At 70.9% G+C, this 55,489-nt stretch carries 51 protein-coding genes and 1 pseudogene (2 of these 52 cut by a window edge); 23 read left to right on the top strand and 29 right to left on the bottom strand.

Going from position 1 to position 55,489, the window contains the following annotated elements; translation table 11 throughout:
* Both ACZ69Q_RS28550 and ACZ69Q_RS28545 read left to right on the top strand, forming a co-directional pair.
* Positions 1-382: the 3' portion of a ferredoxin reductase gene (locus ACZ69Q_RS28550; protein WP_471046953.1), read on the top strand. Its footprint begins 701 nt before the window's first position; the window shows 382 of its 1,083 coding nt (coding positions 702-1,083); its start codon lies beyond the left edge, outside the window; the stop codon is at positions 380-382.
* Between the two features lie 19 nt (positions 383-401).
* Positions 402-1,568, top strand: a complete 1,167-nt coding sequence (locus ACZ69Q_RS28545; protein ID WP_471046926.1) for a fatty acid desaturase family protein — start codon at positions 402-404, stop codon at positions 1,566-1,568.
* 240 nt (positions 1,569-1,808) lie between these two features.
* Here the strand turns inward: ACZ69Q_RS28545 and ACZ69Q_RS28540 are convergent, their stop codons facing one another.
* Positions 1,809-2,642: a YhjD/YihY/BrkB family envelope integrity protein gene (locus ACZ69Q_RS28540; RefSeq protein ID WP_471046924.1), complete on the bottom strand. Its 834-nt coding sequence runs from the start codon at positions 2,640-2,642 to the stop codon at positions 1,809-1,811.
* Between the two features lie 167 nt (positions 2,643-2,809).
* On the opposite strand from ACZ69Q_RS28540, the gene ACZ69Q_RS28535 reads away from it, so the two are divergent.
* Positions 2,810-3,112, top strand: coding sequence for a hypothetical protein (locus ACZ69Q_RS28535; RefSeq protein WP_471046922.1), 303 nt, complete (start codon positions 2,810-2,812; stop codon positions 3,110-3,112).
* 95 nt (positions 3,113-3,207) lie between these two features.
* Positions 3,208-3,474: a LapA family protein gene (locus tag ACZ69Q_RS28530; protein ID WP_471046920.1), complete on the top strand. Its 267-nt coding sequence runs from the start codon at positions 3,208-3,210 to the stop codon at positions 3,472-3,474.
* A 246-nt stretch (positions 3,475-3,720) separates the two neighbouring features.
* On the opposite strand, the gene ACZ69Q_RS28525 is transcribed toward ACZ69Q_RS28530, so the two are convergent.
* From ACZ69Q_RS28525 to ACZ69Q_RS28515, 3 genes are all read right to left on the bottom strand, one after another.
* Complete coding sequence (locus ACZ69Q_RS28525; protein WP_471046918.1) at positions 3,721-4,329, bottom strand: hypothetical protein; 609 nt, start codon at positions 4,327-4,329, stop codon at positions 3,721-3,723.
* A complete protein-coding gene (locus ACZ69Q_RS28520; RefSeq protein WP_471046916.1) occupies positions 4,326-4,901 on the bottom strand; it encodes an RNA polymerase sigma factor in 576 nt (191 codons plus the stop codon). Before ACZ69Q_RS28520 ends, ACZ69Q_RS28525 begins: the two co-directional genes overlap by 4 nt.
* Before the next feature lie 244 nt (positions 4,902-5,145).
* The gene (locus ACZ69Q_RS28515) at positions 5,146-6,597 is read right to left on the bottom strand and encodes an FG-GAP and VCBS repeat-containing protein (protein WP_471046914.1); all 1,452 of its coding nucleotides are present in this window, start codon (positions 6,595-6,597) and stop codon (positions 5,146-5,148) included.
* 279 nt (positions 6,598-6,876) lie between these two features.
* On the opposite strand from ACZ69Q_RS28515, the gene ACZ69Q_RS28510 reads away from it, so the two are divergent.
* Positions 6,877-8,997, top strand: coding sequence for a right-handed parallel beta-helix repeat-containing protein (locus ACZ69Q_RS28510; protein ID WP_471046912.1), 2,121 nt, complete (start codon positions 6,877-6,879; stop codon positions 8,995-8,997).
* A 71-nt stretch (positions 8,998-9,068) separates the two neighbouring features.
* Here ACZ69Q_RS28510 and ACZ69Q_RS28505 read toward each other — a convergent pair whose 3' ends face one another.
* Together ACZ69Q_RS28505 and ACZ69Q_RS28500 are read right to left on the bottom strand one after the other, a co-directional pair.
* Positions 9,069-10,418: a YncE family protein gene (locus tag ACZ69Q_RS28505; RefSeq protein WP_471046910.1), complete on the bottom strand. Its 1,350-nt coding sequence runs from the start codon at positions 10,416-10,418 to the stop codon at positions 9,069-9,071.
* A 119-nt stretch (positions 10,419-10,537) separates the two neighbouring features.
* The gene (locus tag ACZ69Q_RS28500; RefSeq protein WP_471046908.1) at positions 10,538-11,878 is read right to left on the bottom strand and encodes a ferredoxin reductase family protein; all 1,341 of its coding nucleotides are present in this window, start codon (positions 11,876-11,878) and stop codon (positions 10,538-10,540) included.
* Positions 11,879-12,111: 233 nt separating this feature from the next.
* Here ACZ69Q_RS28500 and ACZ69Q_RS28495 point away from each other — a divergent pair, with 233 nt between their 5' ends.
* The gene (locus tag ACZ69Q_RS28495; RefSeq protein WP_471046906.1) at positions 12,112-12,486 is read left to right on the top strand and encodes a hypothetical protein; all 375 of its coding nucleotides are present in this window, start codon (positions 12,112-12,114) and stop codon (positions 12,484-12,486) included.
* Positions 12,487-12,529: 43 nt separating this feature from the next.
* Here ACZ69Q_RS28495 and ACZ69Q_RS28490 read toward each other — a convergent pair whose 3' ends face one another.
* Both ACZ69Q_RS28490 and ACZ69Q_RS28485 read right to left on the bottom strand, forming a co-directional pair.
* On the bottom strand, positions 12,530-13,414 hold the full coding sequence (locus tag ACZ69Q_RS28490) for a hypothetical protein (protein WP_471046904.1): 885 nt from the start codon (positions 13,412-13,414) through the stop codon (positions 12,530-12,532).
* A gap of 129 nt (positions 13,415-13,543) precedes the next feature.
* The gene (locus tag ACZ69Q_RS28485; protein WP_471046902.1) at positions 13,544-14,416 is read right to left on the bottom strand and encodes an alpha/beta fold hydrolase; all 873 of its coding nucleotides are present in this window, start codon (positions 14,414-14,416) and stop codon (positions 13,544-13,546) included.
* A gap of 128 nt (positions 14,417-14,544) precedes the next feature.
* Here ACZ69Q_RS28485 and ACZ69Q_RS28480 point away from each other — a divergent pair, with 128 nt between their 5' ends.
* On the top strand, positions 14,545-15,117 hold the full coding sequence (locus ACZ69Q_RS28480; RefSeq protein ID WP_471046900.1) for a CGNR zinc finger domain-containing protein: 573 nt from the start codon (positions 14,545-14,547) through the stop codon (positions 15,115-15,117).
* A gap of 55 nt (positions 15,118-15,172) precedes the next feature.
* Here the strand turns inward: ACZ69Q_RS28480 and ACZ69Q_RS28475 are convergent, their stop codons facing one another.
* The 4 genes from ACZ69Q_RS28475 to ACZ69Q_RS28460 all read right to left on the bottom strand — a co-directional run bounded on the left by ACZ69Q_RS28475 (position 15,173) and on the right by ACZ69Q_RS28460 (position 19,373).
* Positions 15,173-15,955 (bottom strand): SAM-dependent methyltransferase, encoded by a 783-nt coding sequence (locus ACZ69Q_RS28475; protein WP_471046898.1) that lies wholly within the window; start codon positions 15,953-15,955, stop codon positions 15,173-15,175.
* 137 nt (positions 15,956-16,092) lie between these two features.
* Positions 16,093-16,737 carry a LuxR C-terminal-related transcriptional regulator gene (locus ACZ69Q_RS28470; protein WP_471046896.1) on the bottom strand — a complete coding sequence of 215 codons (645 nt, stop codon included), beginning with the start codon at positions 16,735-16,737 and terminating at the stop codon, positions 16,093-16,095.
* The gene (locus ACZ69Q_RS28465) at positions 16,701-18,020 is read right to left on the bottom strand and encodes a sensor histidine kinase (RefSeq protein ID WP_471046895.1); all 1,320 of its coding nucleotides are present in this window, start codon (positions 18,018-18,020) and stop codon (positions 16,701-16,703) included. The genes ACZ69Q_RS28470 and ACZ69Q_RS28465 overlap by 37 nt, the downstream gene beginning before the upstream one ends.
* Positions 18,021-18,179: 159 nt before the next feature.
* Positions 18,180-19,373, bottom strand: a complete 1,194-nt coding sequence (locus tag ACZ69Q_RS28460; protein ID WP_471046893.1) for an MFS transporter — start codon at positions 19,371-19,373, stop codon at positions 18,180-18,182.
* 72 nt (positions 19,374-19,445) lie between these two features.
* Here ACZ69Q_RS28460 and ACZ69Q_RS28455 point away from each other — a divergent pair.
* From ACZ69Q_RS28455 to ACZ69Q_RS28445, 3 genes and pseudogenes are all read left to right on the top strand, one after another.
* Positions 19,446-20,399, top strand: a pseudogene (locus ACZ69Q_RS28455) (ArsR/SmtB family transcription factor); the annotation flags it as partial.
* Between the two features lie 90 nt (positions 20,400-20,489).
* Positions 20,490-20,999 carry a glutathione peroxidase gene (locus ACZ69Q_RS28450; protein ID WP_471046951.1) on the top strand — a complete coding sequence of 170 codons (510 nt, stop codon included), beginning with the start codon at positions 20,490-20,492 and terminating at the stop codon, positions 20,997-20,999.
* Between the two features lie 85 nt (positions 21,000-21,084).
* Complete coding sequence (locus tag ACZ69Q_RS28445; RefSeq protein ID WP_471046891.1) at positions 21,085-21,936, top strand: MerR family transcriptional regulator; 852 nt, start codon at positions 21,085-21,087, stop codon at positions 21,934-21,936.
* Between the two features lie 159 nt (positions 21,937-22,095).
* Here the strand turns inward: ACZ69Q_RS28445 and ACZ69Q_RS28440 are convergent, their stop codons facing one another.
* The 3 genes from ACZ69Q_RS28440 to ACZ69Q_RS28430 all read right to left on the bottom strand — a co-directional run bounded on the left by ACZ69Q_RS28440 (position 22,096) and on the right by ACZ69Q_RS28430 (position 24,509).
* Positions 22,096-22,287 (bottom strand): DUF397 domain-containing protein, encoded by a 192-nt coding sequence (locus ACZ69Q_RS28440; protein ID WP_471046889.1) that lies wholly within the window; start codon positions 22,285-22,287, stop codon positions 22,096-22,098.
* A gap of 232 nt (positions 22,288-22,519) precedes the next feature.
* Positions 22,520-23,377 carry a helix-turn-helix domain-containing protein gene (locus ACZ69Q_RS28435; protein ID WP_030967808.1) on the bottom strand — a complete coding sequence of 286 codons (858 nt, stop codon included), beginning with the start codon at positions 23,375-23,377 and terminating at the stop codon, positions 22,520-22,522.
* 376 nt (positions 23,378-23,753) lie between these two features.
* A complete protein-coding gene (locus ACZ69Q_RS28430; RefSeq protein WP_471046887.1) occupies positions 23,754-24,509 on the bottom strand; it encodes a GOLPH3/VPS74 family protein in 756 nt (251 codons plus the stop codon).
* Between the two features lie 251 nt (positions 24,510-24,760).
* Here ACZ69Q_RS28430 and ACZ69Q_RS28425 point away from each other — a divergent pair, with 251 nt between their 5' ends.
* Together ACZ69Q_RS28425 and ACZ69Q_RS28420 are read left to right on the top strand one after the other, a co-directional pair.
* The gene (locus tag ACZ69Q_RS28425) at positions 24,761-27,541 is read left to right on the top strand and encodes a D-alanyl-D-alanine carboxypeptidase (RefSeq protein WP_471046886.1); all 2,781 of its coding nucleotides are present in this window, start codon (positions 24,761-24,763) and stop codon (positions 27,539-27,541) included.
* 196 nt (positions 27,542-27,737) lie between these two features.
* Positions 27,738-29,594 carry an MFS transporter gene (locus ACZ69Q_RS28420; protein WP_471046884.1) on the top strand — a complete coding sequence of 619 codons (1,857 nt, stop codon included), beginning with the start codon at positions 27,738-27,740 and terminating at the stop codon, positions 29,592-29,594.
* Positions 29,595-29,624: 30 nt separating this feature from the next.
* Here ACZ69Q_RS28420 and ACZ69Q_RS28415 read toward each other — a convergent pair whose 3' ends face one another.
* Positions 29,625-30,464: a hypothetical protein gene (locus ACZ69Q_RS28415; protein ID WP_471046882.1), complete on the bottom strand. Its 840-nt coding sequence runs from the start codon at positions 30,462-30,464 to the stop codon at positions 29,625-29,627.
* Between the two features lie 79 nt (positions 30,465-30,543).
* Here ACZ69Q_RS28415 and ACZ69Q_RS28410 point away from each other — a divergent pair, with 79 nt between their 5' ends.
* A complete protein-coding gene (locus ACZ69Q_RS28410; RefSeq protein WP_471046881.1) occupies positions 30,544-31,329 on the top strand; it encodes an SDR family oxidoreductase in 786 nt (261 codons plus the stop codon).
* A 160-nt stretch (positions 31,330-31,489) separates the two neighbouring features.
* Positions 31,490-33,058, top strand: coding sequence for a sodium:solute symporter family protein (locus ACZ69Q_RS28405; RefSeq protein ID WP_471046879.1), 1,569 nt, complete (start codon positions 31,490-31,492; stop codon positions 33,056-33,058).
* 90 nt (positions 33,059-33,148) lie between these two features.
* Here the strand turns inward: ACZ69Q_RS28405 and ACZ69Q_RS28400 are convergent, their stop codons facing one another.
* The gene (locus ACZ69Q_RS28400) at positions 33,149-33,628 is read right to left on the bottom strand and encodes a cupredoxin domain-containing protein (RefSeq protein ID WP_471046877.1); all 480 of its coding nucleotides are present in this window, start codon (positions 33,626-33,628) and stop codon (positions 33,149-33,151) included.
* A 154-nt stretch (positions 33,629-33,782) separates the two neighbouring features.
* Between ACZ69Q_RS28400 and ACZ69Q_RS28395 the strand changes: the two genes are divergently transcribed.
* The gene (locus ACZ69Q_RS28395; RefSeq protein WP_471046949.1) at positions 33,783-34,364 is read left to right on the top strand and encodes an RNA polymerase sigma factor; all 582 of its coding nucleotides are present in this window, start codon (positions 33,783-33,785) and stop codon (positions 34,362-34,364) included.
* The gene (locus ACZ69Q_RS28390; RefSeq protein WP_471046875.1) at positions 34,357-35,133 is read left to right on the top strand and encodes a hypothetical protein; all 777 of its coding nucleotides are present in this window, start codon (positions 34,357-34,359) and stop codon (positions 35,131-35,133) included. Before ACZ69Q_RS28395 ends, ACZ69Q_RS28390 begins: the two co-directional genes overlap by 8 nt.
* On the opposite strand, the gene ACZ69Q_RS28385 is transcribed toward ACZ69Q_RS28390, so the two are convergent.
* Together ACZ69Q_RS28385 and ACZ69Q_RS28380 are read right to left on the bottom strand one after the other, a co-directional pair.
* On the bottom strand, positions 35,130-36,257 hold the full coding sequence (locus ACZ69Q_RS28385) for an ADP-ribosylglycohydrolase family protein (protein WP_471046874.1): 1,128 nt from the start codon (positions 36,255-36,257) through the stop codon (positions 35,130-35,132). The genes ACZ69Q_RS28390 and ACZ69Q_RS28385 overlap by 4 nt on opposite strands.
* A 144-nt stretch (positions 36,258-36,401) precedes the next feature.
* Positions 36,402-37,088: a TetR/AcrR family transcriptional regulator gene (locus ACZ69Q_RS28380; RefSeq protein WP_471046872.1), complete on the bottom strand. Its 687-nt coding sequence runs from the start codon at positions 37,086-37,088 to the stop codon at positions 36,402-36,404.
* Positions 37,089-37,245: 157 nt separating this feature from the next.
* On the opposite strand from ACZ69Q_RS28380, the gene ACZ69Q_RS28375 reads away from it, so the two are divergent.
* Entirely contained in the window at positions 37,246-38,109 is an 864-nt protein-coding gene (locus tag ACZ69Q_RS28375) for an NmrA family NAD(P)-binding protein (protein WP_471046871.1), read from the top strand.
* A gap of 16 nt (positions 38,110-38,125) precedes the next feature.
* Here the strand turns inward: ACZ69Q_RS28375 and ACZ69Q_RS28370 are convergent, their stop codons facing one another.
* Complete coding sequence (locus ACZ69Q_RS28370) at positions 38,126-38,548, bottom strand: ATP-binding protein (RefSeq protein ID WP_471046869.1); 423 nt, start codon at positions 38,546-38,548, stop codon at positions 38,126-38,128.
* A 113-nt stretch (positions 38,549-38,661) separates the two neighbouring features.
* Here ACZ69Q_RS28370 and ACZ69Q_RS28365 point away from each other — a divergent pair, with 113 nt between their 5' ends.
* Positions 38,662-39,474, top strand: coding sequence for a helix-turn-helix domain-containing protein (locus ACZ69Q_RS28365; protein ID WP_471046868.1), 813 nt, complete (start codon positions 38,662-38,664; stop codon positions 39,472-39,474).
* Positions 39,471-39,662, top strand: a complete 192-nt coding sequence (locus ACZ69Q_RS28360) for a DUF397 domain-containing protein (RefSeq protein ID WP_471046866.1) — start codon at positions 39,471-39,473, stop codon at positions 39,660-39,662. Before ACZ69Q_RS28365 ends, ACZ69Q_RS28360 begins: the two co-directional genes overlap by 4 nt.
* Here ACZ69Q_RS28360 and ACZ69Q_RS28355 read toward each other — a convergent pair.
* Entirely contained in the window at positions 39,650-42,871 is a 3,222-nt protein-coding gene (locus ACZ69Q_RS28355) for a tetratricopeptide repeat protein (protein WP_471046864.1), read from the bottom strand. The genes ACZ69Q_RS28360 and ACZ69Q_RS28355 overlap by 13 nt on opposite strands.
* A 68-nt stretch (positions 42,872-42,939) precedes the next feature.
* Between ACZ69Q_RS28355 and ACZ69Q_RS28350 the strand changes: the two genes are divergently transcribed.
* On the top strand, positions 42,940-43,149 hold the full coding sequence (locus ACZ69Q_RS28350) for a pentapeptide repeat-containing protein (protein WP_471046862.1): 210 nt from the start codon (positions 42,940-42,942) through the stop codon (positions 43,147-43,149).
* Positions 43,150-43,154: 5 nt separating this feature from the next.
* Entirely contained in the window at positions 43,155-43,664 is a 510-nt protein-coding gene (locus ACZ69Q_RS28345) for a DUF2165 domain-containing protein (protein ID WP_471046860.1), read from the top strand.
* Positions 43,665-43,670: 6 nt separating this feature from the next.
* Here ACZ69Q_RS28345 and ACZ69Q_RS28340 read toward each other — a convergent pair whose 3' ends face one another.
* The 4 genes from ACZ69Q_RS28340 to ACZ69Q_RS28325 all read right to left on the bottom strand — a co-directional run bounded on the left by ACZ69Q_RS28340 (position 43,671) and on the right by ACZ69Q_RS28325 (position 49,147).
* Positions 43,671-44,834 (bottom strand): DUF418 domain-containing protein, encoded by a 1,164-nt coding sequence (locus ACZ69Q_RS28340; protein ID WP_471046859.1) that lies wholly within the window; start codon positions 44,832-44,834, stop codon positions 43,671-43,673.
* A 91-nt stretch (positions 44,835-44,925) separates the two neighbouring features.
* Positions 44,926-45,477 carry a hypothetical protein gene (locus ACZ69Q_RS28335; protein ID WP_471046857.1) on the bottom strand — a complete coding sequence of 184 codons (552 nt, stop codon included), beginning with the start codon at positions 45,475-45,477 and terminating at the stop codon, positions 44,926-44,928.
* Positions 45,478-45,556: 79 nt separating this feature from the next.
* A complete protein-coding gene (locus ACZ69Q_RS28330) occupies positions 45,557-48,142 on the bottom strand; it encodes a bifunctional FO biosynthesis protein CofGH (RefSeq protein WP_471046855.1) in 2,586 nt (861 codons plus the stop codon).
* A 156-nt stretch (positions 48,143-48,298) separates the two neighbouring features.
* Positions 48,299-49,147: an LLM class F420-dependent oxidoreductase gene (locus tag ACZ69Q_RS28325; RefSeq protein ID WP_471046853.1), complete on the bottom strand. Its 849-nt coding sequence runs from the start codon at positions 49,145-49,147 to the stop codon at positions 48,299-48,301.
* Positions 49,148-49,345: 198 nt separating this feature from the next.
* Here ACZ69Q_RS28325 and ACZ69Q_RS28320 point away from each other — a divergent pair, with 198 nt between their 5' ends.
* A complete protein-coding gene (locus tag ACZ69Q_RS28320) occupies positions 49,346-50,866 on the top strand; it encodes a CehA/McbA family metallohydrolase (RefSeq protein WP_471046851.1) in 1,521 nt (506 codons plus the stop codon).
* Between the two features lie 35 nt (positions 50,867-50,901).
* Here ACZ69Q_RS28320 and ACZ69Q_RS28315 read toward each other — a convergent pair whose 3' ends face one another.
* Positions 50,902-51,729: an endonuclease/exonuclease/phosphatase family protein gene (locus ACZ69Q_RS28315; RefSeq protein WP_471046849.1), complete on the bottom strand. Its 828-nt coding sequence runs from the start codon at positions 51,727-51,729 to the stop codon at positions 50,902-50,904.
* A 100-nt stretch (positions 51,730-51,829) separates the two neighbouring features.
* On the opposite strand from ACZ69Q_RS28315, the gene ACZ69Q_RS28310 reads away from it, so the two are divergent.
* Positions 51,830-52,225, top strand: coding sequence for a nitroreductase/quinone reductase family protein (locus ACZ69Q_RS28310; RefSeq protein ID WP_471046848.1), 396 nt, complete (start codon positions 51,830-51,832; stop codon positions 52,223-52,225).
* Between the two features lie 14 nt (positions 52,226-52,239).
* Here the strand turns inward: ACZ69Q_RS28310 and ACZ69Q_RS28305 are convergent, their stop codons facing one another.
* The 3 genes from ACZ69Q_RS28305 to ACZ69Q_RS28295 all read right to left on the bottom strand — a co-directional run.
* Complete coding sequence (locus ACZ69Q_RS28305) at positions 52,240-53,016, bottom strand: alpha/beta fold hydrolase (protein ID WP_471046846.1); 777 nt, start codon at positions 53,014-53,016, stop codon at positions 52,240-52,242.
* Positions 53,017-53,086: 70 nt separating this feature from the next.
* A complete protein-coding gene (locus ACZ69Q_RS28300; RefSeq protein ID WP_471046844.1) occupies positions 53,087-54,580 on the bottom strand; it encodes an aldehyde dehydrogenase family protein in 1,494 nt (497 codons plus the stop codon).
* Positions 54,577-55,489: the 3' portion of an N-acyl-D-amino-acid deacylase family protein gene (locus ACZ69Q_RS28295; protein ID WP_471046842.1), read on the bottom strand. It continues 818 nt past the right edge of the window; the window shows 913 of its 1,731 coding nt (coding positions 819-1,731); its start codon lies beyond the right edge, outside the window — the gene reads right to left on this strand; its stop codon occupies positions 54,577-54,579. The genes ACZ69Q_RS28300 and ACZ69Q_RS28295 overlap by 4 nt, the downstream gene beginning before the upstream one ends.

The following is a 55,489-nucleotide window of genomic DNA, read 5'->3' as shown; positions in this document are numbered from 1 at the left end:
GGCCTGCGGTCCGGACGGGCTGCTCGACGCACTGGAGCGGCACTGGGCGGCGGCAGGTGCCGGTGAGCGGCTCCGCGTGGAGCGCTTCCGGCTGACGCCAGTGCCGGCGCAGGACTCGGACATGCCGGGCGGCCGGGTCCGGTTCGAGCGCAGCGGCGTCGAGGCCGACTCGTCCGCGTCGTTGCCCCTGCTGGAGGCCGGGGAGAGGGCGGGTGTGGCGATGCCGTACGGCTGCCGCCGGGGGATCTGCTTCGGCTGTCTCGCACCGCTGGTCCACGGCCGGGTCCGCGATCTGCGGACCGGTGAACTGCACGGTGAACCGGGCGAATTGATCCAGACCTGCGTCAATGGAGCGGCAGGTCCCCTCGCCCTCGCTCTCTAGCCTCCTCAAGGAGCCTGCGATGTCCACAACTGCCGTACTCAACAACGCAACCGGGAAACCGACAGAGGAACTGGGCGAGGAACTCGACCGGATCCGCGCCGAGGTCATCGCGGCGCGCGGCGCGGACGACGCCCGCTACATCCGTACGGTGATCGCCGCCCAGCGCGCCCTGGAGGCCGGCGGCCGCGCCGCCCTCGCCGTATCCCTCTTTCCGCCCGCCTGGCTCGCGGGCACCGCGATGCTGACCACCGCCAAGATCCTGGAGAACATGGAGCTGGGCCACAACATCCTGCACGGCCAGTGGGACTGGATGGGCGACCCGGCGATCCACTCCACCACCTGGGAGTGGGACTTCCTCACCCCCGCCGACGCCTGGAAGCACACCCACAACCACCTGCACCACACCTACACCAACGTCGTCGGCCTCGACCGGGACCTCGGCTACACGATCCTGCGCATGAGCCCGGAGCAGCGCTGGCGTCCCGTCCACCTCCTCCAGCCGCTGTACACCGCGCTGCTCGCCCCCGTCTTCGAGTGGGGCATCGCCCTCTACGACCTGGAGGCGGACGCCGTGCCGTCCGGCCGCAAGAGCGTGCGGGCAATCCTCGGCGACCTGGCCGGCCTGGCCCGCAAGGCCGTGCGCCAGACGGCCAAGGACTACGTCCTCTTCCCCCTGCTCTCCGGGCCGTCGGCACTGCCCTGTCTGCTGGGCAATGTCACCGCGATCGGGCTCCGCAATATCTGGGCGCACACCGTGATCTTCTGCGGCCACTTCCCGGGCGACGTCCAGACCTTCTCGTACGAGGAGGAACAGATGGAGGGCGAGACGCGCGGCCAGTGGTACCTGCGCCAGATCCAGGGCTCGGCGAACATCGAGGGCGGTCCCCTCCTCCACCTGCTCACCGGCAACCTGAGCCACCAGATCGAACACCACGTCTTCCCCGACCTGCCCAGCAACCGCTACGCCGAACTCGCGCCACGGGTGCGCGAGATCTGCGCCCGGCACGGGATCACGTATGTGAGCGGGCCGCTGTGGCGCCAGTACGCGTCCATGTGGGGCCGCGTCCTGCGGCACTCGGTGCCGGACGGCCGAGGAAAAGCCGGGCCGGTGTTTGGGATCCACAGGGCGGGACCCCCAGCAGAGGCGTCCGGTGGTCCGGCCCGGGCGAAGGCACAGGAGAGTTGAGCTCACGGCTCCCGGTTCCGCCCGGCTGCTGCGCAGGTCAGCGGGTCACGGAGATCCACCGCACGGGCGTATCCGTCAAGGGTGCGAGCTGCACCAGCCGCAGTAACATGGATCGTGGGTTGGCTCACGCTCACGTGCAGCCGCCCGGAAGGGCGACTCCGGCGTTGTTGCGCCGGAGTCGTTGTCGCAGCCGCACTGCCGGTTCCGGCCAGGCCGAATGACCACCTGCCCCGCAGCCTCTTACTTGTGTCGTTTCAGTGCGTGTGCCGTGCGAGGGAGTTCCTCGTACAGCAGCCGGCCGACCAGCGCACCGCCGAAGACGACGACACCGACGCCGACCAGCCAGGACTGGATGACCAGGACGGTTCCGACGGGTCCGTAGGTGACGGCGTTGGATGCGATCAACGGCGAGAAGACGAGCCTGGAGAAGACCCTCAGGCCGAGCAGCCCTATCACGGTGGCCACGGCTCCGGGCAGCAGGGCACGCCAGCGGATCCGTCCGCCGAGCAGCAGGCGCTGGGACCACCACAGCAACAGCACGGCGCTCAACGAGGCCACGGCCCCACCTGCCAGGGGTTCACGCCGCAGCGTGATGGTGGCGGAGACGAAGAGGTATCCGGTGAGGACTCCGAGCCACACCACATGCCGCCACCTGGCCCACCAGCGGGCCGGCGGCAGGTCCCAGACCTTCTCGTACCCGGTCTGCACCGCTGCCCCGAAGCTCAGACCGAACACGGCGAGAGCTGCGATACCGAACGCGGTCGTGGTCCGCAGGGCCTGGCCGGGCCGGATGAACAACAGCTCGACCTGCTGCCTGGATGCCCTCGACACGCCAAGCCCTTCCCCCAGCCACTGGGCAAACCCCCGCCCGTGCTCGGGATCGGCAGAGGAGACAATGATCAGCAGCGGCACCAGCGTGAGCAACCCCAGCGCCGCGAAGCTCAGCGAACGCGACCACAGCTCAATATCCCTGCTCCGCCGCCATCCACGCCCGGCTGCTGAACTGGTGATCGCCCGGCGCAGCCGCCCGTAGCGAGATGGACGGTCCGCGGCACCGGAAGGCTTCATCGGCATGCCTGTCGAGTACCACGGTCGGCACCGTCACCGCGCGAGGGCGCGACACAGAGGTCCTCGATAACCTGCAAAGGCAAGGGCCTATCGGCCCCTCAACGGGCGGCGAATTCCCGCAGGGGCGGCTGGGCGGCCCGCACTGGCCCGGATCACGGCTCAGGAGCCAGGCCATGATCCATTCAGCCGATATCCACGAGTGGCGCAACCACAGCGTCGTCGACCCGAACGGCCACAAGATCGGCGTACTCGAAGCGATCTACGTGGACACCACCACCGACGAACCGGCCGTGGCCACGGTCCGCACCGGACAGCACAGCCGCCGCCACGGGCGGGTTGACGTGCGTGAAGACCCCGGGCGGACCGGTCCGACGGCTAAGGCGACCGCCGTGCAGACAGTGCAGAACTCGCCCACGGCGGTGAGGACGGCGGCGGGAGGCCGGGGCGCTGTCGCGTGCGGTTCGTGTTCCTGTTGACCGCCGCGCCCTGTCCTCCGCGCGGCCCCTTCGGTGGCGCGCCTCGTAGTCAAAGGGGACCCTGGATGCAGGGGTACGTGATGGAGAGGCGCCCCATGGCCGAGACCAGCGCAGACCACAAGGCTCACACGCCGTTCCTTTCCCGCCCCGGTGTCCGCCGCCTCATACCGTTCGTCGTGATCACCGCTATCGCTCTGGTCTTCATCTTCGAGAACCGCGCGAGCGTCGAGATCCGCCTTCTCATCCCGCAGGTGACCATGCCGCTGTGGGGTGCCCTTTTGATCGCCTGGGGCCTCGGCATGCTGGCCTGCGCCTTTACTCTGCGCCGACGCCCGAAGCGGCATTCCCGAAAGTCGCGGTAAGTTCCTGCGCCGCCCGCATGTCGGAGCGGAATGCCATTCCATTGGCCCGGGCCGCATGCCTTGCGGCGGTCGAGCGGTCGTACGGGGCTGAAGTCGGACGTCTCTCCCCCGCCCTCACGGATCATGGCGCCCAGCCGAGTCAGTCCCCAGGGGCAGTCCCGCCGAGAGCGGGCACAGGCGCCGAACCGGCCGGGTCCACCGCGGCCGTCGGTGGGCCCGGATCATCGTCCGTGTAGCTGATTTCCGTTACTTCACGAATGCCTGGCGGAACTCGTCGACGGTCTCGTCCGAGGCCCAGTTCGCGCCGCATGCCGGGACGACGCCGTTCTCGGCGGCCACGATGTAGCGCTCGCCCTCCGAGAACGTCAGCGCCTCCGGCCGGCTCGCGTCGCTGTCGAGCACGACCGTCTTCGTGTCGCCGCCCTTGAACCAGTAGTCGACGCGGAAGGTGACCGTGGAGCCCTTGATGGAGGTGACGGTTCCAGCGAAGAGGGTCGGGTAGCCGCGCAGGGTGTCGGGACTGGGTGCCACACACTTCTGGCTGCCGGAGCCGCTGTGGGTGGTGAGTTTCAGTGGGCCGGCCGAGGCGGCCGAGTGCCCGTTGTCGTTGTTCGCCATGAATCCTCCGGCGATGCCGCCGCCGAGCACAAGCAGACCTGCAGCCGCCGCGAGTCCTAGGAGCTGACGGCGGCTCCGTCGCGCAGCGGTCTTCTCGGGGGCCGTACTGCCGGTCTGGAGCGCGGTGTCGGTGGTCAAGATGTCCTCCACAAGTCGGTCGATGTCGGGCAGCGGAGCATGTGGGGTCAGCGCCGGGTCCGCGGCCTTCAGCCGGGCCAGCAACTCGTCGTCATTCACTGACCGCTCCTTCCTTCATCCCTCTTGTGTCCGGACGGTTCGTCATGCTTTCGCCCCAACTGTTCGGCGAGTTTCTTCTTCGCCCGGTGCAGCCGGATGCTCACCGCGTTGGGCGTCAGCCCGGTCGCCTCCGCGATCTGTCGGGGTGCCAGCTCCTCCCACGCCCACAGCCGCACCACCTCGCGGTCCAGCGCCCCCAGTGCGGCGAGCGCGGCATGCAGACCGCTGTGGTCGGCGACCCCGGCCAACTGCTGTTCCCGCGTCCGGATCAACCGCTCCACCAGCCGGAGCCGGCGCCCGTCGGCACGGCGGGCGTTCGCCAGGCAGCCCCGCGCCACCCCGTAGCACCACGGCAGCACGTCATCGGGGTCGGGCGGGGAACCCGGCGCCTGCCCCAGGCCGGGGACGTCGTCGATACGGCGCCAGAGCACCAGCATCGCCTCGGCCAGGATGTCGTCGACCATGTCGGCGCTCGTCCGTCGCAGCAGATACCGGTGCAACGGTTCCACCACCACGTGCGCCAGTCCTTCGAAGCGCGCCCGCTGCCTCTGGCGCGACTCCTCTTCCGTCATGGATTCCACAACCCGTCCTGTCCGGCAGCGGCCGGATCCTTTCAGGCGAGGGCGTACGGATACGTGACCGGTCGGGCCGACATCCAGGCCCGGGTCTGCGCCACTCGGGGCGCTGTCGCTCGACGCAAAGCCCCCCGCCTGCGGGCTCGGTGCCCGCAAGCAGGGGGCCGGCTGTGGATCGCTCCTCAGCGGTCGCCGCAGCGGTCAGTCGTCGCAGCGGTCAATGGGCTCAGCAGCCAACGGCTCAGCGTGCGAACGGCCCGCCCAGTCGCGCATACGACAGCCTCAGGGTCGTCACCGAATACGTCTTGGAGCCCGTCGTCGTGATGCCCGACGTGGAGCCCTTGAGCTGGTGGACGAGGCCCCAGCGGTCCTCGTATCCGAGCTGCTCGTTGGTGTCGATCATCAGGTCGGCGCGGCCGTCGCGGGTGTAGTCGGTGAGCTTGAGGTGGGCGCCGAACTGGTCATCGGTCTCGGGAGTGCCCTCGATGCCGGAGGTGTCCTGGGTGTAGGACTTGGCGCCGGTGCCGGTCAGGCCGCCCGCGCGGCCGAGCAGGACGGTGACCGAGCCGGCGTTGCGCTTGGTGCCGAGGTCCTCGCCGCGGGCGCCGACGGCGAGGTCCGCGTAGCCGTCGCCGTTGACGTCGCCGGCGGCGACGGCGGAGCCGAAGTAGTCCTCGTTCTCCGAGGAGCCGGGCACTCCGGTGGTGTTCTGGCTGAACTTCACCGGCTTGCGGGCCGTGTTGGGGCCGCCGGAGCCGCCGTACTGGACGGTGACGTAGCCGCGTTCGCCGTCGCCCGGTTCGTAGCCGCGGCCGATGGCGAGGTCGCCGTAGCCGTCCTTGTCGAAGTCGCCGACGGCGAGGATGTCACCGCCCTGGTGGTTGCCGTCGTCCGGCACCAGCAGCTCGCCCGCCCGCTGGGTGAAGGTGCTGCCGCCGGGGTGGAAGTAGGCCCGCAGGTTGAGGTCGTTGTCCGCCTGGAGATCCGAGCCGAGCATGTACAGGTCGGTCGCGGCGTCGGCGGTGACCCGGCCGGCGACGAGGTTGGGGGCGTACAGATAGCCGTAGCCGCCGCCCAGGGAGTCCCAGCCGCTCTTTGCGCCGGTGCGCGTGAAGGGGCCCTTCAGGAGGACCACGCCCGCCTGGCTGTTGCTGGTCACGGCGAGGTCCGGGTCGCCGTCGCCGTCGAAGTCGCCGGAGACGACGTCCTCGCCGAAGTGGTCGCCCTGGTTCTCGTACTCCTGCGGGACCGGCGAGTTGAAGACCGTGCCCGAGCCGAGGCCGCCCGCGCTGCCCCATACGACGGTCAGCCCGCCCCGGGACTGGATGGTGCCGGCGTTCTCGCCGGGCGAGGAGACGACCAGGTCGCCGTATCCGTCTCGGTCGAGGTCGCCGGTGGCGGCGGCGGTGCCCCATCCGTCGCCCTCCTCCACCGCGCCGGGGATGCCGGGCGAGTCCTGGTGGATGGTCTGGACGCGGGTGCCGGGGCCGGTCGACGTGCCGTAGACGACGGTGACCCGGCCGTCCTTGCCGTGCGAGCCGCCGAGCATGACGAAGTCGCGGTAGCCGTCGCCGTTGAAGTCGTCGGACAGTTTGGCGGGGGCCGCCGACGCCGCGGGGGCCGTCAGGAGCGGTGTGCAGACCGCTGCCGCGAGGGCCACGGCAGCGGCGAGGGCGGTACGACTGGCGCGCATGTGTCTCCGTTGTCGAGATCGTGCTGTGAGCGACCTGTTGATCTGATCGACTGCGCTCTACGACGTACGCGGTGGCCGAAGGGTTGTACGCGGGCTGCCGCGAGTCATCCCGGGGGTGGGTGGCTCAAAGGCCCCTCCGGCGCCGCTGACTGTGTGCGCCTCGGTTCTCCCTCTTGGAGAACTGTTGGACATCGCCTGGAGATCCCGGCCCGCGGAAAAACGGACCCTCGCAACTCCCTGTGTGTAAGTATTCGCACGTTGTGGTGGGGGAGGGATGTCATGTCCGGTCAGCCTGCGGCGTTCATGAGCTATGTCCGTTTCAACGATCAGCATGACGACGGCCTGCTCAGCCAGTTCAGGGAACGGCTCGGTGCCGAGGTGCGGGCGCAGACGGGCGAGGAGTTCGCGATCTTCCAGGATCGCAACGATGTCGCCTGGGGCCAGAACTGGCAGCAGCGCATCGACGAAGCGCTGGACGCGGTGACACTGTTGCTGGTCATCGTCACGCCGAGCCTGTTCCGCAGCCCCGCCTGCCGGTCGGAGGTGACGCGGTTCCTGGAGCGGGAGCGCGACCTGGGCCGCACGGACCTGATCCTGCCGGTGTACTACATCAGCGCCCAGGAGCTGGACGTTCCCGAGCTGCGCGAAACCGACGAGATGGCCCGGTTACTCCACTCACGCCAGTACGCCGACTGGCGCGAGCTGCGGTTCGAGCCGTTCACCTCGCCAGTGGTCCGCAAGGCCACCGCACAGTTGGCGTCCCGTATGCGGGACACGTTCTGGAAGCCGCCCGCCGCCGTCCGGGAGCCCACCGCCCGCCTCACGGAGGCGCATGAAGAGGGACCCAGGGTCACGGAACGGATGGGTGGGGGTGTCAGGAGGAGCACGGCCAAGTCCGAACCGCCGACCCATGTGGTCGACCCCTACCACCGGGGAGACTTCACGACCATCGGTGCGGCGATCAAGGCCGCGCAACCGGGCGACCGGATCCTGGTCCGGCCAGGTCTCTACGAGGAGGGCCTGGTGATCGACAAACCGCTGGAGGTCCTCGGCGACGGCCCGGCCGCCGACATCCAGATCCGCACCGGCGACGCCGACGCCCTGATGTTCCAGGCCAGCATCGGCCGGGTCGCCAACCTGACCTTGCGTCAGACGGGGGCGGACTGGTTCGGCGTGGACATCACCCAGGGGCGGCTGGAACTCGAAGGCTGCGACATCAGCAGTCAGGGGCTCTCGTGCGTCGCCATCCGCGGCGGAGCCGACCCGCGCCTGCGCCGCAACCAGATCCACGACGGCAAGCAGTCCGGCGTCTACGTCTTCGACAGCGGTCTGGGGACGCTGGAGGACAACGACATCACCGCCAACACCAGGGGCGGTGTGGCGATCAGCGGGGCCGGCAACCCCACCCTGCGGCGCAACCAGATCCACGACAACAAGTCGGCCGGCGTCTACGTCTTCGACAACGGTCTGGGGATGCTGGAGGACAACGACATCGCCGCCAACACCATGCAGGGCGTGGCGATCAGCAAGGGCGGCAACCCCACATTGCGCCACAACCAGATCCACGACAACAAACAGTCCGGCGTCTACGTCAACGGCAACGGCCTGGGGACGCTGGAGGACAACGACATCGCCGCCAACACCAGGACGGGTGTGGCGATCAGCGGAGGCGGCAACCCCACCCTGCGCCGCAACCACATCCACGACAACAAACAGTCCGGCGTCTACGTCTACGACAACGGCCTCGGCGCGCTGGAGGACAACGACATCACCGCCAACGCCATGCAGGGCGTGGCGATCAGCGGGGCCGGCAACCCCACCCTGCGCCGCAACCACATCCGCGACAACACGTCGGCCGGCGTCTACGTCTACGACAGCGGCCTGGGGACGTTCGAGAACAACGACATCACCGCCAACACCATGCAGGGCGTGGCGATCAAAGAGGGCGGCAACCCCACCCTGCGCCACAACCAGATCCACCACAACAAGCAGTCCGGCGTCTACGTCTACGACAACGGCCTCGGGGCGCTGGAAGACAACGACATCAGCGCCAACAGCAGGACGGGTGTGGCGATCAGCAAGGGCGGCGACCCCACCCTGCGCCACAACCAGATCCACGACAACAAACAGTCCGGCGTCTACGTCAATGACAGCGGCCTGGGGACGCTGGAGGACAACGACATCACCGCCAACAGCAGGGCGGGCGTGGAGATCAAGACGCACGGCAAGTCGAACCTGCGCACCAATCGGATCAAGGGCAACGAATATGAGGCCGTTTGGATCTACGAGGGAGGTGGCGGTGTGGTCGAGGACAATGATCTGAGAGGCAACAGCAGGGGCGCTTGGGACCTCGCGGCGGATTGCCTGGGCCTTGTGGTCCGTGCCCGCAACAAAGAGTGAGGCCACGGGTCGGCGAACGGCCCCGTACCCGGATGGGCCGGGGCCATCGGTGAGATGGTGCTGCGGCGGGGCTACTTGGTGATCGTCACCGTCGTCCGGGCTGTTGCGGGCGTGTGTTGGCCGTCGCCCTTGTACGTGGCGGTGTAGGTGATGTCGCCCGTCGCACGCGGGGTCTGCGTGAGCGTGAACTCACCCGTAGTCGTGGAGATGGGGAAGGTGCCGACCGGGGTGCCGGCCGGGTGGTCCGCGTCTGTGCGGGTCACTTCCACCGTCGTACCCGCGGGGAAGGGCTCCCCTGCCCACAACTGGCCCGTGATGGTCAGCTCCTTGCCCTTGCGGGAGGTTGCGGGGGCCTGGAGGTTGAGGGTGGTGTCCAGCTTGCCGGCGTCCGGCAGGACGTGGAGTGTGGGGGCGCTGCCGTAGGAGAAGCCCGTGATCGCGAAGAGGCGGTTCTCGTCCGGGGCCCAGGCGAGGCCGTCGCGCTGGAGGTCGTTCACGGCGTACTCGTGGAGCGACGGCCAGGTGGTGCCAGGGCGGTAGGTCTTCACGAAGTCGCCGTCCGCACCCGTCGCCACCGTGCCGTCCGTCGCCACGGCCACCGCGTTCGGGAACTGCCAGCTCGAGTAGGAGCCGTTCGACGTCAGGTCCGACACGCGCACGATCTGGTGGTCGTACGGGTTGTTCGCGGCCACGACGATGTTCTGGCCGTCCGCCGTCACCGCGAAGTCGTTGAGGAACGAGATCGACGGCGACGAGGTGAAGCCGCGCTCGGCTCGCTTCTGCAGGGCGCCGGTCGACGTGTCGTAGACCGCCAGGGTCGCCGGGCTGACCCCCTCCTCCCCCGCCACCAGGACGTTCGGGTCGGCGGGCGACGATGCCAGGGACGGGGCATAGGACCAGTACCGGCCGCTCGGGACGAGCGTCGCCACGGGGGACGGTGCGGCCACGTCCAGCGAGCCGATGCCGCCGCTGCTGCCGACCGTGTAGCCGAACCACAGCTTGCCGCCCGCCGTCGCCAGGGTCTGGGGCTCGGTGTCCGCGCCGGTCGGGTAGCGGTTGGTCTCGGTGAGGGTGGCGGTGTCGATCTCGGCGATCGCGCCCGCCGTCGACAGGGCCACGTACAGCTTGCTCGAGTCCGCCGAGAGCGCGAGGCCGGCGGCCCCCTCCTCGGCGGTGATCTGCCGGACCACCGTGCCCGCGTAGTCGGTGACGACGATGCTGCCGCCACTCGGGTCGCTGACGAACACCAGGTCGTGCACTCCGTCGACGACGATGTCCCGGAACGAGGCGCTGGGCAGCGCCACGCCCGCCGCGCCTGCGGCCTCCTCTGCCGTGGCGCTCACCGACCCCGCCCCGATCAGGGTCAGCGAGCCGATCAGTGCCGTTGCGGCCGCGAGGGCGGCGCGTTTGTGGATGCGCAAGTGAACAGGACCTCCTCGGATTCGGGCGGTCGTTTTCGACCTCCCGTTCGAAGAGCGCAGGAAGGTGACCATGTGTCACCCGGTTCGATGTGCCTCGGTCACTTCGGCGACCTGCTGGGTCAGGCCAGGCCGAACCTCTCCGCATGCACCTGTCGTGCCGGGACTTGCAGGTCCCGCAGTCCGGCGAGTACGGCCGCCGTCATGGCGGGCGGGCCGCAGACGTACACGTCGCGTCCGGTGATGTCGGGGACCATCCGGTACAGGTTGCCCGGGTCGAAGGGCGGGGTGCCGCCCTCGCCGGTCCTACCGGTGATGAGGTGCAGTCGTCCGCCCCGTAGCGCTACCAGATGGCGAACCTCGTCCAGCAGTACGGCGTCGGCCTCGCTGCGGACCCGGTACAGCACGACGAAGTCGCCGGTCGTCTGGTCCTCCAGCATGGCGCGCACGGGTGTGATGCCCACGCCGCCGGCGATCAGCAGGACGCCGGGCCGGGAGCGGTGCAGCGAGGTGAAGGCGCCGTACGGTCCCTCGACGAAGGCACGGCTGCCGACCGGGACGTTCCGCAGGCCGGCGCTGGTGCTGCCGGCCGCCTTGGCCGTGAGGCGCAGCCCTCGTCCGTCGGGCGCCGCCGACAGGGAGAAGGGGTTGGCCAGCCACCAGTGGTGGTGCCCGGGGAACCGCCAGATGCAGAACTGGCCCGCACGGGCGGGGAGTTTGTCGAGGTGTCGGCCGGTGACGTACACGGAGACCACGTTGTCCGACTCGGGAACCACGGCCGCGACGCGGAACTGGTGGTAGGAGTTGCGCCACAGCGGCATGACGACACGGCCCGTCAGCAGCGCACCGAAGGCGAACAGCCACAGGATCCACCAGTACGCCGTGGCGAACGCGGAGGACGTGAACGTCGTCGTCTCCTGCAACTGGTGGACGAACGCAAGGCCCAGGGCGACGTAGAGCAGCAGGTGCAGACCGTGCCAGACCTCGTACTGGAGGCGTCGGCGCAGGCCGCGGGTGGAGATCACGGCGATCACGACGATGATGGCCGCGGCGAGCATGCCGAGCAGGGAGGCCGGCACGCCGCTCAGCGCCACGAACGTCTTCCCCATCGACGTGTCGTCGAGCGTCGCGTAGCCGAGCACCACCAGGGTGGCGTGGGTGAGGACGGTCCACAGCAGGGTGAAGCCGACCCAGCGGTGCCACACCGTGAGCCGGTCCATGCCGATACGGCGGTCCAGCCACGGCAGCCGGGCCACCAGCAGCAGTTGGAACAGCATCAGCAGGGCCGCGTGCAGGCCGAAGAACTTGGCGACCGTGAGTACGCCGTTCTTTCCCTCACCGGCGCTGATGAACAACGCCTCGACGATCACCACGTTGACGATGACGAATGTCCACATCGCCCCGCGCGCCGCCTGCACCGGAAGTACGGCGCCTCTGCGCACCGCGTTGCTCGCTGTCGTCATGGTCGCCTCTCATCCCCCCGAGGTCGCAGTACTTGCGACCCGTGTGCACAAACCCCATGAAGATCGGTGAATTCGCCCTAATGCACACCTCGATCGGGTAAGGATACGGCTCGCGGACCGGATCCGTTCATGCCGGAACGACCCCAATCCGGGGGGAGTTCGGCGCGTTCGGCGCTTCAGTAACATCAGAAGCAGCGCGTGATGACCGAGGGCGATCGGGAGTGGAGCAGGGGATGTCGGACGAGGAGTTCACGCACGCCCTGGACGCGGTTCTGCACGACCTGCGTGCGCAGTCCTCCGTACAGCCGAGGCTGGAGGAACACCCCGAGTTCGGGCTCGTCATGTATGCGCGCGACGGCAGCGGGCAGGGCATCGTCCCGCCCTGGGACCCCACTCCGGCGGAACGTCTGGCGAACCTCGCCGATCAGGTTCAGGACTGGGCGGTCGAGGCGCTCTGCGCGGAGGGTGCGCCGGCTGTGTGGCCGCACTGTCCGCAGCACCCGGACAACCATCCCCTCACGGCGACCGTCGCGGGCGGTACGGCTGTCTGGGCGTGCCCGAAGAGCGGGGCGGCCTTCGGGCGGATCGGCACGCTGGAGGCTCGATAGAGCTGTGCGGCGCCCCCCACCCGCACACCCTGACGACGCCGGGTCACGCCTCCTGCGTATCCAGGCGCTCCACCTCCGCCGCTGCCGCGTCCGCCCTGCGCCGCGCCTCGCGGACCCCGCGGTCGGCCGTGCGCGCACCCTCCCGTGCCGCCTGTTCCGCGGAACGCGCCTGCTGTTGCTCCTCCCTGGCGTGCTGGAGTTCGGCGGTCAGGTCGCTGACGCGCTGTTGGGCCTCGTCCCAGCGCTTCTTGGCCGCGAACGCCTCGCGGCTCGCGGTCGCCGCCTCCTTCTCCCGGGTGCGCAGTTCCCGTGCGGCCCCGTCGGCCTCCTTTCGGGCCTTGGTGAGCCGTCGGCGCCGGTCCGCGGCCGCTGCCTTGGCGGCCTTGGTGCCGGGACGCCCCGAAGGCGGGGATGCGGCAGGCCGTGGGGGTACGGGGGCGGCGCCTTCGGCGACGGCGGGGAATCCCGTGCTCGCGGTGAGGGGCTTGACCAGCCTGCCGGTCGCCCATTCCCGGGCCGCCTCGGGGTCGGCGAGGACGGCACGCAGGGTGTCCTCGACCTCGTGGCGGGCGGCTTCGGTGATCGGGCGGCCTGCCTGTGCGGCCAGTTGTCCGGCCTGCCGGGACAGGGCGGTGATCAGGACCCGTTGCTGCCGGCTCAGCTCACGCAGTTGCGCGCCGTCCAGGTCGCGGTGGGCCTGCCGCAGGCCCTCGCCGAGCCGGAGCAGCGGTTCGACCTCGCCAGGGCTTTCGTGGACCAGGAGGTTGCCGGCCCAGGCCGACAGGCTCGGGCGGCGCAGCTTGCCGATGCGGTCCGCCAGCGCGCGGTCGCCGGCCGTGCGGGCCTCGGCCATCCGGGCCGCGCGGGTGGCGGTGAACTCCTCCGGCCGCAGCCTGTACAGCTCGTCGGCGACAGTTTCCAGGTCCATCGACGCTCCCTCTTCGCGCCGGCCGCGAAGGAACTCCCCGCGCCCGCCGAGCGCGGCTCCCCGCGCCGCAGAGGTCCGTATCGATTTTCGCACCCTGGGGCCGCGGTGCGCAGGCCCGGCGGGGTCGGGCTACTTCCAGGCGCGGTCCAGGAAATCGGCGATCAGCGGTGCGATCTCCCGCAGATGCGTCTCCAGGGCGAAGTGGCCTGTGTCGAGGAGGTGCAGTTCGGCGTCGGGCAGGTCGCGCAGGTAGGCGCGGGCGCCGGGCTCGGTGAAGAAGGGGTCGTTGCGGCCCCAGGTGATGAGGGTGGGCGGGGTGTGGCGGCGCAGCCACGCCTGCCAGTCGGCGTAGCGCTCGAAGTTCGAGCGGTAGTCGAAGATCAGTGACCGCTGGGCCTCCTTGCGGCCGGGCCGGTCCAGGAAGTGCTGGTCGAGGGTCCAGCCGTCGGGGGCGATCAGGTCGAGGTCGGCGACGCCGGTCTCGTACTGGCTGCGGGTGCCGGCGAGGGTGAGCACGCCGTCGATGGTGGCGTCGGCGCCGGGGGTCTCCGGGGTGAGGCCGATCAGGCCGAGGGCCATCTCGGAGAGGCCCTCCTCGTAGGCGTTGCCGTTCTGCACGACCAGGCCGGCGATCCACTCCGGGTGGCGCTCGGCGACGCGCAGGCCGATGGGGGCGCCGAAGTCGAAGACGTACATCACGAACCGGTCCAGGCCCAGGCCGCGGACGAAGCCCTCGGTGATGTCGGCGAGCCGGTCGAAGGTGTACGTGAACCCGTCCGGGGCCTGGGTGTGCCCGAAGCCGGGGTGGTCGGGGGCGATCAGCCGGTAGTGCGAGCCGAGCGCGTCGATGAGGCCGCGGAACTGGTGCGAGCCGGAGGGAAACCCGTGCAGGAGCAGGAGCACGGGGGCGTCGGGTCGGTCGGGGACGGACTCCCGGTAGAAGACGCGGACGCCGTCCACGTCCAGGTGGCGGTGGAGCGTGCGGGGGGTCGGAGCAAGCATGACCGGTCTCCTTCGAGCGGGTTCCGATGGGTTACGGATTCCTAATGGGTTGCGACTTGATTCATGCGTTAGGGCAAGCCTGCGCCCGCACTGGCTAACGTGTCAACCCCCGCATGTACCATTAGCCCATGAGCGATCCCGCACCGCTGACCGGAGAGCCCCTGGCTCTGGACCTGGTCAACACCCGGCCGACCACGGGCGACCTGCTGACCACGCCCGACGGGCTGCGGGCCTGGTGGGTGCTGGAAGCCGAACGGCTCTCGGAGGACGTACCGGAAGAGGTCGGCGACGCCGATCTGGCGGCGGTGCTCGCCGTACGGGAGCACACCGCGCGCGCCCTCGATCGTGTACGCAGGGGGGAGCGGCCCTCGGACGAGGACATCGAGGGGCTCAACCGGGCGCAGCGCGCCGCGCCGGCGATCAGTGAGCTGGTGTGGGACGGGTCGGCGACGGCCGTCGCGCGGCGGCGCGAGGGCTCACCCGGGGTGCGGCTGGCCGCCGGGCTCGCGGAGGCCGCCGCCGAGCTGCTGGCGGATCCGGCGGTCGGCGGAATCCGCAAGTGCGAGGCCGACGACTGCGTGATGCTCTTCCTGCCCACCCATCCGCGCCGCCGCTGGTGCGCGGCCGCCCGCTGCGGCAATCGGATGCGCGTCGCCCGGCACTACCAGCGCCACAAGGGGGAACAGCCGGAGGCCGGCTGAGCGGGGAACGCGCGCCGGGCCGGACCGGGAAGGCGAGCAGGAGGAGCCGGCACCCTCAGGGCTTGCGGCCCACCCCGCAGTACGCGTCGACCGCCACCGTCGCCGGATCCGCGGGCCCCAGGATGTCGGGGCGCCACTCGGGGACCTGGACGATGCCCGGGTCCACCAGGTCCAGGCCGTCGAAGAAGCCGGCGATCTCGCCGATGCTGCGGACGTGGTAGGGCACGGCGCCGCTCGCGTTGTACGCCTCCGATGCGGCGATCATGCCCTCGCTGGTGGCCGTGCTGTCGCTGATCACCAGGTGGCTGCCCGCGGGGAGACCGGCCAGCAGCCGGCGCACGAGGTTGCGGGCCTGGTCGTAGTCGGCGACATGGCCGAGGGTGTTGAGGATCATCAGGGCGACCGGCCGGGAGAGGTCGAGGGTGCCCGCGGCGGCCTCCAGAACGGCCTCGGGCCGGTGGAGGTCGGCCTCCAGGTACGTCGTCGCGCCCTGCGGGGTGCTGGTGAGCAGGGCGTTCGCCTGTGCCAGCACGATGGGGTCGTTGTCGACGTAGACGATCCGGGCGTCCGGGGCCACACGCTGGGCGACCTGGTGGGTGTTGTCGGCGGTCGGCAAGCCGGTGCCGATGTCCAGGAACTGCCGGATGCCCACCTCACCGGCGAGATGGCGTACGGCACGGCCCAGGAAGTGCCGGCTGGTGACGGCCACCTCGACCAGGCCCGGGAAGATCTCCTTGATCTCGTCGCCGATCCGCCGGTCGACCTCGTAGTGGTCCTCGCCGCCGACGAAGTAGTTCCAGAAGCGGGCCGAGTGGGGCTTGGTGGGATCGTCGGGCACGGCGGGCCTCCTGCTGAGCGTTGCCAATGGTCAAATCAGCAACCAACCTAGGTCAACTCCCCTTGTCCATACGGGAGTTGACTCAGATATGCCTCACGCACCGTGATGTTCTGGCCATCTCCTGCAGGGGTCGGTCGTCACTGGTCCAGATACGCCAGCACGGCCAGCACCCGCCGGTTGTCGGCATCCCCCGGCAGCAGGCCCAGCTTGGTGAAGATGTTGCCGATGTGCTTGGCGACGGCCTTCTCCGAGATGAACAGCCCTTGTGCGATACCGGCGTTGGAACGCCCCTGCGCCACCCACTCCAGGACCTCGCGCTCGCGTGCGGACAGGCTGCCCACCGCTTCGTCGCGCTCCTTGCGGACCAGCAGCATGGAGATCACCTCGGCGTCCAGCGCGGTGCCGCCCTCGGCCACCCGGCGAATGGAGTCCAGGAACTGGCTGCCGTTGGTGACCCGGTCCTTCAGCATGTAGCCGACGCCCCGGCCACCGTCGGCCAGCAACTCCCGTGCGTAGAGCGGCTCGACGTACTGGGACAGGAGCAGCACCGGCAGGTCCGGCATCTGCTCGCGGGCCGCCAGCACCGCGCGCAGGCCCTCGTCGGTGAAGGTCGGCGGCAGCCGGACGTCGACGACCGCGACATCCGGCCGCTCCCTGATGAGCGCGTCCAGCAGTTCCGTACCGTTGTCCACGGCGGCGACGACCTCGTGGCCGTACGCGCCGAGCAGGCGGATGAGTCCGTCCCTCAGGAGGAAGTGGTCTTCGGCGAGGGCAATGCGCACGGAAGCTCCATCGTCACCATGGTCGGTCCGTTCACGGGGCTGTTCACGGCCAGTACTCCGTCGAAGGTGGCGAGGCGGCGCTCGATGCCCCGCAGGCCGGTGCCGCGCGAGGCGTCCGCACCGCCGTGGCCGTCGTCCGTGACGGTGATGCGGAGCATCCCGCGATCGTAATGGATGTCGATCTCGGCCCGGTCGGCTCCGGAGTGCTTGGCGACGTTGGTGAGGATCTCCGAGATCGCGAAGTAGGCCGCCGATTCGACCGGCATCTCGGGGCGGCCCGGGAGGTCGACCTGGACCTCGGTGGGGACCGGGCAGACCATGGCCAACGCCCTTACCGCATCGACGAGTCCACGGTCGGCGAGTACCGGCGGGTGGATGCCGCGGACCAGGTTGCGCAGTTCCTCCAGCGCCTTGGAGGAGGACTCGCGCGCCTCGATCAGCAGGGCGCGCACGGCCTGAGGGTTGCTCTCCAGGAGGTGTTCGGCGGCGTCCAGGGTCATGCCCATCGCCACCAGGCGGGCCTGGGCGCCGTCGTGCAGGTCGCGTTCGATCCGGCGGATCTCGGCCATCTGCGTGTCGACGGCGTCGGAGCGGGTGGTGGCCAGGTGCTGGATGCGGCCGGCCATCATCTCGCTCTCGCTCGGGGCGAGCATCGAGCGGGTGTACAGGGCGTGCCGGCGCACGGCGCGCGGCGCCGACCACAGGGCCAGCGGCAACTGGAGGACGCCGAGCACACCGGCGAGGACGGCGGTGGCCTGCCCCTCGATCGGGATGAACTGGTACCACAGGCCGTCCCATTCGACGGACAGCGGAACACCGAAGAAGGCGAGGAAGATGCCCCACACTCCGCTGAGGATCAGGGCGAGCGGGAAGAACGCGAAGAACGCGCCGGCCAGCGGGTCGACGAGCACCCAGACCCACTCCCGCCGGGTCTGCGGGTCGCTCGTGATCCACCGGTAGCGGGCGGCCACCCCTGAGGCGCTCTCGGGCACGGGCGGCAGCGGTCCGGGCGGGCCGGGGATCTCCACCCCCGACCAGCGCAGCGCCAGTTCGCGCCGGCGGGCGGCCAGGTTGCGCACGCCCTCCATGGCGCGCGGCACCAAGCCGAGGCCGGGGCCCATCAGCCAGATCGCGCCGGAGACCGCCAGGGACGGGCCGAAGGCCGCCGTGGACAGCCAGCACAGGGTCATCGCCCGCCGCAGTCCCACCAGCCCTGCCGCGACCGAGAATCCCCTGATCCCGTCCGGCGGGCGGTTCACCCCGAGCTGCGTCGTGCGGTCCATACGACCCGGTCCTCTCTGCTGCCTGTGCGCTACGTGGGCCGAAGTGCCCCGTGCCCTCATTGTCGCGACCGTCGGGGTGCTGACGCAGTGGGAAAAACTCCCCTCTTGGGCGACCGAAAAGGGGTGCGCGTGGCCCCGCTGAAGCTGCTGCGACCGGGCTCACTCCGCGGCGGCGGTCACCGGCCCGCTGTCCCGCACCTGACGGCGGCCGGCCGTCGCGAGCGTCAGGGTCACGGCGAGCGAGGCGAGCGCCATGACGGTCATCGCCACTGCGGGCGAGGTCAGTTGGGCCACCGTACCGGCGAGGGCCGCGGCGACGCCCTGCATGGTGAGCATCCCGGCGGCGCGCAATCCGAGGGCGTGGCCCGCGAGTTCGTCGGGGGTGAGGGCCATCAGCCGCTCCTGCTGGGCGAGGGTCGCGCCGAAGCCGACGGAGGCGACGCACACGGCCAGGGCGGCCCACGGCATGCCGGGCCGCAGTGCGAAGAGCAGGTACGGCGTGGCCAGCAGCACGAGGAGCGGGACGGGGAGCCGGGGGCGCAGGGCGGGCGGTACGAAGCGGCCCACGCTCAGATCACCGGCGAACATGCCCAGCGCCGCACAGGCGAACAGGGCGCCGGCAGCGCCGGAGTCGTAGGACACGAAGAGGGATTCACAGCCGACGATCAGACCGTTGGGGAGCCACATGCCCAGGTAGGTGAGGCGGCGGGGGCGCGAGGACCACAAGAGGGCGTTCGTGCGCCAGGTCGCCGAGACCGAGGGGCGGCCCGAGGAGCGCGGCGGGCGGGCCGTCAGGCCCAGCCGGATGACGAGGGACGCGAGGGCGTACAGCGCCGCCGACAGGAGCAGACAGGTACGGGGGGACAGCAGCGTCAGCAGGGCGCCGCCCGTCGCGAAACCGACGACCTGCACCAGCCCGAAGACCATGTTGAACACCGAACGGCCCAGCACGAAGCCGTCCTTGGGCAGGATCTCGTTGAGCAGGCCCCCGGTCACTCCCCCGCCCAGCGAGGCGATCAGGCCCTGGAGGAAGACGACGCCGAAGACCGCCCCGATCGGCAGGCCGGGCAGCGCCAGCACCGCGGTGCAGCCGGCGAAGGCGAGGCTGATGCTGCTCAGCGTCGCCCGCGGGGGCAGCCGGTCGGCGCCCGACAGGAGGAAGGTCGCCCCGAGCATCTGCGCGAGCTGCGGCCCGAACATGCTCACCGCCGACAGCAGCGGCGAGTCGGTGGCCCGGTAGACCAGCGTGGCGAGCGCCAGCCCGCCGATCGTCAGGGCCGCGCCCTGGGCCGCGGAGGCAAGGAAGAACGGAGTGAACTCGGGGGTGCGGAAGAGCTCGCGGTAGCTGCGCATGCGCGGAGTCTGCGGGGGTGCGAGCGGCGGTCGTATTGTTTCGCGCGGACGCGAAAACACCGGGGGGAGCTCATGGGCTGGTGGCAGCTCAACGCGGACACGCTCGTCCGCAGCCGCTTCGTCATCTCCCCGTTCGCCGAGACCTTCGCGAGCCTGAAGCTGCTGCACGCGGGCATCCCCGCGCACCCCGGCGAGCAGGTCTGGCTCCGCGCCCACCTGCCCGCCTACCGCGCCCGCCTCGCCGCCGACCCCGCGACCGCACAGCTCGTGCGCGCCGCCCTCGGCCGGTCCTGGATCGCCGACTTCATCGCCCCCACCCCCAAGGACGGGGAGACCTTCGAGGAGGTCGTCGCCCGGGTCCGCTCGGCCGACCCCGCCGCGGCCCGCGCCAACCTCACCGTCTCCCTCGCCGGCCCCCTGCCCGCCGCACTGGACCGCGACGACCTTCCCGACCGTGCCGCCGCACTCCTCGAACACGTCTGGACCCGGGCGGTACGGCCGTCCTGGGACCGGCGCCGGCGGATCCTGGAGGCGGACGTCGCCGCCCGGACCGCGCGGGTGAGCCAGGGCGGCTGGGCGGCGGTGCTGGACTCCCTGCGGCCGGGGCAGACCCGCTGGCTGGGCGGGAACCGGCTCCAGGTGAACCTCAACGAGTACCCGCCCCGCGAGATCTCCGGCGCCGAGCTGGTCTTCATGCCGGTCACCCCGAAGACCGGCTGGGTCTCCTGGGAGGAGCCCGACCGATACGCCCTCGTCTACGCCTGCACAGGCGCCCTGACCGACCCCGGCGCCCGGCGCGCGGCGGCGAGCCTGGAGGCGCTGCTCGGATCGGCGCGCGCGGAGGTACTCGTGCTTCTCGGCTCCCCTCTCAGTACGACCCATCTGGTCGCCGTGACCGGGCAGGGCCTGGGTTCGGTGGGGCGGCATCTGCGGGTGCTGCGGGACGCCGGGCTCGTGGAGCGCCGACGAGCCGGGCGTTCCATGCTGTATTCCAGAACAGCGGCAGGAGACGTACTGGTGGACGCGCCCCTTCAGGGGCGCGGGGAACTGCGCGACCGGCCACACTCAACCCGCGGGTTTCCATCCGGCTCACCCACCGGAGTTAGCATCCGCCTCATGACGACTGCAGACAGCAACGAAAACTCCCCCCTCGACGTCAACATCAACGCCCTCACCGGCGGCGCCGCCGACCTCGCCCAGTACGCCGGCCAGGCGGTCCTCATCGTGAACGTGGCGTCCAAGTGCGGACTCACCCCGCAGTACAACGGCCTGGAGAAGCTCCAGGAGCGCTACGCGGAGCGCGGCTTCACCGTGCTCGGCGTGCCCTGCAACCAGTTCATGGGCCAGGAGCCCGGCACCGCCGACGAGATCGCGGAGTTCTGCTCGGCGACGTACGGCGTGACCTTCCCGATGACCGAGAAGGTCGAGGTGAACGGGGAGGGCCGGCACGCGCTGTACGAGCGCCTCGTGGACTTCGCCGACGCCGAGGGACACACCGGCGACATCCGCTGGAACTTCGAGAAGTTCCTGATCGGCCGCGACGGCACCGTCGTCGCCCGCTTCTCGCCGCAGACCGAGCCGGAGGCCGCCGAGCTCGTGGCGGCCGTCGAGGGCCAGCTCGCCTGAGCGGCCGTTGACCTTGCCCCTGGGGCAGGGCTGAGCCTCCTTGTCACCGGGCGGATCGAGCCGCCCGGTGACGGAGGATGAGGCCGTGGACGACGAACTGCTCACCATCGGCGCGTTCGCCGCGCGGGCCCGGCTCTCGGCCAAGGCGCTGCGGCTGTACGACCGCCTGAGGCTGCTGCCGCCCGCGCAGGTCGACGAGGCCAGCGGCTACCGCTACTACCGCGCCGACCAGGTCGAGCGGGCCCGTCTGGTGGCACTGCTGCGCCAACTGGACATGCCGCTCGCCCTGATCGCGGAGGTCGTGGAGGCCCCGGACGGGGCGACGGCCGCCGACCGGCTCGCCGCGTACTGGGCGGACGTCGAGGTCCGGGTGGCGGGACAGCGCACCCTCGCCGAATACCTCCGTGGACGACTGTCGGGGAGGAGCTCCGAGATGTACGGAAAGTTCGTGGTCGAGACGGTGGACGTGCCCGAGCAGGTGGTGATCAGCGAGGCCCGGCATGTGCTGGCGGGCGAGCTGCCGGCCTGGATCGGGGCGTCGCTGGGCCGGCTGGAGGCGGCGGCGGGCGAGTGCGGCGGTGTCACCGCGCCGCCGTTCGTCGTCTACCACTCCGAGGTGTCGATGGAGAGCGACGGCCCGGCCGAGTCCTGTGTGCCGGTCGCCGACGAGGCGGCGGCGCGGGCGTGGGCCGACAAGCACGGCCGTACCTGGGAGACGAAGGTGAGTGTGCGACCCGCCCAGAGGCTGGCCTACACCCGGATCACCAAGGCCCAGGTGGCCCATCCGCAGATCCTCGCCGCCTTCGAGGCGGTGGAGGAGTGGATCGCCCGGGAGGGTCTGGAACAGGCAGGCCCGTGCCGTGAGGTGTACTTCGCGGACTGGGAGGCGGCGGGGGCGCAGGATCCGGTGTGCGATGTGGCGTTCCCGGTGAGGTGATCCCGGTCGGCTGATCCGTGGGCCGGCACCGGCCGGCCCACGGGGCACAGCCGAGCCCTCTCGGCAAGGACGGCGGGCTGGTCGAGAGGGCTCTTGTCGTGCTTGTGCAGTTGTCGGTCGCCGGTCGGTGGAAGGTGCGGGTTCAGACAGCCCCGCCCCTTACGCCTTGACCGACGCCACGAAGGTGTTCCACGCGTCCGCGGGGAACGCCAGGACGGGGCCCTCGGGCACCTTGGAGTCCCGCACCGCCATGGCCGCTACGAGCGGCGACTTGACCTCGACGCACGCGCCGTTACCTGTCGAGTACGAGGACTTGGTCCACGTGTCCGTGGCACCCTGACGAATTGCCATGTTCGCTCCGAATTACCAGATGTTGAGTTGCTGTCACCGCCCTGCGCGTCCGGACCGGATCCCGCAGGACGATTCACGCCAACCTTGTTGTTCGGTGGCGTGATCGACGCTACTCGCCAACATCGGCTGACGAAGCGACTATTCACTCGGGTGGGTGGCATATTCCAGTGGAGTCTTCCATCCCGGCCGGGGGACGGTGTACCGTGCGGCTCTTCTCCGGCCGGACGGGTGCTCAGCGCGCGTATTCCTTCGCGATGTCCGCGATGAACTGCCGCGACTGGTCCACGTTCAGGGCCTGCGCCCGCAGGTGCTCGTACATCACGCTGTACTTCTGGACGTCGTTCGCCTTCTCCAGGTACAGGTCGCTGGTGACGCCCTCGATGTAGACGACGCTGGAGTCGGCCGCGTCCGGGAACTCCAGGATCGCGTACTGCCCGTTGAGGCCCGGGTGCGCTCCCATGTCGAACGGGATGACCTGCACGGTGACGTGCGGCAACTGGGACTGCTCGACGAGCTGCTCCAACTGGTCGCGCATGAGCGAGCGGTTGCCGACCACACGACGCAGGGCGGCCTCGTCCAGGACCGTCCACAGCCGCAGCGGGTTCTCCTCGGTGGAGATTCGTTCCTGTCGGCGCATGCGCACCTGGACCCGCTTCTCGATCTCGGCCTGCGCCGTCTCCGGCAGCGCCCCGGCGATCAGGGCCTCGGCGTACTGCTTGGTCTGCAACAACCCCGGGACGACCTGCGGGTCGTACACGCGCAGGCTCGCCGCGTCCGTCTCCAGCCCGATGTAGACGCTGTAGGGGATGTCGCCGAAGGAGTGCCACCATCCTTGCTGGCGCGAATCCTTGGCCATCTGCATCAGCGAGTCCACGATCCGGTGGTCCTCCACCTCGTAGACCCCGCACAGGTCACGGACGTCGCGCTGGCTGATGCTGCGCCGTCCGTTCTCCAGACGGCTGATCTTCGACTGCGACACCAGCAGCCGCTCGGCCACTTCCTCGGCCGTCATGCCCTTGAGCTCGCGGAGCCGGCGCAGCTCCTGGCCCAGCCGGCGTCGCCTGACGGTGGGATTGACATTGGACGCCACGGGACGTGCACCTCCGGCTGCCTGCCTGCGATTGCCACTTTGCGTATCTGCTGTTGAGCAGACTGCCACCAAGGTGCTTACTACCGCTGGGAAACGGTGGATATGCGCTGGATACACGCCAGTTCGCCAAGTCCCCCGCACATGCGGCCGCGCGGGGCGGCGGGACCGTGACGCCATCCGGCGGTGCGGATGTGCGGACGTACGGTCCCGTCGCCCCGCGCGGACCAGCGGCTCCCGTACCGGTCTTGGGGACTGCGGTGCGGCGGCGCACTTCGCGTGCGTGGTGTGCGGGTCGTGCCTGTGGTGCGGGTGGTGCGCGTGCTGGATCAGGTGGTGCGTGCGCCGGATCCGGTGATGCGAGTCGTGGAACTGCGGCTCAGTGGGCCACGACACGCGCCATGGATCCGCGGCGCGGCTGCACCGGAACGCCACGGGCGGGTTCCGCTGCGGCCCTGCCTCCGGGGGCGGCCTGCCGGCCGGCCGGGGCCGGGTTGCGACGCGGCTGGGCCGCCGCGCCGTTCTGGACGTCCATCACGGCGTGCGCGACGAGACCGCCCATGGGGTCGTGCCTGATCAGGTCCCTGAGCCGGGACCGAGAGGAACGCCCCTCGTTGCCCGGGTACAGGTGCTTGCCGAGACCGACCGCGTGCGCCAGGGCGGCGAGCGCCGCGGTCCGCGGGTCCGGCGGTACGCCGGTGCGGATCGCGGAATCCAGCCGGGCCCTGATCTCCCGGCTGATGTCGGTGTCCGTCGCCTGGTAGCGAGTCGTCGGAAGCACTCCGCACATCTGGCCTGCCACCGCGGCAACCATGCCGCACCGCTCCAGATGCGAGAGGTAGGTCTGGCGCAGCCCCAGCCGGGGCCCGCCGATCCAGTGGACGGCACGGACCGGAGCGCCACGCCTTCGCAGCAACTCCAGTGCGCAGTCCAGTGTTGGATCTCCAGTCGGCCGTGGTGCCACCACGGCGATACGATCCCCGTCAGGGGCTATACGTCCGGCCAGCGCGAGCTCCACTAGCTGCGCTCCGGCCAGACCGAGGTCGAGCGACTGCGGCTGTGCGGTGGTACCCGTGGTCGGGTCCAGCGCCAGCAGCAGAAGCTCCTCCGGAAGTGTTCTGCGGCTCCTGCCCATCCATGCCTCCCCGCGTGGATGAAAGACAGGGTGACCCCTCTCACATTGGTCTGTCGAGAGTGCGTGACCGGTTCGTAAGGGAACCGGTAGGTATGTCGTTCTCGTCTACCGCGTCAGTGGGGGGCCGCGCACAGGACACTGGTACATGGTTCGGGCAGCGGCACGGGATCGTGCGGGCGCGGTGTCCGGGCGACGGCTCACGGTTCGGCAGACGCACGGAGGCCGTGCGGCGGCACATGGAGGAGGCATCGGTGGCGGGCGAGTCCCCCGACAGGTCGAAGCAGCGCGAGTCGTCGGCAGAACCGACGTCGGGGAGCGCGATTCCGGTTCCCGAATCCAGGCCCGAACCCGAGGGCGGCGGCGAGAAGCGCGACCCGCGCCTCGCGGTGGCCCGGGAGACCACGGCCCCGCAGAAGCCGGCGGCGTCCCGCGGCGGCGTGGACACGGCGACGCGGGTACTGTCCCGCCGCGAACTGGAGGCGGTGCGGGCCGAGCTGGAGTCCGAGGACGCCGGGAACTCCGGGCCTGACGACGCGGACGACGCGACGGCGGAGGCCGGGGACGCGAAGACGGACGCGACGGCGGACGCGAAGAACGCGGCGGGTACGGCGGGCGATGCGCAGGACGCGACGGCGGACGCCGAAGACGCGAAGACGGACGCGAAGGACGCGGCGGGCACGGCGACCGCTGCGGGCGATGCGCCGGACGCCGAGGACGCGAAGGCGGATGTCCCGGACGCCGAAGACGCGGCAGCGGATGCCGACGGTGCCGAAGGCACGGATGCCGTGGCCGAGCGTGCCGGGGCGGGCGATGCCGCGGATGCCGAGCCGGCGCAGGGCGCGAAGGCCGAGGCGGACGCGAAAGACGCGCAGGACGCCAGGACCGACGGTGACGCCGAGTCCGGGTCGAGCGACGACCGGCTGAAGGCCGCCGTGGCGGCTTGGGTGGCCACGTCGGACACCGACGGCAAGGACACGGCGTCGGACGCGGACGGCGCTGCCGAGAGTGCCGACAGCGATGTCGAGGCGGACGCCACCGCGGCCTCCGACGACGACGCCTCCACGACCGCCGAGGACGGCTCGGACGAGGCCCCTGAGGCGTCTGAGGCCCCTGAGGCGCCCGCCGGGGCCGACAAGGACGCTGCCGCCGCCTCTGAAGGCTCCACCAAGGACGCCGACGCCGACGAGCCCTCCAAGACCCCCGAGGCAGCTACGGCCGCCGACGGAGCCGACAAGGCAAAGGACGCCGCCCCGAAGGACCCCCGCCGGGCCTCCGCCACCGGAGCCCCCGAGGACGCCGCTCCCGGCAAGGACGCCAAGACCGACGCGCCGGCCAAGGATGGTGCGCCGGCCAAGGGCGACGCTGGTGCGGCCAAGGGCGACGGTGGTGCGGGCAAGCACGTCGATCAGCCGACCGCCGTCTTCAAGGCCGTACGGCCCGCCAAGCCCTCCGTCGACCAGCCGACGACCATGCTGAAGGCCCCCCAGCCCGAGGCTCCCGCCGAGCGCACCAGCAAGTTCGTCGCGCTGAAGCCGGACATCCGGCAGGACGCCCCGAAGCCGCCGGTCACCCCGAGCGCCCCGAAGCCGCCGGTCACCCCGAGCGCCCCGAAGCCGCCCATCACCCCGGACGCTCCGAAGCCGCCGGTCACCCCGGACGCTCCGAAGCCGCCCGTCACCCCGAGCGCCCCGGACGTCACCGCCGCCGTCCCGCAGATCGGCCCCGAGCGCACCACCCAGCAGCCGCTGCCGCCGAAGCCGCCGCTCGATCTGCTGGCCGAGCTGACGAACACCCCGCCGCCCCCGGACACCGCGGTCCGGACCGCCATCCGGCGGGTCAAGATCTGGACGCCCCTGGTCATCCTGCTCGCGATCGTCTTCGCGGTCGTGCAGTCGGTGCGCCCGCTCCCGGCCCCCACCCTGGAGCTGACCGCCAAGGACTCCTACACCTTCGACGGCAGCAAGATCGACATTCCGTGGCCCGCCGACGGCCAGGCCGCGCTGGACGTCGACGGCATCGGCACCTTCGGCTCCTCCGGCGACCAGAAGCCCGTTCCGATCGCCAGTGTCGCCAAGGTCATGACCGCGTACCTCGTCCTGCGCGACCGCCCGCTCAAGAGCGGCGACGAGGGCCCGAAGATCAAGATCGACCAGCTCGCGGAGGACCAGTCGAACGCGGGCCAGGAGTCGACGGTCGACGTCACCGCCGGTGACGAGATCACCCAGCGCGAGGCCCTTGAGAGCATCCTGATCGCATCCGCGAACAACGTGGCCCGGCTGCTGGCCCGTTGGGACGCCGGCTCGGAGAAGTCGTTCGTGGCGAAGATGAACGCCGCCGCCAAGGACCTCGGCATGACGAACACGACGTACACCGACCCCTCCGGCCTGAACGACACCACCGTCAGCACGGCCGTGGACCAGGTGAAGCTCGCCAAGGCGGCGATGAAGTTCCCCGCCTTCCGTGAGGTCGCCGCGATGATGTCGTACGACGACTACAAGGGGACGAACCACTCCAACTGGAACCAGCTCGTCGGCAAGAACGACGTCGTCGGCATCAAGACCGGCACCACCACCTCCGCCCTCGGCAACCTCGTGTTCGCCGCGAAGAAGGAGATCGGCGGCGAGACCCGGACCATCGTCGGCGCCGTCGTCCGCCAGCCCGCCGGCGGTCCGGAGAACACCATCCTGAGCGCCGCGCTGGACGGCGGCGACCAGCTCATCCGCGCCGCGCAGGACGCGCTTCAGTCGGCGACGATCCTGAAGAAGGGCGACGTCGTCGGGTACGTCGACGACGGTCTCGGCGGTCGCACCGCGGTCGTCGCCACCAAGGACGTCACGGCGATCGGCTGGTCGGGCCTGAAGGTGAAGCTGACCTTCGCGCCCGACGAGGTGCCGCACACCGCGAAGGCCGGCACCCAGGTGGGCACGCTCACCGTGGGCGACGGCAGCAGCGGCGCGGTCAAGATCCCGGTCGCCCTCCAGACGGAGCTGACCGAGCCGGGCTTCACGGACAAGCTGACCCGTATCGCCTGACCCTCGGGCATCCGAAGGGACCCTCGCGCAGCCCGCCGACGGCGCTCGTCGGCGGGCTGCGTGCTAGCGTCACGAAACGGGCAGGTCGTCGCTCGCAAGGCGCGACCGGAGAACCTTCAGGGTCTGGGCCGGCAACACGCGGGAAACGGGACGCGGCCAGAACAGAAGACGGGACAGCACGGGGAGTGCCTCAGACGTGGCCACTGCGGAGCCGACACGCGCCGACGACGCCGATCCGGAACGGGGAGCCGGTCCGCGAATACGCGTACCCGCGCCACGCACGGGAGAGGGTCCAAGCCCTGCGGAGGACAGACCTCCGTCGCGGCTGACCGCCGCCCTCGGCACCCTGCGTGAGCGTCTGCTGCGTCACCCGGTGCTGTCCGTCACGGCCCTGGCCGGGCTTCTCCACATCGTCTGGTTCTTCACGTTCGCGAACAGCGGCGGCGATCTCGCGGCCCAGGACGCCTGGGCCGAGTTCGTCGGCCGGCACCCGGACTCGGCCTACAACCTGGCCTGGTACGGCGGCATGCACCCGGTGTCGTACAGCGTGGTGTCGCCGTATCTGATGTCGGTGCTCGGCGTCCGTACGACGATGATGATCGCGGGGACCATCTCCGCGGGCCTGCTGACGCTGGTCCTGCTGCGCAGCCGTTCGGTGCGCAATCCGCTGTGGGCCGCGCTCGCCGGGGTCTTCGGGTTCATCGCCAACGCGATCTCCGGGCGGGTCACCTTCGGTCTGGGCACCATGTTCGCGCTGGGCGCGGTCGCCGTCGTGTTCTGCTGGCCGTACCGCTGGCGCTACAAACGCTGGGCGAAGGCGCTGTGCGCGGCGCCGCTGGCCGCGCTCGCCACCATGGCGTCGCCGGTCGCCGGGCTGTTCGTGGGCTTCGTGGCGGTGGCGCTGTTCCTCCAGAAGCGCCGGCCGGGCGCCTGGGCGCTGGGCATCGCGCCGACGGTCGTGGTCGCGGTGTCGGCCTGGCTGTTCCCCTTCTCCGGCACCCAGCCGATGGTGATCGGATCGGTGCTCCTGCCGCTGCTGTGCGCCGTCGTCACCTTCCTGATCGTGCCCGAGGAGTGGAAGACGGTCCGGCTGGTGTCCGCGGTGTACGGCCTCTCGGTCGTCCTGGTCTGGGTGGTCAGCTCGCAGATCGGTTCCAACATCACGCGCCTGGCGATGCTGTTCGCCGGGACGGCGCTGGTGGCCGCGCTGCCCTATACGGTGCCCCGCTCGCGCAAGTGGTACGCGGGCGTGCTGGCGCTGCTCACCTTCGTCGGCTGGATCGGCTACAAGACCGTCGACGACATCATTCACGCCGCCCCGGCCGCGTCCTGGGCGCGCGAGCTGGCGCCGCTCGTCAACGAGCTCCAGGAGGTCGGCGCCGAGAAGGGCCGCGTCGAGGTCGTCCCGGCCCGCTCCCACCGTGAGGCCTCCGCCCTCGCGCCGTACGTGAACCTGGCCCGCGGCTGGAACCGCCAGGCCGACATGGAGCGCAACCCGCTCTTCTACGACGACACCCTCAACTCCGCGAACTACCGCGAGTGGCTCCAGCGCTGGGCCGTGCACTTCGTGGTGCTGCCCAAGGACGAGCCGGACCCCTCGGCGGCGGAGCGCGAGCGGGAGCTGGTGCAGCGCGGCATGCCGTATCTGAAGCAGGTGTGGGGCGACGCCAACTGGCAGCTCTTCCAGGTGACCGCCCCGGCGCCGCTCGCCGAGCCGAACGCCGTCGTCGAGCGGGCCGAGCAGGGCGAGATGACGATGCGGGTCAGCAAGCCCGGCCGCATCCTCATCCGCATCCCCTACTCGCCCTGGCTGAGCATCGTCGACGCCGACGGCAAGAAGCTCGACCCGCCGAAGGAGACCGAGGAGTCCAAGGACCGCCCCGACGGCGAGCCGAAGTCGTACGACAACGTCAACGGCTGCCTGACGGAGACGGAGGAGGACGCCCTCGGCGACAGGTGGACGACCCTGGTCGCCCCGAAGGCGGGCACCTACCGGCTGGCCGCGCCCTACACGGTGCCGCGCGGCACCCCCTGCCCGGAGGAGCTGCGCTGACCCGGCCGGCCGGCGCCGGGGCGCGTCCGGTCAGCGCAGCCGGTCCACGTACCGGTCCGTGCCCGGCACCGTCGGGACGAACGGCGCCACCAGCTCCACCCGTCCAAGGCCCGCCTCCTCCACCGCCGTGTCCAGGCCGGTGAAGGTGGGCTCCCAGCACTGACGCGGGTCGGCCTCCAGGAACCACAGCAGGGTCAGCCGGGTGTCGACGCCCTCGACCTGCTTGACGTACGACATGCGGTCCAGCGGCAGGGGCGTGGGCCGGAAGACCGTCACCAGCGCGGCCGGGGAGCCCGCCAGGCGCTTGGGGAGGTGACGGGCGCGCAGCCACTCCAGCAGCTCGGCGCGCTGCTCGGGTGAGGCGGCGTCGACGACCTGCACGACCAGGCCCGCGTAGGGGTGGTCCAGGGCGTGGAAGTCGCGGGGGCCGGCCGCGCCGTCGCGGTACACCGTCGCCTCGTGGTCCTGGAACGCCGTGAAGACGTGGGTGCGGTCCTGGTAGACGCGGGCGTCGCGGTTGAGGCGCTTGTTGATGCCGACGGTCCAGCGCATGTGGTCGGCGTAGCGGCCGGCGGTGATCCAGTACGTGGAGATGTAGCAGCCGGCGGTGACCGGCTGGGCTATCGCCGACTTCTCCGGGTAGCGCAGAAGCTGCAGGTCCCTGGTCGCCACCCAGCGGCGGCCCGCGTACATCCAGGGCATCGCCATCGCGCCGGCGTAGTAGTGGTCGTCCTCGTACCAGCGGTTGTAGGCGTACTCGTGGCCCGGGTGCGGTTCGACCATGGTGATCAGGGCGTGGCCGGGGCGGACTCCGTACGGGCCGACGGCGGCCAGTTCGGCGTACACCTCGCTGCGGGTGTCCTCGCTCATGCCGTTCCCTTCCTTCCTGCCTCGGACGCCCATACTCTGACGCCCCGTCAGATAATGCGCCAGAGTCAGGGAGGTCTCGATGTCACTGCTCACCGGCAAGACCGTCGTCGTCTCGGGAGTGGGCGCCGGGCTGGGCCATCAGGTCGCGGCTGCGGTCGTACGGGACGGCGGGAACGCCGTGCTCGGGGCGCGCACGGAGGCGAACCTGGCGAAGAGCGCCGCCGAGTTCGATCCCGACGGGACGCACACGGCGTACCGGGCGACCGACATCACCGACGAGGGGCAGTGCGAGGCGCTGGCCGCGCTGGCCCGGGAGCGGTTCGGGGGGATCGACGGCGTGGTCCATGTCGCCGCCTGGGACTCCTACTTCGGCGGGCTGGAGGACGCCGACTTCGCCACCTGGCAGTCGGTGATCGACGTGAACCTGCTGGGCTCGCTGCGGATGACCCGCGCCTGTCTGCCGGCGCTGAAGGAGTGCGGCGGCTCGGTGGTGTTCATCGGCACCCAGTCCGCCGTGGCCGCGCCGTCCCAGGTGCGCCAGGCCGCCTACGCCGCCTCCAAGGGCGCGCTCACCAGCGCCATGTACTCGCTCGCCCGGGAGCTGGGCCCGCACCGCATCCGGGTCAACACCGTGCTGCCGGGCTGGATGTGGGGGCCTCCGGTGCAGGCGTACGTCCAGTTCACCGCGCAGACGGAGGGGGCACCCGAAGCGGAGGTGCTGAAGCGGCTGACGCAGCGGATGGCCCTGCCCGAGCTGGCCACGGACGGGGATGTCGCCAACGCGGCGGTGTTCCTCGCGTCCGATCTGGCGCGGGCCATCACCGGGCAGTCGCTCCTGGTGAACGCCGGGGAGTTGATGCGCTGACGGTACGGTTGCAGCGGATTTAGCAGTTCACATCTCTGAACTCAGGTCATCGCACAGAACGATTTTACCTTCTGTTGACCCTACGTGCGCTTGTCGTGCCCGCGCCAGCGCACCCACCATGGGCGAGCCGTTCACAGGGCGGAACCCTGGAAGGGGTCACATGAACAGTCTCGACTGGGCCGTGCTCATCGGCTACTTCGGCGTGATGGTCGCGATCGGCGTCTGGTCGCACAAGCGGGTGGACAACGTCAGCGACTTCTTCACCGCGGGCGGGAAGATGCCCTGGTGGCTCTCGGGCATCTCGCATCACATGTCCGGTTACAGCGCGGTGATGTTCACCGGGTACGCGGGCATCGCCTACACCTACGGCGTCACGTCCTTCGTCACCTGGTCCTTCCCCATCGCGCTCGGCATCGCCATCGGTTCGAAGCTGTTCGCGCCGCGCATCAACCGGCTGCGGTCACGACTGCACGTGGCCTCACCGCTGGAGTACCTGAAGAACCGCTACGACCTGAAGACCCAGCAGGCGCTGGCCTGGTCCGGCATGCTGCTGAAGATCGTGGACGTGGGCGCGAAGTGGGCCGCCATCGCGACGCTGCTGTCGGTGTTCACGGGCATGTCCCTCAACCAGGGCATCCTCATCACCGGCACCATCACGGCCGTCTACTGCACCATCGGCGGCCTGTGGGCGGACGCGCTGACCGAACTCGGCCAGTTCGTCATCCAGTTGCTGGCCGGCGTCGCGATGTTCATCGCGGTGATCGCGGAACTGAACGACAAGGGCATCGGCTTCCTCGACGCCTGGGACCGGCCCGAGCTCCAGGGCCACGGCGAGCCGCTGGTCGGGCCGTACGGCACCGTCTTCCTGCTCGCCTTCCTCTTCATCAAGCTCTTCGAGTACAACGGCGGCATGCTCAACCAGGCCCAGCGGTACATGGCCACGGCCACCCCGTACGAGGCCGAGCGGTCGGCGCGGCTGTCGGCGATCCTGTGGCTGGTCTGGCCGGTGGTGCTGTTCTTCCCCATGTGGATGTCGCCGCTGCTGGTCGAGTCGCAGAAGGCGGACGGCTCGGACTCCTACGGCCTGATGACCGAACAGCTCCTGCCGCACGGCCTGTTGGGCCTGGTCATCGTCGGCTTCTTCTCGCACACCATGGCCATGTGCTCCTCCGACGCCAACGCCATCGCCGCCGTGTTCACCCGGGACGTGGCGCCGGTGATCTGGCGCCGGGCGCGGGCCTGGAACGAGGGGCAGGGGCTGCGGGTCGCCCGGATCACGACCGTCGTCTTCCTCGGTCTGTCCATGGCGGCGGCGACGCAGGTCAACTCCCCCACGTTCAAGGACATCATCACGGTCGTGATCAAGTGGGTCGCCGGTCTGATGGGCCCGATGGCGATCCCGATGATGCTGGGCCTGCTGCGGCCGTTCCGCCGCTCCGGCCCGACCGCCGCCCTGGTGAGCTGGTCGATGGGCCTGCTCGCCTTCTGGCTGGTCAACTACCCGATCAGTTGGCAGATCGAGGGCGGGGTGCCGCTCCAGTACCAGGTCTCCATCCCGCTGGCGGTCTCACTGGTCCTGTACATCCTCATCGGCTTCGTCAAGCCGGAGGACACCCCGGAGCGGCTCGCAATCGTCGAGCGCATCAACACGGACGACGACGGGGCCGCGGCGGCCGCCGTGCCGGCGCCGGCGGACGGGGCGCAGGACGTGGTGCGCGCGAAGGACTGAAGAACGGCGCAGGGAGCGAGAGGGCGGCCACCGGCACACCGGGGGCCGCCCTTGCCGCTGCCGGCTTGACCGGGTTCGCGTCGAAGGCGCTCAGTAGCCGTTGCCGCCGGACGTGTTGGTGTCGCTGTTCGTCGGGGCGGTGCCGCCCACGGTGAGCTCGGTCTTCATGCCCATGCCCTTGTGGTCGTCGACCGGGCAGTAGACCTGGTACGTGCCGTCCTTCAGCGTGATGGTGAGGTTCGCCGACTCCCCGGGTTCCAGCGTCCGCGTCTTCTTCTCCATTCCCGAGCCCTCGATCTCCAGGGCGTGGTCGTGGCCTCCGTCGTTCTTGGCTACGAAGGTGTAGTCACCCGCCTTCAGCGTCGACTCGGACAACTGCATCTTGAAGTCGGTCATCTTGACGTCCACCCGGGTGGCTCCCGGCTCGCCGCTTTGTTCCGGGGTCGACGACGAAGAGCCGCCACCGTCGCCGTCACCGCCTCCGCACGCCACGAGAATGCCCGCCGCCGCTCCGGCGGCCAGGGCGGGCCCGACGTTCCTGCGCACGAACGTCATGAGCGTCGTCGCCATGTCTCGGCCCTCCATGAGAAATCGTTCCTGACCAGAGGTACGGACGGACCGCGCCAGGGGATTTCCGGCAAACAGCACCAAGCGGGAGAATGGGGCCGTGATCCCGCGTGGCGCCGGGGGAATCCGTTCGGCGAGCTTCGCCGTATCCACTGGTATGCGCGGATCGGGCCTGCCACTCGGGCGGCTCTCGGACGAGGCGCTGCTGGCGGGAATGGCGACCGGCGCCCCGGAGAGTGCCCTCGCGTTCGTCCGCCGGTTCCAGCGCATGGTCTTCGGTATCGCCATCGCCGTGGTCGACGACCGCCAGCTCGCCGAGGACATCGCCCAGCAGGCCTTCGAAAGGGCTTGGCGTCATGCGCAGGTCTACGACTCCCGGCGTGGCTCGGTGAGGACCTGGCTGGGGACCATCACGCACAATCTGGCGGTCGACACCGTCCGCGCGCGCAACGCGACCCCGGTCTCCCCCGAGGACCTCGACACGCTGCTCGGCATCGTGACGCGCACGCCCGAACAGTGGGCCGTGGCCGACGAGACGGCGTCCCGGATACGGGCCGCGGTGGCCGGCCTGCCGCGCGAGCAGGGGCGTGCCGTGGTCATGGCCGGGATCTACGGGATGACCGCACGGCAGATCTCCGAGTTGGAGGGGATCCCCCTGGGCACCGCGAAGACGCGGATCAGGACGGCGATGGGGAGACTGCGGACGGTTCTCGGACCCGAGCGAGCCGATCATGACTGACCGGGACTGCGCGTGGCTGAGGGGCGTCGCCGACGAGCTGGCCCTGGGTGTCCTCCCCGGTCAGCAGCGTGCCGAGGCCATCGCCCACCTGGACCGCTGCCCCACCTGCCGCGAGCACGTCGACCGGCTGACGCTCGTCGGCGACGGACTGCTCTCTCTCCTGCCGGACAGCGAGCCGCCCGTCGGCTTCGAGACGCGGGTGACGCAGAGGCTGGGCCTGAACCGGCCGACGCGGCGGCGACCACGGGCGGGCGTGGCGGTCGCGGCCGCCGCCGCGGCGGCCCTCGGGTTCGGCTTCGGCGGCTGGGCCGTCGGTACGGCCATCGAGGGGGCGCCGGCTCCCTCCTCGGGGAGTTCGGAGCCCTCCGGCGCGGAGCACGGCCTGCTCGAAGCGTCTTTGCTGGCCCCCGACCACCGACCGGTGGGCCGGATCTTCGCCTATACCGGGTCTCCGGGCTGGATCTACATGTCGGTCGACCTCGGCCCGGACGGGTCCCGATCCGGCTCCCAAGCCGAAGAGGAGTCCGAGGCCGCCGGCTCACGCGACGGCTACGACGAATACCCGGAAGCCGGGAAGGTCAGTTGCCGACTGGAGCGTACGGACGGCACGTCGGTCCGCATCGGGGAGTTCTCCCTCGACGACGCCGGCCGGGGTTACTGGGGAGCTCCTACGCGAGTCGCCCCGGAGACCGTGTCCGGTGCCCGACTGCTGGCCGCGGACGGCTCCGTCCTGGCAACGGCCCGCTTCGCCGCGCCGCAGAGCGGCTAGGACGGAACTCCGCCGCGCGGATACCGTGCCAGCCACCCCGGCGACGACCCGGAAGGTCCGTGCAGCGCCGGGCCCTGGGTCATCTCCATGGCGAAGTCGTCGGCGAGTTCGAGCATCGTGGGGCGCCCTTCCAGCTCGGCCAGCCAGGCCGGGGGCAGGGCGGTCTCGCCGTGCAGGGCGCCCAGCAGGCCGCCGGTGAGGGCGGCCGCGGCGGCGGAGGGACCGTCGTGATTCACGGCGAGGCAGAGGCCGTGACGGACGTCCTCGCCGACCAGAGCGCAGTACACGGCCGCCGCGAGCAGTCCGTCCGCCGAGCCGTCGGCGGCGAGCTCCTCCACCCGCGCCGGGGTGGGCATGCCCTGCCGTACGGCGCCGAGCGCGTGCTGCAAGGCGTCCGACACGGGCTCGTGCCCGGGGCGCGGGGCGAGCAGTGCGAGGGCCCGCTGTACGGCGCCGTCGAGGCTCTCCCCGCAGGCGAGCCCGTGCACGATCACCGCGTACGCGCCGGCCGACAGGTAGGCGATGGGGTGGCCGTGGGTCTGCGTCGCGCATTCCACCGCGAGCTGGACGACGAGCTGCGGCTCCCAGCCGACGAGCAGTCCGAAGGGCGCGGAACGGGCGACGGCCTCGGGCCCGAGCTCGGTGGAGTTCTTGGGCGCCTCCAGCGTGCCCATGGTCTCGTCGCCGAGGCCGATCAGGAGGGCGCGGGTGGGGTCGCGGCGGGCGTAGAGCCATTCCTCGCGGGCCAGCCATCCGTCGTCCTTGCGGCGCTCGTCGGGACCCCAGTCCCGCTGCGTGGCGGCCCAGCGCAGATACGCCCGGTGCAGGTCGGTCGGCGGATGCCAGGCGCCGGTGTCCCGTCTGACCTGGGCTCTTATCAGCCCGTCGACCGAGAACAGGGTGAGCTGCGTGAGATGGCTCACGGCACCGCGCCGCCCGTACCCGAACCCCAGGTCGGCGATGCCCTCGGCGCCGTACTGCTCCTGGATCTCCTCCAGCGCGAGCCCGTCGACGGGCGCCCCGAGGGCGTCCCCGACGGCGACGCCGAGCAGCGTGCCGCGGACCCGGCTCCGGAAGTCCTGCTGCTCGGTACGGCCCCAGACGGCGCCGGCCATCGCACCCACCAAGACCTCCCCTTTGCAGCGACCGTCCGCACGACAGTTCGTCACTGTAATCGACCGCGGACGGTCGGTTCAGGGGGCGGATCGGTATGCGGGGGGTCGCAGAAGTGATCCCGATTGGTCAGCTTTTACCCGTACCAAGTGACATCAGCGTTGCAGCCACTCGTCGAGAAGCGCGGCCTCGGCTTTGCTGAGGGTGGGCAGTTCCGGCAGGAGGGTGCGGAAGGCCGCGACGACGGCCGCCGGGTCCTGGGTGGGGACGGCGGGCTCGTCGGTGAGGATGGCGCGGGCGATCGCGTCGAAGGCGGCGTCGGCCAGGTGCGGGTCGCTTTGCCCTGGCGGCAGGGTCAGCAGGGTGTGGACGGTTCCGATCCCCGCCGAGCGGATGAGGTTGACGGCGCGTTCCTCGCTCACCCGGAGCCGCCCGGCGGCGGCGATCCTGTGCACCCGCTCGGCGAGGATCTGCACGCCCTTGGCCTGTGCCGGGGTGTCGCGGGCACGGGCCGGGTCGAGCAGCAGGCCGTAGACGTACGGGTTGGTCAGGCCGAAGCCGATCTGCGTGTTCCATCCGGCGCGGAGGTCTTCCACCGGGTCGTCCGAGGGCGCGGTGGTCTGCTTGCCCGCCACATGTTCGGCGAAGACACGCTCCGCGGCGGCATCCAGCAGGTCGTCCTTGTCCTGGAAGAGGCGGTAGAGAGCAGGGGGCTGCAGCCCGGCCTCCTGGGCCACGCGGCGCGTGGTCACCGCGGCCGGCCCCTGGTCGCGCAGCAGACCGGCCGCGGCCTTCACGATGCGTTCCCGGGTGATGTCTCGCCGCTGCGTGGTCGGTGCCATGGAGACGATGGTATCGCCCATGCGTGACCGGGGATGTTATCGCTGATATCTACGATCCGCCGCCGGCGACCTGCCCGAAGAAGCTGGCGCATCCATTGGAAGTATCAGTGGTACCGTTATTTTTGTTCCACTGGAAACAACAATCCTGGAGCCACCGATGCTGATCGTCACAGGAGCCACCGGCCACCTCGGGTCGCTGATCGTCAACCGTCTGCTGGAGCGGGTACCGGCCGACAGGATCGGCGTCAGCGTGCGCGACGTGAGCAAGGCCGCCGGCCTCGCCGAGCGCGGGGTCCGAGTCCGAGCGGGAGACTTCACCGAACCCGGCAGTCTGAAGCACGCCTTCGAAGGTGCCGAGCGCGTCCTGGTCGTCTCCGCGGCCATTCGAGGCGACGGCGCGTTGACCGCCAACAGCGCCGCCATCGACGCGGCACGGGAAGCGGGCGCCCGACGCATCCTGTACACCAGCCACCAGGCCGCCTCTCCCACATCGCTCTTCCCGCCGCAGAAGGTCCATGCGGCCACCGAGGAGCACCTCAAGCGGCAAGGAGTCCCCTACACCGCTCTTCGCAACGGCTTCTACGCCTCCACCCTGGGCTACTACATCGGCGCGGCACTCGAGACCGGCACGCTCGCCGTGCCGCAGGACGGCCCGGTGTCCTGGACGGCCCACGAGGACCTGGCGGAAGCCGCGGCCCTCGCCCTGACCGAAGACGGTGCACTCGAAGGGGTCACGCCGCCGCTGACAGCCCCTCACACGCTCGACTTCGCCGACGTTGCCGACATCCTCAGCCGCATCGCCGGCCGGACCGTCACCCGGGTCGTCATGGACGACGACGAGTGGATATCGGCAGCGGTCGCCGGCGGGATGCCGCGGCCGGCCGCGGAGTTCTCCTTGACGATGTTCGCGGCGTCGCGCAAGGGCGAGTTCAACACCACCGACCCGACACTGGAAGCCACCATCGGCCACCCCGCGAAGACCGCCCACGAGGCATTGGAGGCCACCTTGCGCTCCCGGTAGACCGACGGCGGTCGGATTAACCCGACCTCAGTTCGGCCCACACCGTCTTGCAGGGGGCCGGCGCCTCGTCGACGCCCCAGCGGTCCGCGTACGCCGCCACGATCAGCAGCCCCCGCCCCGACTCCGCCTCCCCGCCCACCGCGTCCCGGACCTGCGGGATCCGGTCGCCCCGGGCGTCGGTCACCTCGATACGGAGGATGCCGTCGGAGTGGAGCAGCAGCCGCAGCCGGAAATCCCTTCCCGGGACGCGGCCGTGGAGGACGGCGTTCGACGCGAGCTCCGCCACGATGTGCGCCGCGCCCTCGAAGGGCACTCCCCAGTCGTCCAGTTGGCGTTCCGCGAGCAGGCGGGCCAGTCGAGCACCCCTTCGAGTCGTGGACAACTGAACCGTGAAGTGGTGCGTGGAAGAGGTGACTTGGGGGAGGAAATTCGGACTCATGTCACCTAGCGTGGCGAGCCGTTCCTACGCTGAACAGCGATGACCTCGGTACGGAGCGTGACTGTCCGGTCGGCCGACGGGGTCGTACGGCTCGTACGTCGGGAGGGGAAGACGTGGAGGACGAGGAGGCCGAAGCCGTTCTCAGGACGGTCGGACGGCAGATCAAGATGTGGCGGGAGGCCGCAGGGAAGAAACAGGGGGAGCTGGGCGCCGCCATCGGGTACGGCGAGGAGATGGTCTCGTCGGTGGAGCGGGGGCGGCGGATCCCGAAGCCGGACTTCCTGGACAAGGCCGATGAGGTGCTGGGGGCGGGCGGGATGCTCTCGGCCATGAAGGAGGACGTGGAGCGGGCCCGGTACCCGAAGAAGGTTCGGGACCTGGCGAAGCTGGAGGACGACGCGGTCGAGCTGGGCGCCTACGCCAACCACAACATGCACGGCCTGCTCCAGACCCCGGAATACGCACGGGCCTTGTTCGCGATGAGGCGGCCCGCCTACTCGGAGGACGAGATCGAACGCCAGGTCTCCGCGCGCATGGCACGGCGACGCGCCTTCGAGCGGATGCCCGCCCCGCACCTCACCTTTGTCCAGGAAGAGGTGACCCTCCGGCGGCCGATCGGGGGCAGAATGGTGCTACGTCAGCAGCTCGAACACCTGTTGGAGATCAGCGCGTTGAGGCACGTCGCGATTCAAGTCATGCCCACGGACCGGGAGGACCACGCGGGCATGGGCGGCTCGCTCCAACTGTTGAAACTCCGGGACGGAAAGACACTGGGGCACTCCGAGGCTCAGTTGCACAGCCGTGTGATCAGTGACCCCAGGGAGGTTCAGATCCTGGATATGCGCTATGGAATGATCCGGGCCCAGGCCCTGCCGCCCCGAGAGTCGCTGGCCTTCATCGAGAAAGTCCTGGGAGACGAGACATGACCTCCGCCCTGGAGTGGTTCAAGAGCAGCTACAGCAGCAACGACGGCCCCGAATGCGTCGAGGTCGCCATATCCCCCGCTCACGCGACCGTCCACGTCCGTGATTCCAAGGACAAGGACGGCGCCCGGCTCGCCATCGCGGACGGCGCGTGGACCGAGTTCGTGGAGTTCGCGGGTCATTCCGCGTAACGCGCCCGTACCGCCTCGCGGGCCTCGGTGACCGCCGCGAGGATGGGCGCGAGGCGGGTTCGGTCCGTGTCGGGGCCGTGCAGGATTTCGGTGAGGACGGCCGCGAGAAACGCCGACTCGTCCCAACCGGGCTCCAGTGCAAGGAAGTCGGCCAGCCCTTGGTCGGCCATGGCCCAGTCGGAAAGAGCACAGCCGATGAAGCACCGTCCCTGGGCTCGTTCCACCTCTCCCAGTTCACCGTCCTCGTGCTCCAACCGGATCAACTCTCGCCACAGAGGCTCCGCGGCCGGCGACCCTTCGAATCGGGTGACGGTCAACGCCAGTTGCAGGGTGCCGGAAAGCGGCTCGGCCTCGCTCAGCCGCTCGGCGAGCTGTCGTGCCTCCGGCCCCTGCCCGTTGTGGCGGTGCATCTCCACGCGCCGGACGTCCAGGTCGGTGTCCGGTGTCCCCGTCCTGTCCGCCTCGGTCAACCGGGGAGACACCTCGTCCCAACGGCCGCACAGCATCAGCACGTCGATGGCCGTGCGGCGCGCCCAGTCCGCCTGCGAGTCCAGGGCGACACACCGGTCCAAGTCGGCCAGAGCCTGCTCGCTGCGCCCGATGGCCAAGCAGACTCGCGCGCGCCGACTGTAGGCCCACCCGTAGTCCGGGTCCCGTTCCAGTGCCACTCGCAGGACGGCGAGTGCCTCGTCGTATCGCCCGGCCAGCCGGTAGGCATCCCCCGCCTCGGTCGCGGCCCAGCCGTTGACCGTGCCCACCTCCGCCGCTCGCCGAAGGTCTTCGAACCTGCCTTCCTGATCGGCCAGTCGGTCCCGCACGCGAGCGCGCATCACCAACGCCCAGGCGTGGTCCGGGGACAGCTCGATGGCGCGGCTGAGATCGGTCAGAGCCTCCTCGTGCCGGCCCAGCTCATGCTGCGTCCAGCCCCGGCTCGCGAGCGCCGAGACGTAGTCGGGGCTGAGGGAGATGGCCCTGCCGAGCTCGGTGACGGCCTCCGCGAAACGGCCCGCCAATCGGTAGGCGTCACCGCGTTCCGAGGCCACCCAGGGGTTGTCGGGCGCGATGCGGGCCGCGCGGTCGAGGTCCGCGAACGCCTTGTCCGACTCCCCCATGGCTCGATGCAGCCGAGACCTGCGCACGAGCGCCCACAGGTAGTCCTCGTCGAGGCTCAGTGCCTGATCGAAGTCGGCGAGGGCCTCGTCGTACTGCCCGAGCTCGTGTCGGCACACCGCCCGGCCGGTCAGATGTTCGGGGTCGGTCGGATCGAGGGCGACGGCCCGGTCGAAGTCGGCGACGGCCTCCTCGAAACGGCCCGCCAGCCGACACGTCTCCGCGCGCTCCGCGACGATCAGCTCCGCGGTGGGCGACCCATGGGCGTCGGTCAGCTCGTCCGCACGGTCGAAGGCGGCCAGCGCCGCCGGGAAGTCGTCGAGCGAGCGGTGGGCGAGACCTCGGCCGAGGTGGGCCGGGATCAGCTCCGGATCCAGCTCGATCGCCCGGTCGTAGTCGGCCAGGGACAGCTCGTACTTCCCCTCACCGCGCAGTTCCCTCGCCCGAAAGGTGTAGGCGACCGCCCGCCCGCGCGGGTCCAGCCCGGGACGGGACAGGACCAGGTCCGCCACCTTGGCCATCGCGGTCGCGTCGTCCGCGAGCGCCTCGCGCAGCAGTCGGCCCCAGTCACGCAGCCCGGCGTCGTCCGTCGCCTCGCCCGCCTCCGCCAGCATCCGCGCCCATCGGCGACCGGCCACCTCGTCGGCGCCGCACACCCACACCAGATCCCGCAGTGCCCCGGCGAGCGCCGTGCGCGGGCGGGCGCACAGCAAGTGGTACGTCTCCTCCAGCCTCAGCTCACGCCACGGCTCGTCCACCCACTCCGAATAGGCACTCAGGCCGCTCGCCGCCTCCTCGCGCCAGCGGCCGAAGACACCCGCGAGCCTGTCGTGGCGCTCGGTCCAGCCTCGTGGCGAGCGCCGCCGCTGCATCCGGAGCATCGGCTCACGCACCAGGTCGTGATAGCGCGGCCGGTCCCCGCGGTCGTCCACGAACGCAAGGCCCCGCAGCCAGCCGAAGAGCGTGTCGACGTCCTCGTCCGGGCATTCCACGGCCGCCCGGAAGACATCCACGTCAAGACGCCGGGGCAGCGCGCACGTGAGGGCCACCGCCTTGCGTACGGGATCCTGCTCCCACTTCAGAAACCGTTCGACGGCCGTGGCGCTGGGGTCGCCTATGTCGTCCGGGCCGGCGGGCCGCTGCTCGGCCAGCGTCGAGACCAGCACGGGCAGTCCGCCGGTCAGGCGGAGCACCTCCTCGACGACCGGCTCCGCCACGACTCCCCTGTCCGCGAGCAGTCCGCGGGCCTCGCTCTCCGTGAACGGGCCGAGCGGCGCGTCGGTCATGAAGTCGGCGAAGCCGCCCCAGCGGGCGGTGTCGAAGGGGTGCTGGCCGGCGGTGACCACGACGACCGTGGCGGGCAGCGTGCCGTGGCGGTCCGTGGTCATCACCTCGTGCAGCCAGCCGTCGAGGAACGGGCCGGTGCGTTCGTACGTGTCGAAGAAGAGGACGATCCAGGGCGCCGCCGTCGCCGCGTCGGACAGCTCGGTGAGCAGCGCCGGTGTGAGCACGCGCTCCGGTGACAGCACGAGCTGCACATCTTCCTGGCTCCGGAAGCGGGAGCTGAGCCCCGCGCGCAAACGGTCGGCGCCCTGCGCGAGTTGGGCCGCGTCCAGGGCCCCCGCGAAAGCACCGACGCCCGGCACCATGCCCAGTCCCACCAGCCCGGCCCGCATCACCGCCGTGCTGCCGGCGGACGGCGGCTGCGGATCGGGCTCCGGCACGGCGAGAGCGGCCTCCGCCTCGTGCCGTCGTTCCCGATGGACGGCGAGCAGACGCTCGAGGTCCTTGAACCTGTGTCCCTGCGCGGCGAACTGGCGGCCGATCACCGCCATCGCCTCCGGCACGCTGCCGACACTCTCGTCGACGTAGGCGGTCAGCGCCCCCTTCTCCCGGGCGAGCTGCTCCAGTTCCCTGACCAGGAAGGTCTTTCCGACACCGGCGTTCCCGTGCACATGAAACAGGAACCGGTGCCGCTCGTCCTCCGGCGGAACGTCGAAGTTCTCCCGGAACGCGGCCCGTTCGGCCCCCCGCCCCACGAACCCGGCACGCCTGCGCCGCCCGATCAGCTCCTGCATCGACGGCCGCGCCTGCGCCATCCCGGACCCCTCTCCATCGCCGACCGGCTTCGCTCATTCTCACTCAACTCCCTGAACGGGGCCGATGAGTGGGGGACCTGCGCAAGGCCTATCTGCACAGGACGGACCCGCGAGAGGCGGACCTGACGGACGTCAAGCTGGACGGAACGGACCTGACCGGCGTGCGTCGTCCGGAAGGGGATCTGCCGACATCGAGCCCGACCCCCACCGAGTTGCGCCAACTCCCGCCGGAAGTGGCTCAAGACGTTCCGAACACAGCGTCCGCACAGGGAAGATGACCACCATGCCTACGACACCCCCACGCCCCGCCCTCCATCTCGCCGCCACCCTGCTCACCGCGGCGGTCGCCCTCTACATCGCTCTCGTCGCCTTCGGGAACATCACCGACTTCGGGACGAACCAGCAGTTCGTGCGGCACGTCCTGGCGATGGACACGACGTTCAAGGACGACGACCTGATGTGGAGAGCCATCACCAGCAAGGGACTTCAGGACGCGGCCTACGTCGCGATCATCGTCTGGGAGACCGTCGCCGCCCTCGTGCTCATATACGGCACCTGGCTGTGGTTCCGCCGCGACGACCACCGGGCCCGCCGCTTCTCCACGTACGGCCTGCTGATGCTGATGCTCCTGTTCGGCGCCGGGTTCATCGCGATCGGCGGCGAGTGGTTCTCGATGTGGCAGTCCGGGGACTGGAACGGACTCGACGCGGCGACGCGGGTGTTCCTGTTCAGCGGCGTCGTGCTGATCGTCAACCACCTGCCGTTCGGGCAGGGCCCGCAGGCCGACGCCTGACCCGTCTCAGTGGCGCAGGGCCCATTTCTGGACCGATTCCAGGGGCCCTGCCGAGAACCGCCGCAGCCACAGCGTGGAGCCCACCATGAGTACCGCGCAGACCGTGAGCCAGAGTGCCACCACCCACCACGGGCCCGAGTCGCCGAGCCGTTCCGCGAGGCCCAGCCCGATGCCGTAGGAGATGAGCACGCACAGCGCGTTCTGCAGGACGTAACCGGACAGCGCGGTCCGGCCGACCGAGGTCAGGCCCGTCAGCAGCGGGCCCGGCCGCCGTACCCGGTCCACCACGGCACCGATCAGGCCGATGTAGCCGAGGGCCAGCAGCGGGGCCGCGCCGTACCTGGCCGCCAGGAACAGGTCCGGGCCCGCCAGCGTCGCCGCCACGTTGAGGGGCAGCCCGAGGCCGATTCCCCACGCCAGCAGGCGCGAGCGCAGCCGGCGCCCCGTCTCGTCCGCGCCGAACGCGCCCGCCCGGAACAGCCGTACGCCCAGCAGGAAGAGGAAGACCAGAAGGAAGAAGGTCAGGACCGGTTCCATGCGCAGCGCCAACGCGTTCTCCAGACGGAACGTGACCTGGTCCAGATAGCTGCCGTGCTCGTACAGGTCGACCACGTCCTGGGAGACCGTGCCGCCGCCTTCGTCCGTGTCGGCCAGGTTCATCGCCGCCGTCAGCAGGCCGATCACCGTCAGATGGAGGCCGGCCGCCCACCACATCACCCTCCGCTGCGCCCGTTCCGAGCGGGTCAGCAGCCAGGCGACGAGCAGTGCGGTGACCGCGTAGCCCATCAGCACGTCCCAGGCGAAGACCAGGACGAAGTGCACGGTGCCCTCGGCGAACAGGAACAGGGCCCGCCACCGGTAGCGCCCCGGCCACGGCTGCCCGCGCCGCTCCGCCGAGGCGTACTGGATGGCGAGGCCGGCTCCGAACAGGATCGTCAGCAGCGACAGGAACTTGCCGTTCGCCAGCACGCCGAAGATGCTTTCGACGACCCCCGTGGACGTCCCGGCCTGCAGGGCTCCCCACTCCGCGCCCGGACCGGTGAAGATCCACACGTTCGTCATGAGGGTGCCCAGGATGGCCGCGCCGCGCAGTACGTCGAGGAGCGGAAGCCGGCGTCCGGGGTGCGTGGCCTGCGGTGTCTGCGGGACTCGCGCGTCCGTGTGCGTCATGCACTCATCGTCGCGGCGGTATCCCCCCGGATCGTCATGAGCGAAGGCGAACCTGCCGTACATCGAAGGATGCAGCAGGCTCCCGCGACTCCTACTTGACCACGACCACCTTCGTGCCCGTCTCACCGAACGTCCACAGCGCCGCGCCGTCGGCCGCGCGCATCCGCACCCCGCCGGTCTGCTTGCCCGAGGCGGGCGGCGGCGAGGAGCCGTCGACGGCGTTGGAGAAGGCGATGGAGATACCGGACTTCGCGGCGAAGTAGACGATGTTCTCGATCTGCACGCCGTCCGAGCCCGTGGTGGCCATGGTGCGCGACGACACCGCGTAACTGCCGGTGTCCGGGCTCACCGTGCCCGGCCAGACGGCGAACGTACGGCGGGCCGTGTCACTCGCGTCGACCAGCCAGACCCGCTTCTGGCCGAGGGAGTAGACGACCCGGCGTCCGGTGCCCGAGCCGTCCGGCACGGCCACCGGCCCGGCGGGCTTCGTCGGCGCGGGGTTCGCGCCCGGCGAGGCCGACGCGCTCGGGCGGGCCTTCGCGGCCGTCGGGTGCGGCCCCTTGTCGGCCTGTACGGCGAGAACGGTGACGGCGGCTATCGCTCCCACCGTCAGACCGGTCACCCAGACCTTGGGAGCAGGCACGGGCACGCATCTCCTCAGCTCAGGAAACCCCTCCAGCGGGGGTCGGATCATCGTACCGACCCCCGTGGCGGGCTCTTCCTCAGTCCAGCACCGGCAGCAGCTCCGGCAGATGCCCGTCCGAGGCCGCCGCCGCCCGCTGACGTTCCTCGGTCACCTCGCCGTACAGGGTCGTACGCGGCTTCGCCGGGCGGCCCGCCGCCTCGGCGACCGCCACCAGGTCGCGGACCGACTTGTAGGAACCGTACGACGAACCCGCCATCCGCGAGATCGTCTCCTCCATCAGCGTGCCGCCGAGGTCGTTGGCGCCGGAGCGCAGCATCTCGGCGGCGCCCTCGGTGCCGAGCTTGACCCAGCTCGTCTGGATGTTGGGGATGTGCGGGTGCAGCAGGAGGCGGGCCATCGCCGTGACCGCCCGGTTGTCCCGGATCGTCGGGCCGGGGCGGGCGATGCCGGCCAGGTACACGGGTGCGTTGGTGTGGATGAACGGCAGGGTCACGAACTCCGTGAAGCCGCCCGTGCGTTGCTGGATGCCGGCCAGGGTGCGCAGGTGGCCGAGCCAGTGGCGGGGCTGGTCGACATGGCCGTACATCATCGTCGAGCTGGAGCGGATGCCGAGTTCGTGCGCCGTCGTGATCACCTCGATCCAGGTCGCCGTCGGCAGCTTGCCCTTGGTCAGGACCCAGCGGACCTCGTCGTCGAGGATCTCGGCGGCGGTGCCGGGGATCGAGTCCAGGCCCGCCTCCTTCGCGGCCGTGAGCCACTCGCGGATGGACAGGCCGGTGCGGGTGGCGCCGTTGACGACCTCCATCGGCGAGAAGGCGTGGACGTGCATGCCGGGCACGCGCTCCTTGACCGCCTTCGCGATGTCGAAGTACGCCGTCCCCGGCAGGTCCGGGTGGATGCCGCCCTGCATGCAGACCTCCACCGCGCCCACGTCCCAGGCCTGCTGGGCGCGGTCGGCGACCTGGTCCAGGGAGAGCGTGTAGGCGTCGGCGTCCGTCCTGCGCTGCGCGAAGGCGCAGAAACGGCAGCCGGTGTAGCAGACGTTGGTGAAGTTGATGTTCCGCGTGACGATGTACGTCACGTCGTCGCCGACCACCGATTTGCGGACGTCGTCGGCGATGCGGGTGAGCGCGTCCAGCGCCGGGCCGTCCGCGTGCAGCAGCGCCAGCGCCTCCGCGTCGGTCAGTCGGGTCGGGTCGTCGGCGGCCACCCGCAGCGCCTCGCGGACGTCCGTGTCGATGCGCTCGGGCGCCATGCCGGGCGCGGCGGCCTCGCGCAGGGCGCCCCAGTCGCCGTACACCTCGTCGAAGTCGTCGCGGCGGTCGGACGTGCGGCCCTCGGTGTCGATGGTGGCGTGCAGGTCGGTACGGCCGGCGGAGACGAACGCCTCCTCGGGCTCCTGCCACGGGTGGCCCTCGACCACGGCGTCGGGCAGCGCGAGGCCCGTCTCCGGGTCGGCGAGCGCCCGTACGTGCGGCAGCAGCCGGGGGTCCATCCAGGGCTCGCCGCGCTGGACGAACTCGGGGTAGACGCACAGCCGTTCCCGCAGCTCGAAGCCGGCGTCCGCGGACTGCCGGGTCAGCTCCTCGATCTGCGGCCAGGGGCGTTCGGGGTTGACGTGGTCGATCGTGAGCGGGGAGACGCCGCCCCAGTCGTCGATACCGGCCGCGATCAGACGGGCGTACTCGCCCTCGACGAGGTTGGGCGGGGCCTGGATGTTGCCGGCCGGGCCCATGATGAGCCGGGCGACGGCGACCGCGGCGACCAGTTCGTCCAGCTCGGCGTCCGGCATGCCGCGCATCGCGGTGTCCGGCTTGGCGCGGAAGTTCTGGATGATCAGTTCCTGGATGCCGTGGTACGACCGCGCGATCCGGCGCAGCGCGAAGAGGGACTCGGCGCGCTCCTCGTACGTCTCGCCGATGCCGATGAGGATCCCCGAGGTGAACGGCACGGAGGATCGGCCGGCGTCCTCCAGGACGCGCAGCCGGACGGCGGGTTCCTTGTCCGGGGAACCGTGGTGCGGGCCGCCGGGCTCGGACCACAGGCGGGTCGCGGTCGTCTCCAGCATCATGCCCATCGACGGGGCGACGGGCTTGAGGCGCTGGAAGTCGGTCCAGGTCATGACGCCCGGGTTGAGGTGCGGGAGCAGGCCCGTCTCCTCCAGGATGCGGATGGAGATGGCGCGGACGTAGGCGATGGTGTCGTCGTAGCCGTGCGCGTCCAGCCACTCGCGCGCCTCGGGCCACCGGTCCTCCGGCTTGTCCCCGAGGGTGATGAGGGCTTCCTTGCAGCCGAGGGCCGCGCCCTTGCGGGCGATGTCGAGGACCTCGTCCGGGGACATGAACATCCCGTGCCCGGCGCGGCGGAGCTTGCCGGGGACGGTGACGAAGGTGCAGTAGTGGCACTTGTCCCGGCACAGCCGGGTCAGGGGGATGAAGACGCTCTTCGAGTACGTGATCACGCCGGGGCGGCCCGCGGCCGCCAGGCCCGCGTCACGCACCCGGGCGGCGGACGCGGCGAGGTCGTCCAGGGCCTCGCCGCGGGCCTGGAGCAGTACGGCCGCCTCGGAGACGTCGAGCGCGACGCCGTCCCGGGCGCGTTTGAGGGCGCGACGCAGGGAGTTCTCGGTCGGGCCGGTTCCAGGGGTCGCGGGAGTCGTCATTCTTTGAGCATACGTTCGAGGTCCGGGCGGTCGGGGACGGTCCTGGGTGGTGCGATTCGTGGCCGGATGCGGGTGCGTTGTGGCTGGTCGCGCCCACGCGGCGGAGCCGCACATCGATACGCCCCGCGCCCCTGAGTCGGCTGCCCGCCCGCCCGATTACAGGTACTCGGCGTACTCGTCCAACACTCGCAAAACCTCCGCCTCCCCCGCCGGAGGCAACTGCACCACGGCCTCCTCGATCCCCAACTCGGCGTAGTGCGCGAGCTTGCCGGGGGTGGGGAACACGGCGTACGGCACGACCTGGAGCGCTTCCGGGTCGCGTCCGGCGTCGGCCCAGACCGTCCGCAGCAGGGGGAGAGTTTCGGACAGACCGCGGCCACCGATCGGCAGCCATCCGTCGGCGTACTCGCTGATGTGCGTGAACAGCTTCGGTCCGGCGGCGCCGCCGATGAGCGTGCGGGGGCCGTTGACCTTCGGAGCGCGCGGCTTCTGTACGGGTTTGGGGTAGGCGAAGCTGGCGCGTACCGACCCGAACTCCCCCTCGTACGCGACGGGCTCGTCAGTCCACAGGGCCCGCATCAAGGCCATCCGGTCACGGACGAGTTCGCGGCGCGTGGCCCACTCGACGCCGTGGTCGGCGGCCTCCTCCACGTTCCAGCCGAAGCCGAGGCCGAGGGTGAACCGCCCTCCCGACAGATGGTCCAGGGTCGCGATCTGCTTGGCCAGGTCGATCGGGTCGTGCTGCGCGACCAGCGTGATGCCGGTGCCGAGGCCGAGCCGTTCGGTGACGGCGGCGGCCTGGCCGAGGGCGACGAAGGGGTCCAGGGTGCGGCCGTACTCGGGCGGCAGCTCGCCGCCGGCCGGGTACGGCGTGGTCCGGTCGACGGGGATGTGGGTGTGCTCGGGCAGATACAGCCCGGCGAAGCCCCGCTGCTCCAGCTCACGGGCGAGCCGGGTCGGGGTGATGGTCTCGTCGGTGAGGAAGATCGTGGCGGAGATACGCATGGGTGCATCTCTACCGCGCGACCGCCGCAATGTCCATACCGACCGGTCGGCCTGAATTCGCCGCGCGGCTTCGTCAGCTCACGATCGGCTGACGATTCCCTTCCCTTGCCCGGAAGTTCACGGCTGAATACGAGGGTTGCACGCACCACCACCGCACCACCACGCCCTGTCAGTCACGACGACCTGGGGAGCAGCAGCATGTGCGAGGACGACCACGGCGGCCTGGGAAGACGCGCATTGTTCGTGACGGGTGCGGCGGCCGCGCTTACGTTGGGAAGCGTGAGCTTCTCTCGCGGCCCCGCCGAAGCGGCCGACAACACGGAGACCCGAACGGTACGCGGCACGCTGCCCACCGGCGGCCCCGACTTCGCCTACCTCCCTCTGGAGATCCCGGACGGCATACGGGAGATCAAGGTCGCCTACACCTACGACAAGCCGTCCGTGCCGGCCGGCACCCCGGGCAACGCCCTCGACATCGGCATCTTCGACGACCGCGGCACCGAGCTCGGCGGCAAGGGCTTCCGCGGCTGGTCGGGCGGCGCCCGCACGGAGTTCTTCGTCCGCGCCGACGACGCGACGCCGGGCTACATCCCGGGTCCGGTGCGCGAGGGCACCTGGCACATCGTGCTCGGCCCGTACACCGTGGCGCCGCAGGGCCTCGACTACGAGGTCACGATCACGCTGACGTACGGCGAGCAGGACGAGGCCGCGGAGCCGGTGTACCCGCCGGAGCGGGCCAAGGGCCGGGGCCGCGCCTGGTACCGCGGCGACTGCCATCTGCACTCCTGGTACTCGGACGGCCGCCGCACCCCCGCGGAGATCGCCGCGCTGGCGCGCGAGGCGGGCCTGGACTTCATCAACAGCTCGGAGCACAACACGCACTCGGCGCACGCGCACTGGGCCGACGAGGCGGGCGACGACCTGCTGGTGATGCTGGGCGAGGAGGTCACCACGCGCAACGGCCATGTGCTGGCCCTCGGCGTCGAGCCGGGGACGTTCATCGACTGGCGTTACCGGGCGCGTGACAACCGCTTCGGCAAGTTCGCCCGCCAGATCCGCCGCTCCGGCGGACTCGTCGTGCCCGCCCACCCGCACGCCACCTGCGTCGGCTGCAACTGGAAGTTCGGCTTCGGCGAGGCGGACGCGGTCGAGGTGTGGAACGGCCCGTGGACGCCGGACGACGAGGTGGCGCTGGCGGACTGGGACGGCATGCTGGTGGCGTCCGTGCGCGACAAGGGCCGCGACTGGATCCCGGCGATGGGCAACAGCGACGCCCACCGCAGCCCGGATCCGGTCGGCTCCCCGCAGACGGTGGTCCTCGCCGACGACCTCACCCGCGAGGCGATCCAGGAGGGCATCCGCGCGGGCCGCTCCTACGTCGCCGAGTCCAAGAACGTCTCCCTCACCTTCACGGCCTCGGGCGGCCGCGCCGAACAGGCGGGCATCGGCGAGCGGTTGGAGGTCGGGATGAACACGCCGGTCACGGTCCGCCTGGAGGTGTCGGGCGCGCCCCGCTGCACCGTCCGCTTCGTCACCGACCAGGGCGTCCTGTTCACCAGCGCCCCGCTGCCGGTGGCCGGTTCGGGCGTCGTGGAGTGGCGCACGACCCCCTCGTACGCGGCCTACGTCCGCGCCGAGCTCCGCCACGAGGCGGCGGTGGGCCCCCTCCCGGGAGCCCTGGCGGCCTTCACGAACCCGATCTTCCTGGGCCGCTCGTAGCCGCTGCCTGACCGAAGCGGTGCCCCGGCGGTTCCTCAGCCCGTCGGGGCGTTCCCCAGGTCGGCGACCACCGCCGCGTGGTCGGACGGCCAGATGCCGTCGACCGGGGCGTCGCCCGCGCGGTGGACCGAGCGCACATGGCCGAGGCCGCCGGGGCCGGGCGGGCCGATGTGGATGTAGTCGATCCGCACGCCCGGCTCCAGACCGGACGCGACGTAGGGGTTGGCCCGGTCCCAGGTGTGGGCGGGGGCGGCCGGGTCGGCGTACTGCCAGGCGTCGAAGAAGACCTGTCCGGGCACGACCGGGGAGGTGCGGTAGCCGCCGAAGAGACGGATCTCGTCGGAGTCCGGCCAGGCGTTGAAGTCGCCGGTGACGATCGCCGGAAAGGGCGTGTCACCCCGGTTCTCGGCGATGAACTCGGCGAGGGCTGTGACCTGGCGGCAGCGTACGGCCGAGGCGTGCAGGGCGGACGTGAGGTGGGTGGTGAAGAACGGAATGTCGCAGGAGGGCGTGGCGAGGCGGGTGAAGAGGGCCAGGCGGCCGTCGTCGACGTCGGCGGGGGCGGGCAGGCGCAGCGTGCGTTGCGCGGTCACCGGCCATCGGCTCAGTACGGCGTTGCCGATGTCGACCGCGGCGCCGCCGATGCGCCGGCGCCAGCGGTCGGGGGCGGGTGAGGGGGCCCAGGCCCAGTGCATGCCGAGCTCGCCGGCCAGCCACTCGGCCTGGTTCTCTCCGTCGGCGGCCCACACCTCCTGAAGGCCGACCACGTCGGGGCGCAGCTCACGCAGCTCGGCGAGGATGGCCTTCTGCCGTGCCTCCCAGGGGCCGAAGCGCCACCACAGGTTCCAGGTCACGACCCGCATCGGCAGTCACCCGCTCTCGTCATGCCGCGTGAGTGACCATTGAAGCAACAGTTCGACCATCGTGCCCTGGTACCCAGCAGGAGACAGGAGACCCACAGTCATGTCCCGCCTCGCCGAGCTCAGGTTCCGCGCCGCCACCGCCTTCCAGCGCCATGTCGGCAATCCGGTGCTGCGCCGCGTTCCCCTCCAGACGGTCCTGGAGACCACCGGCCGGGTCTCCGGTCTGCCCCGGCAGACGCCGGTGGGCGGGCGCCGGGTGGGCGACTCCTTCTGGCTGGTCTCGGAGTTCGGTGACCGGTCCCAGTACGTCCGCAACATCAAGGCCGATCCGCGCGTGCGGGTGCGGATAAAGGGGCGGTGGCACACCGGGACGGCCCAGCTCCTGCCCGACGACGACCCGGTCGCCCGCCTGCGCCGCCTGCCGCGCTTCAACAGCACGGCCGTCAGGGCCCTCGGGACGAACCTGCTGACGGTCCGGGTGGATCTCGGCGGCTGACACCTGCGGCGCCCTCAGGCGGCCGGCGCCCGTTCACACAGCTCCGTCACCAGCCGTACGACGTCCTGCGGTGCCCGCAGCGTCGGGAAGTGATCGCACTCCGGGTGCCGCACGAGCTCGCAGTTGGGGATGCGAGCGGCCATCGCCTCGTTGCAGCGGATCACCTCGGGCTGGTCCTTCTCACCGAGCAGCAGCGTGCAGGGCAGAGCGAGCTCGCCCAGCCTGGCGAAGGCCGGGGCGCCCTCGGTCTCCTTCCCGTGGGTCGTGAACCAGGCCGGGATCGCCGCCCGCAGCAGCGTCTCGGCCTCGGTGTCGGGGTCGGGGCCCGCCGCACCCCAGGTCCGCAGCGTGAACGCGACCAGGCCGTCCATGTCGCGGGCCGTGGCCAGCCGCACGATCTCCTCGTTGGCCTCCTGCGACTCCAGGCCGTCGTAGCCGTTGACGCCGGGGACCAGCAGGCCCAGGGCCGCCGTCCGGCCGGGGTCGTTGAGCGCCAGGTCGACGGCCGTCCTGGCGCCCATGCTGGAGCCGACCAGGATCACCCGGGGCAGTTCGAAGTGGTCCAGGACGCTCCTGAGGTCCTCGACCTGGGCGTAGGAGTCCGTGGGCGCGGGTGAACGGCCGAAGCCCCGGGCGTCGTAGCGGATCACCCGGTGGGCGGCCAGGCCGTACATGACCGGATCCCACAGCCGGGAGTCGCCGACCCCCGAGTGCAGCAGCACCACAGCGGGCCCCGCCCCGCCGGCCCCGGAGTCCTCAGCCCAGACCTCGCCGCCCTTGACCTGCACCATGTGTCCATACGGCAGACTCTGCCCGCCGCGCCGCCCCGGCGACAGCCGCCGGCCGGTCAATCCCCGGCGCTCACCCCGGCCAGACGATGGCCTGCACCTCGCTGTAGGCGTGCAGGGCGTACGACCCGACGTCGCGCCCCACCCCGCTCTGCTTGAACCCCCCGAACGGCGCCTCCATGTTGCGCCCGACGGTGTTGACCCCGACCCCGCCGGCCCGCAGTTTCCGCGCGACGCGGAAGGCGCGGGCGACGTCGCCGGACCAGACGTAGTCGATCAGGCCGTACTCCGTGTCGTTGGCGAGGGCGATGCCCTCCTCCTCCTCGTCGAAGGGGATCACGCACACGACCGGCCCGAAGATCTCCTCCCGGGCGACCCGCATGTCGTTGGTGCAGTCGGCGAGGAGGGTCGGCGCCACGTAGAAGCCCCACTCGTACGGCGGCCGTTCACCGCCGGCAACCACCACGGCGCCTTCCTTGCGGCCCGTCTCCACGTACGACTCCACCCGGTCCCGGTGCTCGGCCGAGATCACCGGCCCGACGACCGTGGACGCCTCGCGCGGGTCGCCGACCTTCAACCGGCGTGCGTACGCGGCCAGTTGCTCCACGAGCCGGTCGTAGACGCCCCGCTGCGCCAGCACCCGCGTCGGCGCCGTACAGATCTGCCCGCTGTAGAAGGAGAACGTCGTCCCGATCCCGGCGACGGCCGATCCGATGTCCGCGTCGTCGAAGACGACCGCGGCGCCCTTCCCGCCGAGCTCCATCAACTGGCGTTTCATGTCACGGCCGCACGCCTCGGCGATGCGGCGGCCCACCGCCGTGGAGCCGGTGAAGCTCACCATGTCGACGTCCGGGGACGTGACGGCCGCCTCGCCGACCTCCACCGACCGGCCGGAGACGACGTTGACGACACCCGCCGGCGCCCCCGCCGCCTCCAGGGCCTCCGCCATCCGGTAGACGGACAGCGGATCCTGCGGCGCCGGTTTCACGACGACCGTGTTGCCCATGGCCAGCGCGGGCGCGATCTTTCCGGCCGGGTTGGCCCACGGGTTGTTGTAGGAGGTGATGCAGGTGACGACGCCGACGGGCTGGCGGACGGCCAGCGCGCCCATCACACCGGCCTTCCCCGCCCCCACTGCCTTAAGGGCGTGGGAGGTGCCCCCACCCGCCTCGTTGATCTGCGGCGGGATCGCCCACTCGGCGGGCTCCACGCGCGCGTAGCGCCGGAACCGGGCCGCCCCGACGCCGACCTGCATCGCCCGGGCCGTCCCCGTGGTCGCGCCGGTCTCGGCCTGGGCGAGTTCGGCGTACGGCCCGAGGTGGCCGTGGATGATGTCCGCCGCCCGCGCCAGCACGGCCGCCCGCTCCTCCGGCGCCGTGCGCGACCACGGCCCGAAGGCCTCGCGGGCCGCGGCGCAGGCCGCGTGCACCTGATCCCGCGAGGCCTCGGGAGCCCCTCCTACGGTCTCCTCCGTCGCCGGATCGATCACGGGATAGTGGCCGCCGTCCGGCTCCACCCACGAGCCCCCGACGAACAACCGCTGCCGGTCGGATCCTTCGAAGCTCACCTGGTGGCCACCGTCCTGGTGTCCCGCCCCGAGCGCAGCACCCGCCCCGGTACGGCCCCGCTCACCACGTCGTCCCGGATCGCCTCGACGCCGTTGACCCACACGGCCCGCACCCCGATCGCCCTGGAGTCCAGCCGCGGACTGTCGCCCGGCAGGTCGTGCACCAAGGTGGCCGTGCCGGCGTCGATCCGCTCCGGGTCGAAGAGCACCAGGTCCGCATGGAAGCCCTCCTGGATCCGGCCGCGTTCGCGCAGTCCGAAGAGCTGCGCCGGGTCGTCCGTCAGCATCTTCACGGCCTTCTCCAGGCTCGTGAGCCTGCGCCCGCGCAGACAGTCCCCGAGGAACCGGGTCGTGTACGGCGCACCGCACATCCGGTCCAGATGCGCCCCGGCGTCCGAGCCGCCCAGCATGACGTCCTCGTGCTGCCAGGCCTCGGCGCGCATGGTCCAGGACGCGGGGTCGTTGTCGGTGGGCATCGGCCACAGGACCGTACGCAGGTCGTCGGCGGCGCAGATCTCCACCATGCACTGGAAGGGTTCCTGGCCGCGTTCGCGGGCGATGTCCTCCACGACCCGGCCGCTCAGCCCGCGGTTGGCGTCGCTGTAGGTGTCGCCGATGACGTACCGCCCGAAGTTGGTCAGCCGCCGGAAGACGCCCGCCTCCTTCGACCCGGCGTGCCGCAGCAGCTCCGCCCGTACCTCCGGGTCGCGCAGTCGGGCGATCCGCTCGGGCACGGGCAGCCCCAGGACCGGCCCCCACCCGGGGATCAGGTTGAGCGCGCAGAAGGTGCCCAGCGACATGTTCATCGGCGTGAGGATCGGCATGGTCAACGCCACGACCCGGCCGCCGGCCTTGCGCGCCCGCTCACTGGCCAGCAACTGCCGGGGCACCCGCTCGGGGACCGCGGAG

The sequence above is a fragment of the Streptomyces sp. NPDC036764 genome (assembly GCF_055609385.1).
Note: the sequence above shows the minus strand (reverse complement) of the source record. Positions and strands in the feature narration are given on the sequence as shown.

What these genes read in the sequence shown, in the direction of transcription:
- ACZ69Q_RS28545 (WP_471046926.1), top strand. Translation starts at nt 402, where the DNA reads ATGTCCACAACTGCCGTACTCAACAACGCAACCGGGAAACCGACAGAG.
- ACZ69Q_RS28540 (WP_471046924.1), bottom strand. Translation starts at nt 2,642, where the DNA reads ATGCCGATGAAGCCTTCCGGTGCCGCGGACCGTCCATCTCGCTACGGG.
- ACZ69Q_RS28535 (WP_471046922.1), top strand. Translation starts at nt 2,810, where the DNA reads ATGATCCATTCAGCCGATATCCACGAGTGGCGCAACCACAGCGTCGTC.
- ACZ69Q_RS28530 (WP_471046920.1), top strand. Translation starts at nt 3,208, where the DNA reads ATGGCCGAGACCAGCGCAGACCACAAGGCTCACACGCCGTTCCTTTCC.
- ACZ69Q_RS28520 (WP_471046916.1), bottom strand. Translation starts at nt 4,901, where the DNA reads ATGACGGAAGAGGAGTCGCGCCAGAGGCAGCGGGCGCGCTTCGAAGGA.
- ACZ69Q_RS28515 (WP_471046914.1), bottom strand. Translation starts at nt 6,597, where the DNA reads ATGCGCGCCAGTCGTACCGCCCTCGCCGCTGCCGTGGCCCTCGCGGCA.
- ACZ69Q_RS28510 (WP_471046912.1), top strand. Translation starts at nt 6,877, where the DNA reads ATGTCCGGTCAGCCTGCGGCGTTCATGAGCTATGTCCGTTTCAACGAT.
- ACZ69Q_RS28500 (WP_471046908.1), bottom strand. Translation starts at nt 11,878, where the DNA reads ATGACGACAGCGAGCAACGCGGTGCGCAGAGGCGCCGTACTTCCGGTG.
- ACZ69Q_RS28495 (WP_471046906.1), top strand. Translation starts at nt 12,112, where the DNA reads ATGTCGGACGAGGAGTTCACGCACGCCCTGGACGCGGTTCTGCACGAC.
- ACZ69Q_RS28490 (WP_471046904.1), bottom strand. Translation starts at nt 13,414, where the DNA reads ATGGACCTGGAAACTGTCGCCGACGAGCTGTACAGGCTGCGGCCGGAG.
- ACZ69Q_RS28485 (WP_471046902.1), bottom strand. Translation starts at nt 14,416, where the DNA reads ATGCTTGCTCCGACCCCCCGCACGCTCCACCGCCACCTGGACGTGGAC.
- ACZ69Q_RS28480 (WP_471046900.1), top strand. Translation starts at nt 14,545, where the DNA reads ATGAGCGATCCCGCACCGCTGACCGGAGAGCCCCTGGCTCTGGACCTG.
- ACZ69Q_RS28465 (WP_471046895.1), bottom strand. Translation starts at nt 18,020, where the DNA reads ATGGACCGCACGACGCAGCTCGGGGTGAACCGCCCGCCGGACGGGATC.
- ACZ69Q_RS28460 (WP_471046893.1), bottom strand. Translation starts at nt 19,373, where the DNA reads ATGCGCAGCTACCGCGAGCTCTTCCGCACCCCCGAGTTCACTCCGTTC.
- ACZ69Q_RS28450 (WP_471046951.1), top strand. Translation starts at nt 20,490, where the DNA reads ATGACGACTGCAGACAGCAACGAAAACTCCCCCCTCGACGTCAACATC.
- ACZ69Q_RS28440 (WP_471046889.1), bottom strand. Translation starts at nt 22,287, where the DNA reads ATGGCAATTCGTCAGGGTGCCACGGACACGTGGACCAAGTCCTCGTAC.
- ACZ69Q_RS28430 (WP_471046887.1), bottom strand. Translation starts at nt 24,509, where the DNA reads ATGGGCAGGAGCCGCAGAACACTTCCGGAGGAGCTTCTGCTGCTGGCG.
- ACZ69Q_RS28415 (WP_471046882.1), bottom strand. Translation starts at nt 30,464, where the DNA reads ATGAGCGAGGACACCCGCAGCGAGGTGTACGCCGAACTGGCCGCCGTC.
- ACZ69Q_RS28410 (WP_471046881.1), top strand. Translation starts at nt 30,544, where the DNA reads ATGTCACTGCTCACCGGCAAGACCGTCGTCGTCTCGGGAGTGGGCGCC.
- ACZ69Q_RS28405 (WP_471046879.1), top strand. Translation starts at nt 31,490, where the DNA reads ATGAACAGTCTCGACTGGGCCGTGCTCATCGGCTACTTCGGCGTGATG.
- ACZ69Q_RS28400 (WP_471046877.1), bottom strand. Translation starts at nt 33,628, where the DNA reads ATGGCGACGACGCTCATGACGTTCGTGCGCAGGAACGTCGGGCCCGCC.
- ACZ69Q_RS28395 (WP_471046949.1), top strand. Translation starts at nt 33,783, where the DNA reads ATGCGCGGATCGGGCCTGCCACTCGGGCGGCTCTCGGACGAGGCGCTG.
- ACZ69Q_RS28390 (WP_471046875.1), top strand. Translation starts at nt 34,357, where the DNA reads ATGACTGACCGGGACTGCGCGTGGCTGAGGGGCGTCGCCGACGAGCTG.
- ACZ69Q_RS28380 (WP_471046872.1), bottom strand. Translation starts at nt 37,088, where the DNA reads ATGGCACCGACCACGCAGCGGCGAGACATCACCCGGGAACGCATCGTG.
- ACZ69Q_RS28375 (WP_471046871.1), top strand. Translation starts at nt 37,246, where the DNA reads ATGCTGATCGTCACAGGAGCCACCGGCCACCTCGGGTCGCTGATCGTC.
- ACZ69Q_RS28370 (WP_471046869.1), bottom strand. Translation starts at nt 38,548, where the DNA reads ATGAGTCCGAATTTCCTCCCCCAAGTCACCTCTTCCACGCACCACTTC.
- ACZ69Q_RS28360 (WP_471046866.1), top strand. Translation starts at nt 39,471, where the DNA reads ATGACCTCCGCCCTGGAGTGGTTCAAGAGCAGCTACAGCAGCAACGAC.
- ACZ69Q_RS28355 (WP_471046864.1), bottom strand. Translation starts at nt 42,871, where the DNA reads ATGGCGCAGGCGCGGCCGTCGATGCAGGAGCTGATCGGGCGGCGCAGG.
- ACZ69Q_RS28345 (WP_471046860.1), top strand. Translation starts at nt 43,155, where the DNA reads ATGCCTACGACACCCCCACGCCCCGCCCTCCATCTCGCCGCCACCCTG.
- ACZ69Q_RS28340 (WP_471046859.1), bottom strand. Translation starts at nt 44,834, where the DNA reads ATGACGCACACGGACGCGCGAGTCCCGCAGACACCGCAGGCCACGCAC.
- ACZ69Q_RS28330 (WP_471046855.1), bottom strand. Translation starts at nt 48,142, where the DNA reads ATGACGACTCCCGCGACCCCTGGAACCGGCCCGACCGAGAACTCCCTG.
- ACZ69Q_RS28325 (WP_471046853.1), bottom strand. Translation starts at nt 49,147, where the DNA reads ATGCGTATCTCCGCCACGATCTTCCTCACCGACGAGACCATCACCCCG.
- ACZ69Q_RS28320 (WP_471046851.1), top strand. Translation starts at nt 49,346, where the DNA reads ATGTGCGAGGACGACCACGGCGGCCTGGGAAGACGCGCATTGTTCGTG.
- ACZ69Q_RS28315 (WP_471046849.1), bottom strand. Translation starts at nt 51,729, where the DNA reads ATGCGGGTCGTGACCTGGAACCTGTGGTGGCGCTTCGGCCCCTGGGAG.
- ACZ69Q_RS28310 (WP_471046848.1), top strand. Translation starts at nt 51,830, where the DNA reads ATGTCCCGCCTCGCCGAGCTCAGGTTCCGCGCCGCCACCGCCTTCCAG.
- ACZ69Q_RS28305 (WP_471046846.1), bottom strand. Translation starts at nt 53,016, where the DNA reads ATGGTGCAGGTCAAGGGCGGCGAGGTCTGGGCTGAGGACTCCGGGGCC.